Below are 57,671 nucleotides of genomic sequence, written 5' to 3' on the forward strand. Positions count from 1 at the left end.
AATTCGTCGCCGTCGAAGATGAGGAATTCAAGGCGGCGGAAACGGCCGGCGGCTACGCCAAGGAGATGTCCAAAGACTATCAAGCCAAGCAAGCTGCGCTGGTTGCCGAACATATCTCCAAGCAGGATATCGTCATCACGACGGCTTTGATTCCCGGTCGCCCGGCACCACGGCTTGTCAGCCGCGAGATGCTGAAGGCGATGCGCCCTGGCTCAGTTGCCGTCGACCTTGCCGTTGAGCGTGGCGGCAATATCGAGGGTGTCGAATTCGGGACCGTGGCCGATGTCGAGGGTGTCAAGGTGGTCGGATATCCCAATATGGCCGGCCGCATTCCGGCGAGCGCGTCTGCGCTCTATGCCAAGAACCTCGTTACTTTCCTGGAAACGATGGTCGACAAGGGTACAAAGAGCCTCGGGCTTAACCGTGCCGATGAACTGATCAAAGCGACGATGCTAACCGATGGCGGCGAAGTCGTGCATCCTAATTTCGTCGACCCGGATCAGCCGACGGTCAACAAGGGAGATCTCTAGATGGCCAGCCAAGCAATGGACCAGGCGCTCCAACAGCTGAACGACGCCGTCACCGCCGTGATGACCGCTGCCGCCCAGGCGCCGGATTCCGTCAGCGCCGTCTCCGGTGGTGCGATCGATCCTTTCGTCTTCCAACTGGCGATCTTCGTATTGGCTATTTTCGTGGGCTACTACGTCGTCTGGTCGGTAACCCCGGCCTTGCATACGCCGCTGATGGCGGTCACGAATGCGATTTCTTCCGTCATCGTCGTGGGCGCGCTCCTGGCGGTCGGCATTTCCGCCAGCGGGCTTGCCACCGGTTTCGGCTTCGTGGCCCTGGTGCTTGTCTCGGTCAATATCGTCGGCGGCTTCCTTGTCACCCAGCGCATGCTGGCAATGTACAAGAAGAAAGACAAGTGAGGGCGGCATGCTGAGCAATATCGCAGCCTTCCTCTATCTCGTCTCCGGCGTGCTGTTCATCCTGGCGCTGCGCGGCCTGTCGCATCCGGCCACCAGTCGTAAGGGAAATCTCTACGGCATGGTCGGCATGGGAATTGCCATCGCCACGACGCTGGTTCTGGCGACGCCATCCTTCGGCGGTTTCGTGCTGATTGTCCTCGGCCTCGCCATTGGCGGCGGGGCGGGGGCCTATATCGCCCGTGTCATTCCGATGACCTCGATGCCGCAGCTCGTAGCCGGCTTCCATTCTCTGGTCGGTTTGGCGGCCGTGCTGGTCGCAGCCGCGGCGCTCTATACGCCATCCTCCTTTGGTATCGGCGCTATCGGCTCGATCCACCATGAGGCACGCATCGAAATGGCGATCGGCGTCGCCATCGGCGCGTTGACCTTCACCGGCTCGATCATCGCCTTCCTGAAGCTCGACGGACGGATGTCCGGCAAGCCGATCCTGCTGCCGAACCGGCATATCATCAACGCCGTGTTGCTGGCGCTGATCCTGTTCTTCATCGTCGGTCTGGCCGTCAGCGAGAGCCATTTCGATTTCTGGGCGATCGTCGCCCTGGCTCTGGCGCTCGGCGTGTTGCTGATCGTGCCGATCGGCGGCGCCGACATGCCGGTTGTCGTGTCGATGCTGAACTCCTATTCCGGCTGGGCGGCTGCCGGCATCGGCTTCACGCTCGGCAATCTGGCGCTGATCATCACCGGTGCCCTGGTCGGGTCTTCCGGCGCGATCCTGAGCTACATTATGTGCAAGGGTATGAACCGCTCTTTCATTTCCGTGATCCTCGGAGGTTTCGGTGGTGAGACGGCTTCCAGCGGCGCTGACAACAGCGACAGGACGGTGAAGCTCGGCTCGGCAGAGGATGCGGCCTATCTGATGGCCAATGCCTCGAAAGTCATCATCGTGCCGGGGTACGGCATGGCGGTGGCCCAGGCCCAACATGCTCTGCGCGAAATGGCAGACAAGCTGAAGGCAAACGGCGTCGACGTGAAATATGCCATTCATCCGGTTGCCGGCCGCATGCCAGGCCATATGAACGTGCTGCTTGCCGAAGCCAATGTTCCTTATGACGAAGTGTTCGAACTCGAGGACATCAACTCGGAATTTGCTCAGGCCGACGTCGCCTACGTCATCGGCGCGAACGACGTCACCAACCCGGCCGCACGCGACGACAAGACCTCGCCGATCTACGGCATGCCGATCCTTGACGTCGACAAGGCGAAGACCTGCCTCTTCGTCAAACGCTCGCTCGGCTCCGGTTATGCCGGCATCGACAATACGCTGTTCTACAAAGACGGCACGATGATGCTGCTTGGCGACGCCAAGAAGGTGACCGAGGAAATCGTCAAGGCGATGAATGAGTGAACTGCAGTCTCCTGCACGGGAGAGACGTCAGGGGACGAAGAGGGAGCGAAGGCACGCATATTGGGCGATTCACACGAATCGCCCTGACTTCATTTCTTCTTAAATCGAAGCAGGTGCCAGCGTCATCTTCTCAACGCCAACGGCGATGTTGACGCCTTCCTGGACCTGGACGTTGAGGGGTTGCAGCATGAAAGCCTTGTTCGTGCCGCCGCTGATGACCTTGGCACCGCCACCGGCTGCAACGCTGGCATCGGCGCCAACGCCGTAATATTCGCCGGCCAGCGCGATATCGGTCCATGGCGTACCGGTTTTGGCAAGCACAGCCCAGATCATGACGCTACGGCCGGTAACGCCAAGGTCGACGCCGTACTTCTGGATGGTGCCGGCATAACGCGCACGCGGCCCGCCGCCGCTCGGTTCAAAAGTACACATCAGGTTCTTCTGGGACATGATGATCATGCCCGTCGATCCTTTCGACGTGCAGGTGAGCTTGCCGAGAGTGGCGTAGTCTGCGGAACTTGCAGGCGCAGCCCATATCGCGACAGACAGTGCCGCGGACGCCAGGAGAATGGGTTTCAGCATGGTCTTTCTCCTTTGGAATGACCAAACTGTAACGATCCCTGCGGTTGAATGTTCCGAGCGGCGAGCGGGCGCTAGTTTCGCTCCCGTTCGCGCTCCATCGTGCTGCGCAAGGCGTTCAGCACCCAGACGAGACCTGTCGGGCGGAAGTCGATCTCTACACTACCGCCAAAGGCGGCGGCGGCGTGAGCCTTGGTGACGGTCGTACCAAAGCCGGTCACGGTGGGTGTCTTGACGATCGGGCCGCCGCTCTCTGTCCAAGTGAATCGGATCATCTGTCCGATGTCGCCGTCCGTACTCGTCCATTCAATCGCGATCTTCCCCTCGGGAGCGGAGAGCGCGCCGTACTTCACCGAATTCGTCGCCAGTTCATGCAGAACCAGACCGAGATTCTGTACCGCCTCCGGCTTCAACAGGAAATCCCTACCCTTGATATCGAGTTGTTGCGGTCCTTGCAGGAAGGTGGCCAGATGAATGTCGATCACCCGGCGCAGCGACACGCCGGACCATTGTTCGCTGGTCAGGACTTCGATCGAACGCGCCAGCCCTTCCAGCCGATCGGCGACCGCGCGTTGAAAAGTGTCCACGCTGTCGGTTTGCCGCGCGAGCTGACGGGTCATCGCCTGGGCGAGAGCCAGCAGGTTCTTGGTGCGATGGACGAGCTCATGCATGACGAAATGCAGCCGGTCCTCGGTTTCGCTGCGATCAAAGGAAGCGTTGGAAAGCGCCATGGCCATCTGATTTGCCTCGATGACGCTGGTCTCGATCGGCGAAACGATCTCGCCGCGGCCCATGCGATCTGCCATGTCGGCAATGCTCTGGATCGTGGTGCGCACTTGGCGGGCCAGCGCATAGACCGCAATCAGCGCGATCAACAATAGGGTGACGCCGCCATAGATCAGGAAACGCCACGTGCTCATCAGCGAAGCCTGTGCCGAGGCCACTGGTCCCCACACGACGGCTTTCCACGACCAGCCAGGAATTTGCGCATAACCAAGCAAGGAGTGCGGCAGGACCTTTTCATCCTGATAGACGCCGCTTGAGGCGATCAGCTTTGGCAGAATGTTGGCGTTGAAGGCGTCGCCGGGAACATGATTGGCGGGACCGCTGGCAGCGAGGATATGGCCGGAACTGTCGATGACGGCAGCCGACCAGCCGGGGGCAAGTGCGTCTGTTGTCACCAGCTTGCCAAGATCATCGGCATTCTGCGTCATGATCAACGCTGCACCGGCAGGCGAGTGATAGAGCGGCAGGGTGACATTGTAGACCCATTGACGGCTGGTCGAGCCGATGAAGACGTCGGAGGCTTCGATCCGCCCCGAATCAAGTGCGGAGCGCAACGCCGCCATATTGGCTGTCTTGCCGAGCGGCTCCCCGAACGGCCGTCGCGTATTGAGCCGTTGCTGACCGTCCTTGTCGACGAGCAGGACGAAAAGCGAATCGGTGCGCAATACCGTCTCTGTCCGGTCGAAGAAGGTGGCGATATCGTTGCGCTCCAGTTCCGGTGAGGAGGAGAGCAGTCGTAGGGTCGTCGCCATGTCCTGCAATTGCCGGTCGATGGTCCGCGCCAACGCCTGAGCGTCCTGAACCGTATCGCGCTTCAGCACATCCCGTTCGTTGTTCTCGAGCTGGACCAGCAATAATGCAACGAAAGCTAGAATTGGCAAGGCAATCGCCAGTGCTATGGCGATCAGATAAGCCCCAATCGAAGCCTTCGGGAAACGCGGCTTGTTCATGGTGGGGTCAACCGATCGGACCACCATGGGGATAAAAAGCGTCTGCGAAAGCGGGAATATCGGTCTTGGTCATCATGTCGAGCGCCCCCATGCTTTTACCCGAGCAGCATGCTCTCGAAAGCACCATGTTAGGGCTCGGTAAATTGCGTTGCAACATATGAAAAGTCATCGCCGTTAAATCGTAAGTGATGCCAGACGCTTTGGGCATAGTCAGCATGGCTTAAAGTTGTATTTCATGAGCTACTCGCTTGATTGCGCGAATCGCGACAGGCGGAATGGAGAAAGCTGAGGGTCGGGATAGCCGCCGATAATCTCCGCTGCCGCAACCGATCCGACGAGCGGCGCCAGGGTCACGCCGGAATGCAGGACGGCGAGATAGAGGCCCGGCGCTGCATCGACACCGCCGATAATCGGGAAGCCGTCTTTCGGTGTCGGACGATAGCCGACCGTGTAAAAGTCGAGTTCGAGCGTGTCGCCGCCGCGCAGCATGGCTTTTACCTTGGCGAAAAGTTCGTCGGCGGCTTTTTGTGGATTGTTGCCGGGATTGGTGCCGCCGAAATCGCTGCCTGCGATAACTCGGCCTTCTGCCGTCTGGCGCATGTGCAGTCCTGGCGCCATGACGAGGCCATTCAGAAGCCGAGGACATGGACGAGAGTGAACAATCAGGCCCGGCGGTGTTTCGATCGGCACATCGATACCAACGGAAGCGGCGAGCGCCGCGGTGCCTGCGCCGGCGGCCAGAACGACATGATCGGCAAGCAGTGCTCCGTCCCTCGTTGCAACGCCGGTAATCTTGCCGTTGTCCTGTAAGAGCCGCCCGGCCTCAGTGCCGTATAACAGCGTTGCGCCCTGACGTGCGGCGTCTTCAAGCAACAGATTGGCAGCGGCGACGGGCTCAACAGCGCCTTCTTCGGCGACATGCAATGCGAATGAGGGCGGATTGGCAAGATGAGGTTCGAGGGCGGCGCTTGTCTCGCGATCGACCCGTCGTATGCCGTAGCCCCAGCCACCTTGCTGTGCGGCATAGGCCTCCAGCTTAGCCTCCGTCAGATCCCAGCAGAGCCCGCCGCACCAGGAAAGCGGCAGGCCGGGAATGTCAGCCGCCAACCGCGACCATTCTGCCATCGAGCGGCGACGGAAATGGAAATAGAATTCGGGATTGCCCCAGCTCGCATTGATCCAGGCAAAGGAATTCGGCGTCGCCTCGCCGCCCGCCTTTGCCGCGATCACGGTGACGGATGCACCCTTGCGCGCCAAATGCCAGGCGATGGAAGCGCCGATGATGCCGGCGCCGACGACGATGATTTTTTGAGGAGAGGGCATGCCTTGTCTCTTGTCCGAATATGAGGCCGGGCCGAGACTATGCGTTCAACAGCGCAAAGAAAAGCCGCCGGGCGGATGATCGCCGAGCGGCCCACTGTTCTGATGATGTGCGGCGGAGTCAACGCGGTTCAGCTTTTCGCGGTATCGCAAAACCGCTTCGCGCTTTTCCTGGAATGGCTTTAGGCGCCTGCCCCGACGCGTGCCAGACCATCCTTGGCCGGCTGATAGGTTGGGTCGAGGTTCACCGCGTGCTGGTAGGAGCGGCGGGCTTTGGCCTTGTCGCCACGGCGCTCGTAAACGAAGGCCTGATTTGCCCAGGATTCGGCGACCTTGTTGTTCAGGTCGATCGCGTGGTTGAAATCGGCGAAAGCGTTGTCGTCGTCGTTCTGCGCGAGATAGGAGATGCCGCGGCTGTTATAAGGCTCTGGCGAATTCGGCGACAGCGAGATCGCCTTGGAGAAGTCGTCGATCGCCTTATCCTGCTGATTGCGCTTCTGATAGATCACGCCGCGGCCATTATAGGCGCGACCGTCCGTCGTTCCGAGGCTGATCGCCTTGGAGTAATCGTTGAAGGCGTCGTCGTCGCGGCCGGCCTGGCGATAGAGGTTGCCGCGGCCGATATAGGCGACGTCATAATTGGGATTGATCTGCAGCGCGGCGTTATAGTCGGCGATCGCTTCCGGCAGCTTGCCCATGTTGCGATAGATGAGTGCTCGGTTGGCGTAGGCCTGATAGAACTTCGGATTGAGCTGAATCGCCTGGTTGAAGTCCGCAAGGGCGCGGCTGAATTCGCCGCCGCGACCATAGGCCGTGCCGCGGACGTTGTAGCCTTCCGGATCCTGTGGGTTGGCATTGATGACCGAGGTCAGCGAGGCAATGTTTTCCGACGAGCCCTGTGCCTTGTCGATGCGGATCACCGTATCGGTAGAAGCCGTCTGACAGCCGGAAAGGCCGATCGCAGTGAGAAGAGCCAAAGCTGGCAAGGCAGCAGCGCGCTTCGAAACGAAAAAAGACAGGTTCGAAGTGCGGAACTGTTTAGACGTCGTGATTGCCATTATCGGGTTTCGCTTTCCCCATGCGTTATATCAGGCTGTTTTGATCTAACCCCGTTTGCCCAGGGAATAAATCAAAAAGGCGGCGGCGACCGACTCGCCCCCGCCAGACATGCATCTGAAAACGTCGAAAAAACGACGATTAGCGTGCGACCAGACCTTCGCGCTGTGCACGCTTGCGTGCCAGCTTGCGAACACGACGAACAGCTTCTGCCTTCTCGCGAGCACGCTTCTGCGACGGCTTTTCGTAATAGTCGCGCATCTTCATTTCGCGGAAAATACCTTCGCGCTGCATTTTCTTCTTGAGAGCGCGGAGAGCCTGGTCGACATTGTTATCGCGGACGAGTACCTGCACGAGAATCACGTTCCTTTGGTTTGGTTGATGCCAGCGGCGACTGCAGCACCAGAGGCAAAAAAATAACGGTCGCGCGGCCGCAGCCTTGCGATTGGTAAGGCGGGATAGCAGATCGGTTTGTCAAAGTCCAGCCGGATCGTGAGTTTGCGGAGGAAAAAGCCGTTTGTCGAGCCCTTGATTGGGCCGGTAGCGCCTTGCCTTGCCTGTTGTGACTGGTGGATGTGGAATTGATTTTCCATGTTTTGCGACACTGACATGCCTATGCGAAAATTCTAGATCACAGTCGTTCATGCGCCATGGTGAATTGCCCCATCCCGGCCGTTACCTGGCGCGCCAAGGGGAATCGCTTCATGAAATCATTCGACCTCGTTGCTGCTGGGAGGCTGCTTGCGGCGCCCACGCTGGCCTTTGTCGTTTTCGCCGCAACGTTTGCGCCTGCTAGAGCAGACGAAGTGCATCTCGGCAAGAATGTCCACATCGGCGGCAACGATTTTTCGAACCAGACCTTCGACAGCAAGCATCGCGCGAGAATCTATCTTTACAACCAAAGGCTGCAGAAGGAAGGATGCGGCTGGCGCAGCGACGGCCATGGTGGTCGGGTGAAGATTTGTCATCTTCAGCGTAAGTAGGACGGAGTGGGGAATTATGAGCGATCAGACCATGCCAATGAGCGTTCGATATTACGAACGCCTCACATATGCTGGGATGGCGGTTATTCTTATAAATCAGTTGGTGAACTGGGATAGGACGGCCAGTCGTTTTACTGAAGCACCATTGGCTTTCACGGTTTTACAAATTGCGATTCTTTGCATCCAAATCTTCTGGGTTTGGCTAGTTGCCCATAAACGGGTGAACTGGGCGCGCTGGATGACACTTGGCGGGCAATTCGCTATGATGTTTTTCATTGGCTTCGGCGCCGGAATGCTCACATTTAAGGGCAACGCAGAGGGAACGCTTTTCGAATTCGTTTTGCTAATTTTGGTGACCTCGTTTTATTTGCTCGCCGCGTGTCTTCTTTTTACCCGTGACGCAACAATGTGGTTTGTTCCTCAAGCGGACATGAATTCGGCCACAACGGCACAGACTCCACAGATGGTTTGATGTTGTCATTCGCCATTCCTTTTAACCGTGTCGAAAGCCGGTCCTGAATGCGTCGCAAAAGAGCCGTTGTGTCGGTTTTTGATTTGCGATTTGTATGACCCACAAGAAGGGCGTCTTGCCTGAAGGAGTTGAGGGCGAATGCGTAAATACTCGGTTTTTGCCGTGGCACGGGAAGCAATGCGGGCTCACAAGGGCTGGGAGGCCCAGTGGACCTCGCCGGAGCCGCGCAAGGAGTATGACGTCATCATCATCGGCGCCGGTGGCCATGGCCTGGGCGCTGCCTACTATCTTGCCAAGGAGCACGGCATTACCAATGTCGCAGTCCTCGAAAAGGGCTGGCTCGGCGGCGGCAATACCGGCCGCAACACGACCATCATCCGCTCGAACTATCTCTATGAAGAGAGCATGCACATCTATGAGCATTCGATGAAGCTCTGGGAGGGGCTTTCTCTGGATCTCAACTACAATGTCATGTATTCGCCGCGCGGCGTGATGATGCTGTCGCACAATATCCACGATCAGCAGTCCTTCAAGCGGCATATCCATGCCAACCGGCTCTATGGCATCGACAATGAATGGCTGACGCCGGAGCAAGCGAAAGCTTACTGTCCGCCACTCGATATTTCCCAGACCGCGCGCTACCCGATCAATGGTGCCGCCCTTCAGCGTCGCGGCGGCACGGCCCGGCATGATGCGGTGGCCTGGGGCTTTGCCCGCGCGGCTTCGGATCGCGGCGTGCACATCATTCAGAATTGCGAAGTGACCGGTATCCAGCGTGGGTCGGACGGCCGGGTGACTGGTGTCGATACGACGCGCGGCTTTATCGGCGCCAAGAAGATCGGCGTTTCGGCGGCCGGCCACACCACAGTCGTCATGCAGATGGCCGGCGTGCGCGTGCCGCTGCAATCGAGCCCGCTGCAGGCGCTGGTGTCCGAGCCCCTGAAGCCGATCTTCCCTTGCGTCGTCATGTCGAACACGGTGCATGCCTATATATCGCAGTCCGACAAGGGCGAACTCGTCATCGGCGCGGGTACGGACCAGTACAATTCCTATAGCCAGACCGGTGGCTTGCAGATCATCACCCATACGCTGGATGCGATCTGCGAGCTGTTCCCGATGTTCCGGCGCGTCAAGATGATGCGCTCTTGGGGTGGCATCGTCGATAACACGCCGGACCGTTCGGCGATCCAATCGAAAACGCCGGTGCCGGGGCTCTACGTCAATTGTGGCTGGGGCACGGGCGGTTTCAAGGCGACGCCGGGCTCTGCCAATCTCTTCGCCCATCTGATCGCCCGCGATGAGCCGCACAAGTTCAATGCTGGACTGAATCTGGATCGCTTCCGCACCGGCCGTTTGATCGACGAGGCGGCGGCTGCCGCCGTGGCGCATTGATGCTGGCGGCGGCTTTCGGGATGGCTGTTGTGACTGGGGTTTTGCTTCCAGTCAGCGATCTTTTTCCAGAGGCCAGAGACGTGCGTACGCAAATGATCCACAAGGCGCAGAATGAGACGGATTGGCCGTTTGCGGCCGATAGCGGCATCCTGACTTGCCTCAAGGTGTTGAACGAGCCGGCAGTTTACTTCGTGCCGGAAACGACGCCGCCGGCAACCAGGGCCTTCGCGCTCGACACCGACTTGCTCGGCATGAGCATGATCAATCTGGGGATGACCAACGTGCTGAAACCCTATGGGTCGCTTGAGGAGCTATTGAAGCGCATCACGCCGTTCATTGCCATGGGACGTCGGCTCTGCGCCCAGCCTCCCGGCACCAATATCTCCGGCTCCGAGCTTTAACACAGGTAGAAAACGATGCTGCTGATTTACTGCCCCTATTGCGAGGAAGAGCGTTCGGAACTGGAGTTCCGCAATGCCGGAGACGCGCATATTGCGCGGCCTGAAAACATCGCGGCGATTTCCGACGAGGAATTCGAGGAATATTTCTTCCTGCGCGACAATCCGAAGGGCCTGATCTTCGAGCGCTGGCGGCACATCCATGGCTGCGGCCGCTTCTTCAATGCGGCGCGCGACACGGTGAGCGACCGTTTCTACCGGACTTACAAGGCCGGCGAGCCGAAGCCGGATCTTTCGACGCTGCTGCCCGCCGCCCATGAGCCGGTGGCGCAAGACCAAAATCTAGAAGAACAAACGGCACAAGAAGAGGGATTTGCGAAATGAGCGGCGCCAATCGTATTGCGGGCAGGGGCCGTCTGACGCCGGCCAGAACCGCCCGCTTCACCTTTGACGGCAAAAGCTACACGGCGCTGGAGGGCGACACCGTCGCCTCGGCGCTGCTTGCAAACGGCATTCATCTCGTCGGCCGCTCGTTCAAATATCATCGTCCGCGCGGCATCCTGTCAGCCGGCGCGGAAGAGCCCAACGCACTGCTCGACATCTCCCGAGATTCGGCCCGCCGTCAGCCGAATGTGCGCGCCAGCGTACAGGAGGTCTTCGATGGAATGAGGGCGGCGTCGCAGAACCGCTGGCCGTCTCTCGCCTTCGATGTCGGCGGCGTCAACAATCTGCTGTCGCCATTCTTTGCCGCAGGTTTCTACTACAAGACCTTCATGTGGCCGAAGGCTGCCTGGAAGCATATTTACGAGCCCTTCATTCGCCGCGCCGCCGGTCTTGGCGTCGCACCGACGGAAGACGATCCGGATCATTACGCCAGCCGCTATGCCCATTGCGATGTCCTGGTGGTCGGTGCCGGCATTGCCGGTCTTTCGGCGGCCCTCGCGGCAGCAGAGGCGGGTGCCAAGGTGATCCTCTGTGACGAGCAGGCGGAAGCGGGTGGGGCGCTGCGCTTCGACGCCAGCGTCAAGATTGACGGCGTCGAGGGCTATGCCTGGGCGCAGAACATTGTCGCCAAGCTCAAGTCGATGGACAATGTCGAAGTGCTGACTCGTACGACGGCTTTCGGCTATTACAATCACAATTTCGTCGGTCTCGCCGAGCGTGTCACCGATCACCTCGCAAAACCCGGCCGCAATCTGCCGCGCGAGCGTTTGTGGCAGGTCCGTGCCAAGCGCGTCATCATGGCGACCGGCGCGATCGAGCGACATATGGTGTTCCCGAACAACGACCGCCCGGGAATCATGCTCGCATCCGCGGCGCGCACCTATCTCAATCACTACGGTGTTGCTGTCGGCGCCAAGATCGGTGTCTACACGGCGCATGATTCGGCTTATGAAGCCGCCTTCGATCTGAAGCGCGCCGGCGTCTCTGTCGTTGCCATCGTCGACAGCCGCGCACGTCCTGGCGAGGCCGTGATCGCGGAAGCAAAGCGGCTCGGCATCGAGGTGCTGACGGACTATGCCGTCACCGACACCTCCGGCAAGCTCCGCGTCACGTCGATGACGGTGGCACGCAACGGCGGCACGGGCTCGCGCAAGATCGCGGTCGACGCGCTGCTCGTTTCCGCCGGCTGGACGCCCTCCGTGCATCTGTTCTCGCAGTCGCGCGGCAAGTTGAAATTTGATGCTGAGAAGCAGCGTTTCCTTCCTGGCACCTATGTTCAGGATTGCCTTTCGGTTGGCGCCTGCAACGGCACGGATGGCCTGCAGTCGGCGATCGAGGAATCGCTTGCCGCCGGCGAGTTGATGGCGCGAGCTGCCGGTGCCGGTGCCGGTGGCGAGGGCAACAAAATCCAGCTGCACGCCGAGCAGGCCATCGAATGGACCGGCGGCATGATCGGCGCGGCTGAAGGTGCGGGGCCTGATACCAACGCCAAGGCTTTCGTCGATTTCCAGCATGATGTCTGCGCCAAGGATATCCGTCTCGCCGTGCGCGAAGGCATGCATTCGATCGAACACATAAAGCGTTTCACCACCAACGGAATGGCGTCCGATCAGGGCAAGCTCTCCAACATGCACGGTCTGGCGATTGCCGCAGAAATGCTCGGCAAGGACATCCCGCAGGTCGGCCTTACGACCTTCCGCGCACCCTACACCCCGGTGACCTACGGTACGCTGATCAGCCATTCGCGCGGTGCATTCTTCGATCCGGCCCGCAAGACGCCGATGCATGCCTGGGAGGAAGCGCATGGCGCCGTCTTCGAGGACGTCGGCAACTGGAAGCGCGCCTGGTTCTATCCTCGCCCGGGGGAGACCATGCATCAGGCCGTCAATCGCGAGTGCCGCACGGCGCGCGAGGTAGCCGGCGTGTTCGACGCCTCGACGCTCGGCAAGATCGAAGTCGTCGGGCCGGATGCGGCGCAGTTCTTGAACCTGCTCTACACCAACGCCTGGGATACGTTGAAGCCTGGCCGCTGCCGTTACGGCATCATGCTGCGCGAGGACGGTTTCGTCTATGATGACGGTGTGGTCGGCCGTTTGGCCGACGACCGATTCCATGTGACGACCACGACCGGCGGTGCGCCGCGCGTGCTGCACCACATGGAAGATTATCTGCAGACGGAATTCCCGCATCTGAAGGTATGGCTGACTTCCACCACCGAGCAATGGGCCGTCATCGCCGTACAGGGGCCGAAGGCGCGTGAAATCATCGAGCCACTGGTCGAGGGGCTGGATCTTTCCAACGAGGCCTTCCCGCACATGAGCGTGGCCGAGTGCAAAGTATGCGGCGTGCCGGCCCGACTGTTCCGCGTCTCCTTCACCGGCGAGGTCGGCTACGAAATCAACGTGCCGGCGGACTACGGGCAGTCGGTTTTGGAAGCCGTCTGGGCGCGGGCTGAGCCGCTGGGCGCTTGCGCCTACGGTACCGAGACCATGCACGTACTGCGCGCCGAAAAGGGCTACATCATCGTCGGCCAGGATACGGACGGTACGGTGACGCCCGATGACGCCGGGCTTTCCTGGGCCGTCTCGAAGAAGAAGACGGATTTTGTCGGTATTCGCGGTCTGAAACGACCCGACTTGGTCAAGGAGGGACGCAAACAGCTTGTCGGCCTCATCACCCGCGATTCGAAAGTGGTGCTGGAGGAAGGCGCTCAGATCGTCGCCGATCCGAATGAGCAGAAGCCGATGACCATGCTCGGCCATGTCACTTCGGCCTATTGGTCGGAAAATCTTGGTCGCTCGATTGCCTTCGCGCTGGTCGCAGGCGGCCGCGAGCGCATGGGCAAGACGCTCTATGTGCCAATGCCCGACAAGACGATCGCCGTCGAGGTGACGGATCTGGTGTTCTTTGACAAGGAAGGAGGCCGGATCAATGGCTGATCTCGCCACTCGCAAACTGCCGCTCGCCGGCCGCCACGGCGGCTCCGCCACCGTCCGGCTGACGCCAGCCGCGCCCGCAAGCCGTATTTCGCTGCGCGCACCGGCGGACTCGCTCGACGGCCTCTTTTCAGCGCTCGGTCTCAGCCTGCCGCGCCGGCCGAAGACGTCGGTACGCACCGCTAGCCGCTATGCTTTGTGGCTCGGACCGGACGAATGGCTGGTCCTCGATGAGGATGGCACCGAGCTTGTGAGCCTTGCCGCCTCCGCCGGCGTTGTGCATTCGGCGACTGATGTCTCGCACCGCAATACAGCGATCATCGTTTCCGGCCCCGGTGCGGAAGCAACGCTCGCTGGCGGTTGCCCGCAGGACCTGTCGCTGCAGGCCTTCCCCGTTGGAGCCTGCTCGCGCACGTTGTTCGGCAAGGTGGAAGTCGTGCTGCTGCGCCTCGATGACGACACGTTCCGCGTCGAAGTCTGGCGTTCCTTTTCCGACTACGCCTTCGGGTTGTTGGCCGAAGCGGCGGAGGATGCAGGGCTTTAGGTGCGACACGCTTTGGCAAGCGAGGCGGGATAAATATCAGCTTGGCGCATGGCGCCGAGAGTTGATGGCAATCGATCTTGTTTGCCGTCAATTTCGGTCGCATATTGGTTGTATTGGCGGGTTTCGCAACACTCGCTTTCAATCAGCGCACTGTGGTGCGCGATACAAAGGTCATGTCCATGGGCTCTGACAAGGAAGTCCTTGAAGTAGATTCTAGGTCGTGGACGGGATTAGGGGGGCAGTCAGAAAGCTCACAACCCGCGGTGCGAAATGAATATTTTAACATAGATCATATGTGCCATTTCTGTTTATGGTTCAATCTGGGGCAAATAGTTTTACGCATAATAGAGCGGATTATATACGAAGAATTTTCTCTGAGTTTTCTGTATGTAAAGCCGGATTTAAATTTCTATATAGTTCATATTTCATTCGCAGCGATCGCATTTGTCATTCTGTTCTTCAGAAAAATGTCTCGCGCTTCAAAGAAGCCCTAAGCCTCTTCCGGGCGATCCTTCGGATCGAACTGCGATATGGTTGTCCATGTCGCAGTGAGTGCAGGCTTGCGCTCGTCTTCTATTTCGACAGTGACTTCGTAGGTCAGCATCAGCATGCTGGCGCCGCGCAGTCGGGTTTCGGCGAGCTTAAAGCGGCCACGCACCCGCGCACCACACTTGACCGGCGACATGAAGCGGATCTTTTCGAAGCCGTAGTTGATGCCCATCGTCTGCTCGCGGATTTTCGGCAGCCCGCTATAGTTCATGGCTGAAAGCAGCGAGAGCGTCAGGAAGCCATGCGCGATGGTGCCGCCATAGGGTGTCTCCGCCTTGGCACGCTCGGGATCGACATGGATGAACTGATGATCGAGCGTCGCGTCGGCGAAAGTGTCGATCATCGTCTGGTCGACCGTGATCCAGTCGGAGATGCCGATCTCCGTTCCGACCAGCTTCATGATCTCAACAAGCGAAATATCGCCAGTCATTCTATCCTCGTGAGGCTTTGCTTTCCTTCGACCCTTTCTGGCGAATAAGACCGGAAAGTCAACGGGCTCAGTTTTCGACGAGGAAGCTGACCGAGCGCGCCGGTACGATGATCGCGTTTTGAACCGTCGTCGTTTCCTTCGGATTCAGCAGCGACCAGCCTGCCTTGTCCGATGCCGGTAGCTCGAAGTCTCGTTCCTCGTCCGCACGATTGAGCAGCACGGCGAGACGAGTCTTCCTGCCGCTATCGCGATCCTCCGTCCCGATCGCCATGCCGAGCACGCGGGCATCCGGCGTCTCCCAATCGGGTATCGTCATCGCTGCGCCCGTGGCGGAGAACCAGAGGACATCGCCTTTGCCGTTGAAAAATTCCGTATCGCTAAAGGCGGTAAAGCGGCGGCGAAGGCTCGCGAGCCAGGCGGTGTGGCCAATCAGCTCCTCGTCCAGCGCCGCCCAATCCATCCAGGTGATGTCGTTATCCTGGCAATAGGCATTGTTGTTGCCGCGCTGGGTGCGCCCGCCTTCGTCGCCGGCAGTCAGCATGATCGTGCCGCGCGTAGCGAAGAGCGTCGACAGCAAGGCCTCGATGTCGGTGCGACGTTTGCGGAGGATCATCGGATCGTCCGTCTTGCCCTCGACGCCATTGTTCCAGGAGAAATTTTCGTTATGGCCATCGCGATTGTTCTCGCCGTTCGCCTCATTGTGCTTTTGGGCATAGGAGACGATGTCCATCAACGTGAAGCCATCATGAGCGGCGAGGAAGTTGACGCTGCGGGTCTGGGTGCGGCCGTCGCGGCCGAAAAAGGAGGAAGAGCCGGCAAGGATAGTGGCGATATCGCCGATCTTGTTGTTGTCGCCGCGCCAGAAACAGCGCAGATCGTCACGGGCGCGGTCATTCCATTCGAGAAAAGGAGCCGGAAAATTGCCGAGCTGGTAGCCACCCGGGCCGATATCCCAGGGCTCGGCAATCATGATGCGATCCTCGAGAACGTCGTCGGCGAACAGGGACCGCAGCGTCAGGCTTTCGGGGTCGAAACCTCTACTGGTGCGGCCGATGACGGTGGCGAGGTCGAAACGGAAGCCATCAATGCCCGCATGAAGCACGAAATGGCGCAAGCTGTCGATGATGAGCTGGCGCGTCGCCGGCTGGTCGCAGGCAACGGTATTGCCGGTGCCGGTGTCGTTGATCAGCGCGCCCAGCCGGTCGGGCTCATGGCGGAAATAGGTGGGATTGTCGAGGCCGCGCAGTGACAGCGTCGGGCCTTGGCGGTCGCTCTCGCCGGTGTGGTTGAAGACGAGATCGAGGATGACGGCGATGCCCTCGGCATGCAGCGCTGCGACCGTCTCGCGCAATTCCTTGACACCACCAGGTACCAGACGCGGGTCGAGCGCCATGAAGGCGACGGGATTATAGCCCCAGCCGTTGGTGAGGCCGAGCGGCGGCAGGTGCCGTTCGTCGATCCAGGCGACAATCGGCATCAGCTCGACGGCGTCGACATGCAGGCGCTTGAGATGCGCGATGACGGCCGGATGGGCGAGGGCAGCCAGCGTGCCGCGCTTCTCCGCGGGCACCTCCGGATGCAGCATAGTGAAAGGCTTGACGGCGATTTCATAGATCAGGCCGCCCGGCTTGAACAGCGGCTTGGCCGGCTTCACTGCTAGGTCGTGCGAGACAATCGCCCTTGGCATCAGATCCTGCGTATCCTCGCCGAACGTACCCAAGCGTGGATCGTAGTGGAAGGGTCGGTCAATTTCCTTGGCGTAGGGATCGACAAGCAGCTTCGACGGATCGAACCACAAGCCTTGATCCGGATCGTATGAACCATGGGCGCGAAAACCGTAACGCGCGCCTTCCTTGATGCCGTCCACTGCCAGGCGATGTTCTTCGCCTTCGCGCTTCATCGGCAGACGAGCAATCTCTTCTCTGCCCTCGGCATCGAAAAGGCAGAGCTCGATCTTGTCGGCATGCTTGGACCAAACTGCAAATTCCACGCCTTGGTCGGTAACCGTAGCGCCGAACGTTCGGGTGGCGGGCTCTTGCATGTCTCGCGGTACTCTCTGGATGTCTTGCAGTCATCACCTCTCCCCGTTTTACAGGGAAGAGGTGCCTTGGCGCTGAAAGGATCAGGTGATCACTGTCGGAGCGTCGCGACCAGTGCGCTCCTTGATATCGGCGAGCGACTGGGCGGCGACGATGAGGTCGGCAAGCGCTTCTTGAGTCTCGATATTGTGGCGAGTCGGGTCAGGCTCGTAGCGCTCGATGTAGACACGCAGGGTCGCGCCCGTCGTGCCGGTGCCGGAAAGGCGGAAAACGACGCGGGAGCCGCCTTCGAACAGGATGCGGATGCCCTGATGCTGACTAACCGACTTGTCGACCGGATCGTGATAGGCAAAGTCGTCAGCGGCGGAAACGGTGAGATCGCCGAACTTCGTGCCCGGCAGGGTCGGCAACTTCTCGCGCAGTGCATTGATCAGGCCGTTGGCGGCATCGGTGTCGACGCCTTCATAGTCGTGGCGCGAATAGTAGTTGCGGCCATATGTCGCCCAATGCTGGGTGACGATGTCGACCACGCTTTCGCCGCGCACCGCAAGGATGTTGAGCCAGAGCAGCACGGCCCAGAGACCGTCCTTTTCGCGAACGTGATTGGAACCAGTGCCGGAGCTTTCCTCGCCGCAGATCGTCGCCATGCCGGCGTCGAGCAGATTGCCGAAGAATTTCCAGCCGGTCGGCGTTTCGTAGATGCCGATGCCGCGCTTTTCGGCGACGCGGTCGGCAGCACCGCTGGTCGGCATGGAGCGGGCGATACCGGTGATGCCGTGTGAATAGCCAGGCGCCAGATTGGCGTTGGCGGCGAGGATCGCCAGGCTGTCCGACGGCGTGACGTAGATGCCCTTGCCGATAATCAGGTTGCGGTCGCCGTCGCCGTCCGATGCCGCGCCGAAATCGGGTGCATCATCGCCCATCATCTCGTCATAGAGTTCTTTGCAGTAGACGAGGTTCGGATCGGGGTGATGGCCGCCGAAATCCGGCAACGGCAGGAAATTGCGGACCGAGCCGCCCGGCGCGCCGAGACGGATTTCGAAGATTTCCTTGGCATAGGGACCCGTCACCGCGCTCATCGCGTCGAAGCAGAGGCGGAAGCCGAGGCTGATGAGGTTGCGGATGGCGCCGAAATCGAACAGCTCTTCCATCAGGGCGGCATAGTCTTCGACCGGATCGATGACTGAGACGATCATGCCGCCAATATCTTCGCGCCCGATGCGGTCAAGATTGATGTCAGCAAAATCGGCGATCTTGTAGCTTTCGATGACCTTGGTACGCTCGTAGATCGCGTCGGTGATCTTTTCCGGCGCCGGGCCGCCATTGCCGATATTGTACTTAATGCCGAAGTCTTCGGTCGGGCCGCCGGGATTGTGGCTGGCCGACAGCACGATGCCGCCGAACGCCTTATATTTGCGAATGATATTCGAGGCGGCGGGCGTCGAGAGAATGCCGCCCTTGCCGACCATCACCTTGCCGAAGCCATTCGCGGCGGCCATCTTGATGGCCTTCTGGATGACTTCGCGGTTGTAGAAGCGGCCATCGCCGCCGATGACCAGGCATTTGCCCTGATAGCCTTCAAGCGAATCGAAAATCGACTGGATGAAGTTCTCGGCGTAATTCGGCTGTTGAAATACGGGAACTTTCTTCCGGAGGCCTGACGTACCAGGCTTCTGATCCGCATAGGGTTTGGTGGGAACGGTTTTAATCATCTGGTTAAGCGCCTCTCGAGACAAGGCTGGAGTAGAGGGCTGCATAGCGTTCTGCGCTCTTGCCCCAGGATACGTCGGATTTCATGCCCTGCTTTTGCATCTGCGTCCAGACCTTTCGATCCTGGAAAAGGTGCATGGCGCGGCGTATGGCCTGCAGCAGCCCTTCGGCAGTGATGGGCGAAAACTGAATGCCGGTCGCGACTTTTGCCTGCAGCGCGGCATGGTTGGCGTCGATGATGGTGTCATTGAGGCCACCCGTACGCGCAACGATCGGCAGGCAGCCATAGCGTAAGCCATAAAGCTGCGTCAGGCCACAGGGTTCGAAGCGGGATGGAATGATGATGGCGTCGCAGCCGGCCTGCATCAGATGCGACATCGGCTCATTATAACCGGCGGACACGCCGACACGGCCGCGATGACGACCGGCGGCGGCAAAAAGCGCGCCCTCGAGAGCCGCATCGCCGGCGCCGAGGATGGCGAGCTTGCCGCCCATCCGAACGACATCGCTGGAAATGCGGGCGAGCAAGTCCATGCCCTTCTGCCAAGTCAGGCGGCTGACGACACAGAAAATCGGTCCGTCATCGTCGTCCAGACCAAAATGCTCGATGACGAGCTTGCGGTTCGCGGCGCGGTCTTTCAGCGTCGCGGCTCCGTAGGTCTGCGCGATCATCGGGTCGGTTTCCGGATTCCAGATACCGTCGTCGATGCCGTTCACAATTCCGTGCAGGCTGCTTACACGGCTGGCGATGACACCCTCGAGGCCCATGCCAAATTCCGGCGTCAGGATTTCCTCCGCATAGGAGGGGCTGACGGTGGTAAGGGCATGAGCGGTCTGGAGACCGCCTTTGAGGAAGCCGACATCGCCGTAGTATTCGACGCCCTCCATCGAAAAAGCATGGGCAGGCAGACGCAAGCCGGGGAAGATGTCGGAGCCGAATTGGCCCTGGAAGGCGATGTTGTGGATGGTGAGTACGCTCGGCAGTTCCGGCGTCTGAGCGTAGCGCATGTAGACCGGCACCAAGGCTGATTGCCAATCGTGCACATGCACCAGATCCGGCCACCAGCCGGGAAACAGGCCGGCGGCGATTTCCGCGCCGGCAAGCGACAAGGCGGCGAAGCGCCGCCAGTTGTCCGGATAATCCTTGCCGGTAGCGTCGACATAGGGGCCGCCGGTTCGGTTGTAATAGGCCGGTGCGTCGAGCACGAGGAGGGAACCCCCGTCGTACTCGGCCTCGAAGACCGTCGCTTTCTCGCCAAGCAGGTCGGCGAATTCGAGACGGGCCACCGGATTGCGGATGGCCTTCATGACCGCGGGATAGCCCGGAATCAGGGTCTTCGTTTCGACGCCATAGGGCTTGAGTGCGATAGGCAGGGCGCCAGCCACATCGGCCAGCCCCCCTGTCTTGATCAATGGGAAGACTTCGGACGATACCGAAAGAACTTTCATATGTCAGATATCCAGCTTGTCGATCATCGTCTGCGTGATCAGGCAGATACCACTTTCTGTGCGGCGGAAGCGCTTGGCGTCCAGTTCCGGATCCTCACCGACCACCAGGCCTTCCGGAATGGTGACGCCATGGTCGATGACGACATTCTTCAACTGGGCGCGGCGGCCAACCTTGACGCTCGGCAGCACGACGGCCCCCTCCAGTTTGGAATAGGAGTTGGCACGCACGCCGGTAAACAGCAGGCTGTTCGAGAGGCTTGCGCCGGAGATGATGCAGTCGCCGGCAACGACGGAAGAGACAGCCGAACCGCGGCGGTCTTCGTCGTCATGGACGAACTTGGCCGGTGGGTTGATCTCGGCGTAGGTCCAGATCGGCCAGGACTTGTCGTAGATATCAAGTTCCGGAACGATGGCGGTCAGGTCGATATTGGCCTGCCAGTAGGCGTCGATGGTGCCGACGTCGCGCCAATAGGGTTCGCGTTCGAAATCCGAACGGACGCAGGATTGCGCGAAACGATGGGCGACGGCTTTGCCGTTCTTGACGATGTAGGGAATGATGTCCTTGCCAAAATCGCGGCTGGAATTCGGGTCCGCGGCGTCGCGGCGCAGGCAATCGAGCAGGAACTTCGTGTGGAACACGTAGATGCCCATGGATGCCAACGCATGTTCTTCGTCCCCAGGGATACCCGGAGGATCGGCAGGCTTTTCAACGAAGGCGATGACCTCGTCCTTTTCGTTGACATGCATGACGCCGAAGCCGACCGCCTCCATGCGCGGTACTTCCAGGCAGCCGATGGTGACGTCAGCGCCGGAATCGACGTGCTGCTGCAGCATCCATTCATAGTCCATCTTGTAGACGTGGTCGCCGGCGAGGATGACCATGTATTCCGGACCATAGGGCTCGATGATGTCGATGTTCTGGTAGACGGCGTCGGCTGTGCCTTCGTACCATTGCGTTTCGGAAACGCGCTGGCTGGCCGGCAGGATGTCGAAGCTTTCGTTACGTTCCGGCCGCAGGAAGTTCCAGCCACGCTGCAGGTGGCGGATCAAGGAGTGTGCCTTGTATTGCGTGGCAACGCCGATGCGACGGATACCGGAATTCAGCGCGTTGGACAGCGCGAAATCAATGATACGAGCCTTGCCGCCGAAATAGACGGCAGGCTTGGCGCGGCGGTCGGTCAGCTCTTTCAGGCGGCTCCCCCGGCCACCGGCAAGAACGTAGGCCATGGCGTCGCGTGCCAGCGGCTGGATACGTTTTTCTACCATTTCATTCCTCCCTGTCTCTGATGGTCTCAAAATTCCGGTTCGAGCATGATGGTCGCCAGAGGAGGTAGCGTTATTGTCGCTTGTATGCCCCCGCCCGCATTGACGGCCTGTACACGCCCGCCATTGCCCTTGCCGCTGCCGCCGTAAATGTCGGCATCGGTGTTCAGTATTTCGCGCCACCGTCCCTCGGCTGGCAGGCGCAAGGTGTAATTCTCGCGGTAGACCGGTGTGAAATTGGTGATGACCGCAACCGGCTTCTCGCCCGGCGCCTTGCGCAGCCAGGCGAAGACCGAATTCTCGAAATCATCGACGATCAACCATTCGAAGCCGTCGCCTTCGCAGTCCCGGGCGTGCAATGCCGGCTTGCTGCGATAGGTGAAGTTGAGATCACGCACCAGGCGTCGCATGCCCTCATGCATGCGGTATTGCAGGAGATTCCAATCCAGCGCGCGGGCTTCGCTCCACTCGCTCCATTGCGCGAATTCCTGGCCCATGAACAACAGTTTCTTGCCGGGATAACCCCACATGAAGGCGTAGTAGGCGCGCAGATTGGCAAACTTCTGCCAGTCGTCACCCGCCATCTTGGCGATCAGCGAACCCTTGCCGTGCACCACTTCGTCATGGGAGAGCGGCAGGACGAAATTTTCCGAGAAGGCATAGATCAGGCCGAACGTCAGCTCGTTATGGTGATATTTGCGGTGCACGGCCTCGCGGGAGAGATAGCTCAGCGTATCGTGCATGAAGCCCATGTTCCACTTGAAGCCGAAACCGAGGCCGCCTTCGTGGACCGGCTGCGACACTTTCGGCCAGGAGGTCGATTCCTCTGCGATGGTCATCACGCCCGGATGCGAACCATACAGCCTTGTGTTCATGGATTGCAGGAAGCGAACTGCCTCCAGGTTCTCGTTGCCGCCATATTCGTTCGGGATCCATTCGCCGTGCTTACGGGAATAGTCGAGATAAAGCATCGAGGCGACGGCATCGACGCGCACGCCGTCGAGATGGAATTTCTCGGCCCAATAGAGTGCATTGTTCTGCAGGTAGGCCAGCACTTCGGTGCGGCCGAAATTGTAGATCGCTGTGTTCCAGTCGGGATGAAAGCCCTGACGCGGGTCTTCATGCTCGTAAAGCGCAGTGCCGTCGAACCAGCGCAGACCATGCTCGTCCGTCGGGAAATGCGCCGGCACCCAATCGAGGATGACGCCGATGCCGACCTTGTGACAGCCGTTGACGAAGCGTGCAAAACCTTCCGGCTCGCCGAAGCGGGCGGTCGGCGCATAAAGGCCGGTGGTCTGATAGCCCCAGGACGGATCGTAGGGATGTTCGGTGATCGGCAGGAATTCGATATGGGTGAAGCCCATGTCGACACAATAGGGGATAAGGCGCGAGGCGAGCTCGTCCCAGGACAGCATCGAGCCGTCGTCGCGTCGTTGCCAGGAGCTGGCATGCACCTCGTAAATGGAAATTGGCTGGCGGCGTTGATCGACACTGGCCCAATGTTCGCGGTGCGCCGTGTCCTCCCAGACCTGGGTCATCTCGTTGGCCGTGACCGAGGCAGTCTTCGGCCGGAGTTCACTGCGGCGGGCGAAGGGATCGGCCTTCAGCGGCAAGAGCACGCCGTCATGGCCGCGAATTTCGAACTTGTAGGCAACGCCGGCTGGAACGTCCGGTGCGAAGATCTCCCAGATGCCGGAGTCCGAGCGAAAGCGCATGACGTGCCGGCGGCCATCCCAATTGTTGAAGTCGCCGACCACCGAAACACGCTGCGCGTTCGGCGCCCAGACCGCAAAGTGAAAGCCTTGCACGCCCTCGTGCTTCAGGAGGTGCGCGCCCATCTTGTCGAACAGGCGGAGATGCGTGCCCTCGCGGACAAAGTAGTCGTCCATCGGCCCGAGCACTGGGCCGAAGCTATAGGGATCGGTCACCGCCCATTCGGCGTCGCCGCGCCGGGCGCGATAGCGCACCGGCTGTTGTTTGGCGACTGTAACATCACCGGAAAAGAACCCGGCTGGATCGAGACAATCCAGCTCACCGATGACGGAGCCGTCAAGCGCCATGGCGGTGACGGCTTCTGCGCCGAGAATGAAGCAACGGGCGATGAACCCATCATCCGTACGATGCACGCCGAGAACGGCGAATGGATTGGAATGCGTGCCTGCGAGAATTGCAGCAATCTCGTCTGCCGAAATATCCCTCAAGGCAATGCCGTCAGCGGGTCTTTTCGGCTTTTTCATCCAGCTCTCCAGATTTCCTTGGCATATTGACGGATCGTCCGATCAGAGGAAAACCAGCCCATGCGTGCCGTATTGTTGATCGTCTTGGCATACCACTCGGAGGGATTGGCCCAGAGGGTGTCGACGTCGCGCTGGGCTGCGGCATAGGCGTCGAAATCGGCTGCGACCATGAACCAGTCATGGGCATAAATGCCGTCGATCAGGCCGGCATAGCGGGTGCGGTCGTCCGGAGAGAAGACGCCCGATGCGATAGCCGCAAGCGCCTGCGCCAGTTCGCGCGAACGTTCGATGACGGCGCGGGGATCGTGGCCGTCGCTGCGCAGATTGGCGACCTCGTCGGCCTTCAGACCGAAGATGACGATGTTGTCTTCGCCGACATTGTCGCGCATTTCGACATTGGCGCCATCCAGCGTGCCGATAGTCAGCGCGCCGTTGAGGCCGAACTTCATGTTGCCTGTGCCGGATGCTTCCATGCCGGCGGTCGAGATCTGCTCGGAGAGGTCGGCGGCCGGAACCATGACTTCGGCGAGGGAGACATTGTAGTTCGGCACGAAGACGACCTTCAGCAGGCCGCGCACCGACGGGTCGTTGTTGACGACGCGGGCGACGTCGTTGATCAGCTTGATGATCAGCTTGGCGTTGTGATAGCTCGGCGCCGCCTTGCCGGCGAACAGTTTCACGCGCGGCTGCCAGTCCAGTTCCGGATGCGAGCGGATCTGGTCGTAAAGCGCGACGGCTTCGACGATATTCAGAAGCTGGCGCTTATATTCATGGATACGCTTGATCTGGATGTCGAACATCGCATTGGGATCGAGCTTGATGCCCATGCGGCTGGCGACCAGATTGGAAAGCTGCACCTTGTTGGCGCGTTTGACGGCGGCGAACCTTTCCTGGAAGGCGCTGTCGCGGGCGAACCGGTCGAGCGGCTTCAACTTCTCCGCATCATCGAGGAACTCGTCGCCGATGGTTTCGCGAACGAGGCCGGTCAGGCCCGGATTGCATTGCATCAGCCAGCGGCGCGGCGTGATGCCGTTGGTCTTGTTGTTGATGCGGTCCGGATAGAGCTTGTGCAGGTCGGCGAAGACGGTGACCTTCATCAGATCGGTATGGAGCGCCGAGACGCCGTTGATCGAGTGCGAGCCGACGAAGGCGAGATTGCCCATGCGCAGGCGGCGGTCGCCGTTTTCATCGATCAGCGAGATCGAACGGATTTCAGCGTCGCTGAAATTGCGGGCCTTGCGGGCTTCAACCAGGATCTTGGCGTTGATCGCGTAGATGATCTGCATGTGGCGTGGCAGCAGCCGCTCGAACAGCGGCACCGGCCAGCTTTCCAGCGCTTCCGGGAGAAGCGTGTGATTGGTGTAGCCGAAGGTGTTGCGGGTGATATCCCATGCAGCGTCGAAGTCGAGGCCGTGAACGTCGACCAGAAGGCGCATCATTTCGGCGACGGAGACGGCCGGATGGGTGTCGTTCAGTTGGATCGCGACCTTGTCGGCGAGATTCGTCAGATCGTCATACTGCTGCAGATGGCGGCGCAGGATGTCCTGCAGCGAAGCGGACGAGAAGAAGAATTCCTGGCGCAGGCGCAGTTCCTGGCCGGCGGGGGTTGCATCGGCCGGATAGAGAACGCGGGTCAGGCTTTCGGCCTTGTTGCTTTCGCGGAGCGCGCCGATGTGGTCGCCGGCATTGAAGGCGTCGAGCAGGATCGGGTCGATCGGCTGTGCCGACCAGAGGCGCAGCGTGTTGACGCGCTTGGCGCGCCAACCGACGACGGGCGTATCGAAGGCGGCTGCGATGACGCGCTCGGCTGGCTTCCAGACATAGCGCGGCCGGTCATCGTGGCCGCTGACGAATTCGACGGCGCCGCCGAAACCGATTTCGTAGGCGCTCTCCTGACGCTCGAATTCCCAGGGATTGCCGTGGGCGAGCCAGGTTTCCGGCAGCTCCACCTGCCAGCCGTCGGCCATCTGCTGGCGGAACAGGCCGTGAACATAACGAATGCCGTAACCATAGGCCGGGACGTCTACGGTCGCCATCGACTCCATGAAGCAGGCTGCAAGACGGCCAAGGCCGCCGTTGCCGAGCGCTGCATCGGGCTCAAGGCCGGCGATGACACGGATATCGACGCCGAGCGAGGAGAGCGCATTGGTGATCTCCTCCATCAGGCCGAGGTTCGAAACGGCATCGCGCATCAGGCGGCCGATGAGGAATTCGAGAGATAGATAGTAGACGCGCTTGGCACCGGTTTCGTAGACCTTGCGGGTCGATTCCATCCATTTGTCGATGACGCGGTCGCGAACGACAAGGATGGTCGCCGTCAACCAATCGTGCGGCTTGGCGACTTTTGCATCCTTGCCGATGCGATAGGTCAGGCGCTCGATGATTTCTTCCGCAAGGATTTCGGGGCGGGAACTGCGGGGGGCCGGAACGGGGAGATTGGCTTTGGTCAAGTTATTCATACTATCAAGTCTCACCATTTGTGATTTATATTCAGGAGGTTACGCCCGATTAAATCAAATTGCCATTGCCTCTACGTAGCAGTTTATGCACCGAAGTAAAGCTGTTGCAACAAGTGAATCAGGCAAATGCGAAAATACCGGGCAAACGCTCTCGGCGGACCAAAAAGACTTGATTCCGGTTATATTTCCGGCTCTTATCTTCGGATACGCCAACAGCAAAAACCGCTCCAGATTGCTCTGGAGCGGTTTTGCTTTTACGACCTGTTTATGAATTCTAGAGCATCGGGCTCTAGCTGTTATTTGGTCAGAAGCGTCATTTTCTTCGACGTCTGTGTGGCGATCGACGAAAAAGCGCTGAAAAGGTCTGCGGCATTCTGCGGCGTGAAGTAATCGGCCGCTGTCGTTGCGCAGTACTTCAGCAAAGCCTGGCCGTTTGCGGGCGCCATGAAGGCGATCGTGTAAACATGGATGCCAGCGGTGCGTGCTGCATCGCACTGAATCTTGGTGTTTTTATCGGCGTCCGTCACGTTGTTGTCGCCGTCCGTCATGAAGACGATATATGTAGCCGGGTTTGTCGAGCCGTTCTTGTTCTTATGTTGCAGCTGCTCATTCGTGAGCCCCGGTGTCGAGGACGCCATTGTCAGGGCGGTCACTGCAGCCGTGAAGGCAGGCGCCGAGTTTGTCGTGCCGCTTGACGTCAAGTTGTTAACGTATTTGGTGAGGCCACTGGTGCCCCAGGCCAGCGCCGTCGGTGTCTGGGCGTTGGAATTGTAGGAGTCGGCGCCGGTGCGAACATACATGCTGTTCGGGTCGGCGCTGTTCAATTGTGTGGCGAGGTTCGCGGTAGCGATCTTCAGCGATTGCATCTTCGTGTAATAATTGGTCACGGTGCAGGTCTTGTTCTTGTTGTTGCTGCAAGGAGCAGTGGTCGTCGGCTGCTGAGCATTGACCGTGTCTGTTGCTTCGTCCATCGAGCCGGAGCGGTCGAGAACGAAATACATGGACAGCGGGCTCTTTTGATTTTGCGTTGTTGTGTCATTGCCGCTGACCGAGGTGCTCGATGCGCTCACGTTCATCGTGCTGACGCCGAGCATGCGGGTCATGCCGTTCACCTGCATCGCATACGACGCGTTCACGACGACGGAATAGCCGACATTGCCTGAGGAATCGGTCGTCTTCGTCACTGTTGCGGTAGTGCCGGCCTTGAGCGCGCTGGTGGCGTCCGCATCGCCGGCAAGATAGTTCGACATCTGCCCTGTGACGAAGTCGGCCGCCAACTGCTGGGCGTTGGATGTCGTCGCACTGCCATTGTTGAGCGCCGTTGCCGTGGCGAGGGCTGCGGCGTCGGTCGCCTCCTGCAACTGGCTGTCGGAAACCGCCATGTTGGAAACATCGACCGCAACGCCGGCAGCGGCGGCGACGACGGGAATGGCGAGCGCGGTCAATATGCCGAAATTGCCGGCGCGATCGCGTAGAAGGTGTTGGATGCTGCGAAATTTGCTCGAACCGGTGATCATCATGTCCGCCCAATGAGAGAAGCCTCAGAATTGACGGTGACTATCGGCGAAAACTCTAAGCGCGCCGTTTAGATGATCGTTCGAGTTTTAGCGAATAGCCGGATTATTCCCGTTTTGGTTTTATTTCATTTTTTGCTGTTTTAGCGGAATAACGTCGACGGCCTGCACCGTTTTCTGGCTGCCGTAGCTCTTCAGCACCCCGATGACAGGGGCGACGTCGGAATAGTCGCGACCGTAGGCGACGACGATGTGGTCGGTTCCGGCAGGGATGTTGTTGGTCGGATCGAGCTCGATCCAGCCCGCCGTCTCACCGCACCAGATGCGCACCCAGGCATGCATGGCGTCGGCGCCTTCCAGCCGTTCCTTGCCGGGCGGCGGGATGGTGCGCAGGAAGCCGCTGACATAGCCGGCCGGAATGCCGAGGCTGCGCAGCGCGATGATCATCACATGGACAAAGTCCTGGCAGACGCCGCGTTTCAGGCGGAATGCCTCCTTCGGCGTGGTGTCGACCGTCGTCGCCTTGGGGTCGTAGACGAAATCCTTGTTGATCTGGGCGCAGACGGCGTGGGCGATCTGCATCACCGTCAGGTTGGTCGTCGCCCACTGCCGGGCGTAGTCTGCGATCTCCGTTGTCTCCGGCAGGCGCGGGCTGCTGCCGGTAAAATGATGGGGCGAGGAAGGCTCGACCGACCAGCTATCGCTAATCTCATCCGGCAGCTTGGCGAGCATCGGAGAAAAGTCGGCGGTAACCGGCTGACTTTCCACCTGCACTCGCGCTTGCATACGGATGTCGAGCTTTTCATGCGGGTTGCGCACGAGGATCGAGGTCGCGGGATGTTGGAAAAAATCGGTGAAGTTCGACTGTTCGTCCGGATGCGGGGTAACTTTCAGCGAGCCGGCAATCAGGCGCTGGCGGTTGGTCAGCGACAGCGGCAGCACGCGCACGATGTGGCGCGCGCCAGTGGCCGGCACGTCGTAGATATAGCCCATGTGCAGCGACAGGTCGTATAGCATCACATCATCCGAGATAGGTCTGGGCGAGTAGGTCGGAGAGTCGTTCCAGCTCCCGTTCCAGCCGCTTGTAAACCTCGTCGTTCATCGTTTCTGGCGTCATGACGGCCAAGCCCGAATGCAGCCGCATGGCTTCGCGGTAGAACGGCGACATCTGGCCGTTGATGAAGGCGTTGGGCAATTGCTCCACTTCGCGATGGATCTCGTTCATCTGGAAGAGAATTGAGCGGGGGTTGAGTGGATCAAGCGCCAGGAGGTCGGTCACCGTCAGGCGAGCGGTATTGACGTTGTAGCGGCGGCGGTGGGTCATGACGCTGTCGCCGATTTCGAGCAGCATGTCGAGCGCGCCATCCGGGGCGTCCGGGCCGGACATGCGCCCGAGCAGGCGCGTCATATGCAATCCACGCTCGATATATCGGCCGAGCGACAGGAAGCGCCAGCCGGTGAAGCGATACATGTTTTCATGCACGAGACCGGCAAAACCCGCGAGCTTGCGCAGCAGGATCGTCATGGCGTGGCTGGCGTCGTCGCCGGATTTGACCTTTTCCTTGAAACGGCGGGCGGTCTTGGCAAGGTCGTTCAGCGCCAGCCAGCCGTCCGGCGAGAAGCGGTCGCGGATGTTGCTGGCGGAGTAGACGGCGCTGTCGATATTGCGCAGCAGGTTTTCCGGCACCGCTTCCTTGGTGTCGATATCGATGGCTGCGAGATAGGCGCTGACGTCGGCCAGCAGTGGCTGGGTCGGATCGGCGGCTTCGGCAAAGCGCCCGTGCCAGGCGCGCAGGATGCGCAACGCCCCTTCGGCGCGTTCGATATACCGGCCGAGCCAGAAAAGATTGTCAGCAGCGCGGCTCGGCAGGCTGCCGGGCATGTTGCGAGTAAAGGTCTCTTCGGCCGGCAACAGCGTGTGACGCTCCACCGGCTTGTCGGAGACGATCCAGACATCGGCAGCGGAACCGCCGGCCTGCATGGCGATGGCGGCGACATCGTCACCACTGCCGATGCGGGCAAAGCCGCCCGGCATGATCTGCCAGCCGCTTTCGGTGCGGGCGGCAAAGACGCGCAAACTCATCGGTCGCGGCAGCAGCTTGCCGTTTACCCAGGCGGGCGTCGTGGAGAGCGTGACGACCTCCTGGCCGACCAGCTTGTGGCCGTCCGTCGCCAGCCAGTCGGCAATCGATTCCTTGGCAGTGGTGCGCAGCGTCGAGCCCAATACAGACTGACCGTTATCGTCGAAGAAGGGCATGCAGGAATAGGCCGGGCCGATCACCATTTTCTCGATGTGCGCGGCGACATGCTCGCGCTCGGCCTTCTGTCCGCACCACCATGTGGCGATCGATGGCAGCTTGAGGTCTTCACCACGCAGATGCCGGCAGATGGTGGGCATGAAGGCGAGAAGCGCGCGGGTTTCCAGAATACCGGAACCGAGCGCGTTGACGATGGTGACGGTTTGCGCTCTCAGCGCCTCGACCATGCCGGGCGTGCCGATATGGGATTGCTGGTTCAGCTCCAACGGGTCCGCATAGGAAGCGTCGAGGCGCCGCCAGAGCACGCTGATCGGCCTCAAGCCTGCAACGGTACGCACCATCAGCTGGTCGTTGACGACGGTAATGTCCTCGCCTTCCAGCAGCATGAAGCCGAGATAGCGAGCGATATAGGCGTGTTCGTAGTAGGTCTCGTTGGCAGGCCCGGGTGTCAAAACGGCGATGCGGTCGGCCGCGCCGCGCTTCACGCCCTGCAAAGCGTCACGGAAGGCGCCGAAGAAGGATGCGAGGCGATGCACTCTCGTCTCGGCGTAGATATCGGAGAAAGCGCGCGTGGTGGCGACGCGGGTCTCCAGCGCGAAACCGGCGCCTGACGGAGCCTGTGCGCGGTCGGCCAACACCCACCAATTGCCGTCCGGCCCGCGGCCGATCTCGAAGGCGAGGAAGTGCAGATAGTGCCCGTCTGCGGGCTTGACGCCAACCAGCGGCCGCAGGAATTCCGGATTGGCGGCGATCAGCGCCGGCGGCAGCAGCCCTTCGTTGACCAGCCGGTTGTCGCCGTAGATATCGGCAATGACCTCTTCGAGCAGGTCGGCGCGCTGGCGCAGGCCGGCCGACAGCGTCTGCCATTCGCGCTCGTCGATCAGCACGGGAATATGCGAAATCGGCCAGTTGCGTTCGCTGACGCCCGTTGCTCCATAGGCACGGTAGAAAACGCCGGCGTCGCGCAGATAGCGGTCGGCGCGGGCGAAACGTTCCAGGAGCTCCTTTTCCGGCATACGGGCCAATGCGGCCAGCAGGTTTTGCCAGACCGGCCGTACGACACCTTTATTGTCGACCATTTCGTCGGCGACGCCGGGCAGAGCGGAATAGGCAAAGGCCGGATCGTTGCCGATGCCAGCCCTTACCTCGTCTCGCCGCTCCGTCGCTGGTTTTTTACCCATGCGTATTCCCGTTTCATACTCCTGTCGGCCGCCGGAGATCGAGCGTCAACGGAAATTCCCCCGACACTGATTCTGCGCGCAGATTATAGCCGCCCGCCGTATGTCCCCAAGGTTCGAATCGCGCCAGGCGTCGCGCTTCGGCCTCGTTGCCGTTGACGGGGAAGGTGTCATAGTTCCGGCCGCCCGGATGGGCAACATGGTAGATGCAGCCGCCGATGGAACGCTCCGACCATGTATCATAAATGTCGAAGGTCAACGGTGTGTCGATCGGCAGAACCGGATGCAGGCCCGAGGCTGGGTGCCACGCCTTGTAACGGACGCCGGCGACGGAGACGCCCGATGTGCCTGTCTGTGTCAGCGGCACGGCGCGGCCGTTGCAGGCGACGGTGTAGCGCGAGGAATTACTGGTCTCGAGCCGCACCTGCAGCCGCTCCACCGACGAATCAACATAACGGACGGTGCCGCCGATCGCGCCTTCTTCGCCCATGACATGCCAGGGTTCCAGGGCCTGGCGCAGTTCCAGTTTGCTGCCCTCATATTCGACTTCTCCGCAGAAGGGAAAGCGGAATTCGAGCTGCGCCTGGAACCATTCGGGGCGAAGATCGAAGCCGTTTTCCCGGAGGTCCGTGAGTACGTCGAGGAAATCCTGCCAGATATAATGCGGCAGCATGAAACGGTCGTGTAGCGCCGTGCCCCAGCGGACGAATTTGCCGTCGATCGGGTTGCGCCAGAAGCGGGCGATAAGGGCGCGGACCAACAATTGCTGGGCGAGGCTCATGCGCGCGTTCGGCGGCATTTCGAAGCCGCGGAGTTCCACTAGGCCAAGGCGACCGGTCGGTCCATCCGGGGAAAACAGCTTGTCAATGCAGATCTCCGAGCGGTGGGTGTTGCCGCTGGCGTCGGTCAGAAGGTTGCGGAACAGGCGGTCGACAAGCCAGGGCAGCGGCGGGATGCCTCGACCGGGTGCAGGCACCTGAGCGAGCGCGATTTCCAGTTCGTAGAGGCTGTCGTGGCGCGCCTCGTCTATGCGCGGCGCCTGGCTGGTCGGGCCGATGAACAGGCCGGAAAAGAGGTAGGAGAGCGAAGGGTGGCGCTGCCAGTGCAATACCAGGCTCTTCAGAAGGTCCGGCCGGCGGAGGAACGGGCTGTCGTTCGGATTGGCGCCGCCGACGACGACATGATTGCCGCCGCCGGTGCCGGTGTGGCGGCCGTCGATCAGGAATTTGTCGGTGCCGAGGCGCGTCTGCCGAGCCTCTTCATAGACCGCGGTGGTGATGTCGACGCATTCCTGCCAGTTCGACGCCGGGTGAATATTGACTTCGATCACACCGGGATCGGGTGCGACGCGGACAACGTTGATGCGCTCGTCCTGGGGTGGCGGATAGCCTTCGATATGCACCGGCAGTCCGAGTTCCGCCGCCGCATTTTCGGCGGCAGTCAGGAGTTCGAGATAGTGCTCTATCTGTTCGACCGGCGGCATGAAGACACAGAGCCGGCCGTCGCGCGGCTCGACCGAGATCGCGGTGCGCACCGCGCCGCCGATTTCGCCGAGCGTCTGCTCGACCCGCGATTGCGCGCTTTCGTCCGCCTGGAAAGAGGCTTCCGGCATAGCGCGCCCGGCAGGCACGATCACATCCGGCAGAGGTGTGCGCGGGATGGAGGGATCGGCGGTATGGATATAGGGATAACGCGACGGCGGCACGTATGGCAGGGTGCCGAGCGGCAGGCGATAGCCGACCGGGGAATCGCCCGGCACCAGGAAAATCTTGCCGCGGCGGGTGCGCCATTTTTCGCTGACCCAGCGCGTGCGGCTGGCGCGCGCATTCCAGGCCTGCACGGGTAGGATATAGCCGGTCGCCGTCGTCAGACCGCGTTCGAAGACGCGGGCGATGCGGCTGCGTTCCTCCGGGTCCTTCAGTTTCGAATTGGACGGATCGACATTTTCCGGCAGGCTGCCTTCCTTGATGATCCATTCGGCCGGGTCTTCATAGGCCGGCTGAACCATATCGGGCGCGATCGCCAATTCCTTCGCAATCGCGGTCAGAAGCTTACCGGCGTCGTCCGCACTCGCGCCGGTCTTAGCAGTCTCTTCGGCAATCAAAGCAGGATTTTGCCAGACTGGCCTGCCGTCCTTGCGCCAGTAGAGCGAGAAGGTCCAGCGCGGCAGGCTCTCGCCCGGATACCATTTGCCTTGGCCGTAATGCAGGAAGCCGCCGGGCGCGAAGCGATCGCGTAGGCGACGAACCAATTGATCGGCCCTGTCGCGCTTTGTCGGGCCGACGGCGGCGGTGTTCCATTCTTCCGACTGGAAATCGTCGATCGAGATGAAGGTAGGCTCGCCGCCCATGGTCAGGCGCACGTCATCGCTTTTCAGGATGCCGTCGACTTCCTGGCCGAGCGCATTCAGCGCTTCCCAACTTTCATCGGAGAAGGGCTTGGTGATGCGCGGATGCTCGGCAACGCGGGCGACCTTCATGGCAAAGTCGAACTCGGTTTTGGCTTCGCCAAAATAACCGCCGGAGATCGGTGCTGCGTTGCGGTAGTGCGGCGTGGCGGCAAGCGGAATATGGCTTTCGCCGGTCAGTAGGCCCGAGGTCGGGTCGAGGCCGACCCAGCCGGCGCCGGGAAGATAGACCTCAGCCCAGGCATGCAGGTCGGTGAAGTCGTATTCCGTGCCCGAGGGGCCGTCGAGCGCCTTCAGATCCGGCGTGAGCTGAATGAGATAGCCGGAGACGAAGCGGGCGGCGAGGCCAAGATGGCGGAGAAGCTGGACGAGCAACCAACTCGTATCGCGACAGGACCCTTTTGCCTTTTCCAGCGTCTCCTCGGGCGTTTGCACGCCGGTTTCCAGGCGGATGACATAGCCGATCTCATGCTGCAGCCGCGCGTTGAGGCCGACGACCATGTCGACAGTGCGCTGCTCGGAGCGGTCCAGCGTTGCAAGGAGGGCCGCAAGGCGCGGCCCCGGCTCCTCCGGCTTCATGTAGATCGACAGATCTTCGCGCATCGTCTCGGGATAATCGAAAGGCCACTTGGTAGCCTCCTCTTCGACGAAGAAGTCGAAGGGATTGTAGACCGTCATGTCGGCAACGAGATCGACCTCGATCTTCAGCTCGGTCACCGGATCGGGAAAGACGAAGCGAGCGAGATAATTGCCGTAGGGGTCCTGCTGCAGATTCACGAAATGATTGGAGGGGGTCACCTTTAGCGAATGGCTGAGGACGTGCGTCTTGGAATGTGGAGCGGGTTTCAAGCGAATGATTTGAGGGCCGAGGCGGACCGGATTGTCGTATTTGTAATGGGTGAGATGATAAATACTTGCTTTGATCGCCATATTTCTCTTTGCCTAGCTCGCATCGTTGTGCGGCATTTGCTGTTCCCGTCAGCAGTGTGTGCAATGCAGCGGAAGAATGCAAGGCATCTAAAGCGCATAGCGATCTCTGGGATTCGCTTCAGGCTTTCGATTTTGCGCATGTCGTCATCGCAAAACCGCTGCGCACTTTTGCGCGACATGCTTTGGGCGGTCAATCAGAGCCATTCCACATAGTGCCAAAATAAAAGCGGCGAGCATTTGCCCGCCGCTTTGAAATCGATGCCGTCGAAAACCTCAGCTTCGGCCGAACTCATCGACCAGGCGGATGATATCGTCTTCGCCGAGATAGGAGCCAGTCTGCACTTCGATCAGTTCCAGCAGGATCTTGCCGGGATTGGAAAGGCGATGCACTTCGCCGAGCGGAATATAGATCGACTCGTTTTCACGCAGCATCTGCACGTGTTCGCCGACGGTCACTTCAGCGGTGCCCTTGACGACGATCCAATGTTCGGAACGGTGGTGATGTTTCTGCAGCGACAGCTTCTTGCCGGGCAGGACGAAGATGCGCTTCACCTGGAAACGCTCGCCGTTCAGGACCGACGTATAGCCGCCCCACGGGCGATAGGACGTCGGATGCGTCTCGGTGAGCTTGGCCGTCATCTTCTGGCTGGCGAGCAACTTGACCAGCTTGCCGACTTCCTGGCTGTCCTTGAGATGGCCGACATAGACGGCGTCTTCGCTGGCGATGACGGCGACGTCCTCCATCCCCTGCACGGCGAGATGGACGCCATGCGTCATGACAAGCGAGTTCTTGGTGTTGACCAGCGTCGTGTCGCCGGCAGCCACATTGCCGTTTTCGTCGCGCTTGCCGACCTTCCAGACCGAATCCCAGCTGCCGAGATCCGACCAGGTGAAGGGCGAGGGGACGACGGCCGCATTTGCCGTCTTCTCCATCAGTGCGTAGTCGATGGAGATATCGGGGCTCTTGACGAAGGCCTCAGTGTCGAGACGGGTGAAATCGAGATCGCGTGTTGCCTTCGAGACCGCCTTGCTGGCGGCTTTTTCGACCTCAGGCGCGTATTCGTGCATTTCCGAGAGAAGCTGGCCGGCAGAGAACATGAACATTCCGGAGTTCCAATAGAACCCGCCGCTGGCGATCATTGCCTCGGCCTTTTCCAAGGCGGGCTTTTCGACGAAACGCTTGACCGCATGTGCGCCGGTCGAAAGTGCCTTGCCGCTCTCGATATAGCCGTAGCCGGTCGCCGGCTCGGTCGGCGCAATGCCGAAGGTCACGAGCTTGCCTTCGAGCGCGGTATCGCGGGCGGTGCGAACGCAATCGTAATAGATGGCGTTGGCGTCGATCTCGTAATCGGATCCGAGGACGTGCATCGTCGCGTCCTTGCCGAAGAGTTCTGTGACGAGCGTGGCGGCTGCGGCAACGGCAGCAGCGGTGTTGCGGGCAACCGGCTCCAGCAGGACCGCGGCCAGCTTCAGGCCGAGTTCACGCGCCTGCTCGGCAACGAGGAAGCGAAACTCTTCATTGGTGAGTACGATAGGAGCTTCGTAAAGCTCTGGATCAGAGACGCGCGTCAAAGTGCTCTGGAAGAGCGTCTTGTCACCGATGAACTGGATGAATTGCTTCGGCGCGCAAGCGCGCGATAGCGGCCATAACCGTGTTCCCTTGCCTCCGGCCATGATCACTGGGACGATTTTGGCTGCCATATCTTGCCTCTCTCCTAGACACTTCATTCAAGAACGCTTCGCGGACATCTGCAACATATGCGATTGCCGCGTTCGTCCTTTAAACAACTGGCTTTCGCCATTGCGATATTTTTCAGGAAAACACCAGTGCGAATTACCATCGGCTGCGAACATTCGTCGATCTTAGTGAGGAAATTCTAACAATCAAAGTCATGCTTCGGTTGAGAGACCAGATCCGTGTTGCGGGAATTTTTCATCGAAAGGCGTAGGTGTTGCCGCTATTTCGATGCGGCAACACCATGGATCATTTTGTCAGGCCTTGGCTCTGTCGCGGGGCTCTTCATGCGCTGGGTCATGCTCGACGCCGTTGCGCTTGTTGTAGCGGATCGACGACCAAAGGGAGATGCCGATCAGTGCCGCGCCGCCGAGGCCGGTAATCACTTCGGGAATATGCATGAGCGTTTGTACATACATGATCACCGAAAGAATCAGGATGGCGTAGAAAGCCCCGTGTTCCAGATAGCGATAGTGGGCGAGCGTGCCTTTTTCCACGAGCATGATCGTCATCGAGCGCACATACATTGCGCCGATACCGAGACCGATGGCGATGATGAAGAGGTTCTGAGTGAGCGCGAAAGCGCCGATGACGCCGTCGAAGGAGAAGCTGGCATCAAGGATTTCCAGATAGAGGAAGGCTCCGAGACCACCCCTGGCAGCGGCGCTCATCGTCTTTTGCGAGGCATCCAAAAAGCCGCTGAGGACCTCTACCAGAAGAAAGGTCAGCAGACCGTAGACGGCGGAATAAAGGAATGTCGTCGCATCCTCGCCGCCGAGCAGAGAGGCGAAAATCAGAACGAGGATCAGCACGAAGGCGATCTCGATGCCTTTGACGGTGGCAAAACGCGCCATCGTCTTTTCGACAAAGGCGATCCAGTGCACATCCTTCTCGTGATTGAAGAAATAGGTAAGGCCGACCATCATCAGGAAAGTGCCGCCGAAAGCGGCAATAGGCAGATGAGCGTCATGCATAATCGCGGCATATTGCTCCGGTTCCGCAGCCGCGAGCTTCAGCGCTTCCCAAGGATTGATATGGGCGGCAACGGCGACGATCGCCAGCGGAAAGACGATGCGCATGCCGAAGACGGCGATGACGATGCCCCAGGTCAAGAAGCGATGCTGCCAGAGCGGCGTCATCTCTTTCAGCTTGTTGGCATTGACGATGGCATTGTCGAAGGAGAGCGAAATCTCCAGCACGGCCAGTACCGCGCAGATGAAGAACGCGGTCGCCAAGCCGCCAAGCGTGCCGGTCATGTTCCAGCCGAGCACTCCGCCCAGGATAAGACCGGCGACCGTGACGATGAAAGCCCAACCGAAATAGCCGAGCGTGGATTTGGAAGGAGAGGATTGCGTCATCGACGCACCTCGTGAACAACGGACAAACTGTATCTGGACTCAAGGCGCAGCCGCATACCGGAGACGGCATGCGGGCGAGGCATGGTCAAACTAGTCATGAAAAGAAATCCGCCGGCTCATCTGCAGGCGGTACCGACATCGCGAGAGCGCCGTTAAAACTCTCGCCAGAGGGGCCCGGCACCAAAGTTCACTCCGCAGCCGATGTCAGAAGGTGCGGACGTGCTACCATTAGTTAGTGAAATTATGGCGCCCGTCAAGAGCGTACGCCGTTCGATACCTGTCGCCGCCGGCAGAACAGGATTTTCCGGAACCAAACTGAGAAGGGAGCGTTTGGCCTTAAGGCGGGCAGGGCGATGTCCGTTGCGAGGCAGATCCCCACAATGGCGGATTTTATTGTCGGATAGAGAGCAGCGGCCAAGGAGGACCTTCCATGAGCCCCCATCCCATTCATCGGAAACCAAAAGAACAGAAGCCAGAACCGACGGCCCGGCAAAAGCGCACACGCTCCAACGTTCTGCGCCAGGCGCAGGTATTGCCGCCGCACAATGTCGACCTGACGCTGCAGCCTGCGACACATGACGATGTCCATGTTCCGGCTCATGTCAGCGGCGCGGACCTGTCGCGCGAGGCGCCGGGCGATGCCAATCACGGCGGGAAAAACAAAGGCCGTTCAAAGTAAACTTTGGAAGCCGAAGGATTTTCCGAGGCGTGGATCCGACCGGGCGAAACTTCCTACTTGCCGTGTGGGGGCTTGCCGTTCGACAGGAAGCTGCCGGTAAAACTCAGTTCGGCCGATTTTGCCGAGCATTCGATGGCGACCGGTTTACCAGCATAGGGATTGGCGAAGGTGCAGGTGCCCTTGGCCCCGACCTGACCCGTCATCTTGTTGCCCGCACCAGTGGAGATGACTTCGATCGGCAATTGTGCGGTGCCTTTCTTCGCGCCCGGTTTGATCCCGCTTCCGTTACCCTGGAAGCCAAGCATCTTGCCGCCGGAGGAAAAAATGAACGTCACCGAGCCGTCCGGTCCCGTCACGCTGGCGATCTCGGCCTTGCAGCCTTTCGAGGCATCGAGCTTGCCGACGACGAGTTTTGAACATGTGCCGCTGACGACGGTTACGCCCGGCGCCGGAAAATTCTGTGCGGCGGCACTCGTTGCAACGGTCAAAACTGTCAATCCAATAGCAAGGCCTGCGAATCGCATGTATGGCTCCTTTCAAGCCTGCGCAGGTTTGCCGATGGAAATGTGGCAGTCAATCCCGGCGTGCTAATGTGCGAAATAGAGGGGACTGGACATCGCACTTAAAAATAGTCGCTATCCTTCGAGTTTGACCGCGGTCCCCGTTGCTGCAACGAAAAGGATGCCGCCGCAGCTCCGGGTAGACATTTCGCTAAAATCGAAGCGCAAACTTACAACTGCGTCAGCTTTCAATATCAAAGCCTCGCGCTTGATTTCTGTGATGCAGGCTGCGCGAGCGTCTTTGAGGGCTGCTTGCATGGTTTTGCTCCTGCCGCCGAAAAAGTCGCGAAAATCATTGGCGATATCCTTGAATATATTAAGACCTAGTGCAGCTTCAGTCCCGACGACCTGAATGATTTCCGAAACTACCCTGCGGGGAATATCATTGCCCGTGGTGATGATAATCCCACTCGCTCTCTGATCGATGATATGTGGAGGGAAGTCTACAAGGTTCGCGGGTGGCGATTTGTCCAGTCTTTGCAGCATGGCCTTATCTTCCCGGGCGACGCGATCTGCCTCGATTTCATCCCGGCATTTTCGGCATAGGCCGCCGCGTATCTCTATCAGTCCCACAGTTCTGTTGCATGATGTGCATACAGGCATAAACCACACTCACGGTCGTATCTATCCAATGCACCCATCAACCATGAGTCGAGGGCTAGATCAATCCGGCACGAATGCGAATTGCATCCCGCCTTCACGTGCAGCGATGAAAAAGCACTGAACTGCCAATGCTCGCTTTTATTCCGGAACGAGCGTTCCGATCAGTTGCAACAAGGCGTTCTGCCGGTTGCCGCCGCCGGCCAGGAATTCGTAAAGCGTCATCTTCTTCTCGCTGCCGCCATCGACGAGATAGTCGGATTGGCGGATAACGAAGACCTCGCCACTTTCGGTGTCTCGGGCAAGGTGAAACAGATATTCGTCGCCGTTGGGCTTGTGATTTTTATAGAACTGTTTCTTTACGATCGCCATCTCGTCCTCCCGCACGATCAATGCTTTAGCGTGACAGTAGTGTGACAGCGCGATCGGAAGTCAAGCGACTTGTGGATGGAAGCTATGCTTATACGCCCATCTGCAAAGTTAGAGCGCTGGACATCAGCATGTGATTGGATATCGACGAAAAGACCATTATTCTCAACCCGGGCGATCGAGAACTCGAGGCGCCATTAACGAGAGGTCAAAGCAAATGAGAATGATGTTAGCGCTAGGGGCCATGTTAAGCCTCGCTTGTGTCTCTGCAGGCGAAGCACCCTCGAACTACCAGTCATACCACGGCATCCGCGCCGATAGTGATCCCGTGATTCTAGCGAGATACGACAGGGCTCTGCAGCACTGCCAACCGGAGGCCTATTCCTGGCAACGGGGTTCACCCGATCCAAATAGCAGCATGTACATACTGGCATTGAGAAGTTGCTTATATCGGTACAGCTTCGTGGACCGCGGCGCGTTCGCGTATCCGACGACGGCTTGGTACCAGCACTTCCTGGATCGCTGATCGCCTAAAGTTTATCGCCGCCATATTGAAAGGCTTTGGCGCCGCATGTAGCGGCGCCCTTGCCGTGGGCCTGGACGATTCGCGGGGCCTTAATCACAGACGCGCACCCGTTCGTAGTGGTATCCGTCGTCGTATTCGTTTTGAACCGGGCGGCTCTCATGCCAGCATCTTGGCGGCGGGGGAGCGGGCTCATAATACCCTCCGCCGTTTGCGATTGCGCCGCCTATCAACCCGCCAACAAGCCCAGCGGCCACGCCGCCGGCGATAGCACTTCCATTATGGTGATGATGATGGTGACGCCATTCCTGGTCGTGCCAGTCGACCTGACGATACAGGGGCGCACCATCAAATTGCTGCGCCTGCGCATAGCCGCCCGGGATTAACGCGCTGCTTGCAAACGCAGCAACGACGAAAACCGGGAGAACTGTCTTCTTGATCATGACCAACCTCCGACGCAGTGCGTCATATATTGCTGATATTCGACTCGCTTAAACAACGCTTTTAAACATGATTATGTTCAAATGAACGTAGCGTGAATACGGGGCTGGCTGTCGGAGCCGGCAAGCGGCGCAGTCGAGTCGTTGGCGGAGCTACGGTCGTTACGGGAGAGGCTCACGAACCTGCCGATCACCATGAAAAAAAGGCCTCTCGATCTCTCGAAAGGCCTTTTATATCAGAAACTTGGATGGTGGGCGTGACAAGGATCGAACTTGTGACCCCTACGATGTCAACGTAGTGCTCTCCCGCTGAGCTACACGCCCATCCGATGGCGGCGCATAGATCACAAAACCTTGGTGGCCGTCAATAGGCTTTTTTTCGGTTTTGTGACGTTGCCGCCAGAAGCCTTAGGCAGCAAGGAGTTTGTTGACTTCGTCGACCAGCTCGCGCAGGTGGAAGGGCTTGGAAAGCACCTTGGCATCCTTCGGCGCCTTCGAATCAGGGTTCAGCGCCACAGCGGCAAAGCCGGTGATGAACATCACCTTCAAGTCCGGATCGAGCTCGGTGGCACGGCGCGCGAGCTCGATGCCATCCATCTCCGGCATGACGATGTCGGTGAGCAGCAGCGAAAAGGGCTCTTCGCGCAGCCGGTCATAGGCGCTTGCTCCATTGTCAAAGGACAAGACCTTGTAGCCGGCCTTTTCCAGCGCCTTTACAAGGAAGCGACGCATGTCGTTGTCATCTTCGGCAAGGAGTATCTTTTGGGTCATCATCTGTTCGCTAATCAACTTTTGTCTTGTTGGACTTGTCCAGCGTCCAAGTTAGCTGTTGGCCGTAAACAAGCGGTGAATGGTCGGCCGGAGCAAGGCCATTCGCGTTCGTTGCGACATGATCGCATCTAAAAACCGCTTCGCACGACTTGGGATCAGGCTTCAAGGCATTTCGGTTGCGACCCATTGTATTAAGGTCATTTTGCTTAAGTTAGTATGGACTTGCGGGCGAGCAACTGGCAACATGGATGCTGCGACAAGTTGTTGACATGGTAAAGACGTTGATGTCCGCAGAAATGCGTAATTTCGAGATTTTTGAGGTATTGGAGCCCGTCTCTCAGACAATTCCCTTTGTCTACAGCTCGCCCCATAGTGGCCGCATCTATCCCCCCGATTTTATCGCCCAATCCCGCTTGCAGGGCATCGCCATCCGCCGCTCGGAAGATCATTACGTCGACGAGCTGTTTTCGGCAGCGAGTGTTCTCGGCGCGCCGTTGCTGCTTGCCAATTTTCCGCGCGCCTATATCGACGTCAACCGCGAGCCCTATGAGCTCGATCCGCGCATGTTCGACGGCATGCTGCCGCCTTATGCCAATATCAATTCGCTGCGGGTTGCCGGCGGCCTCGGCACCATTCCGCGCATCGTTGCGGAAAATATGGAAATCTACGCCCGGCGCGTACCGGTCGAGGATGCGCTCAGGCGCATCGATACGATTTACAAGCCTTACCATGCGACGCTTCGCCGGCTGATTGCCCGCACACATGTCAAATTCGGCTTCGGTGTTCTGGTCGACTGCCACTCCATGCCGGGGAATATCCGCATCGCCGGCAGCAATATTCGCCCCGATTTCATCCTTGGTGATCGCTACGGGACCAGCGCTTCGGCGGATCTGTCGCGCGCCGCCATGCAGATCCTCGAAGAACTCGGCTTCAACGCCGTGCGCAACAAGCCCTATGCCGGCGGCTTCATCACCGAGCATTACGGTCGTCCCTCGCGTGGGCTGCATGCCCTCCAGATCGAAGTCAACCGCTCGCTCTATGTCGATGAAACGACGCTGGAGAAGCGGCCGGATTTTGATGCGGTGGCCACCGCCATCACCCTGTTCATGAAGCGTATGGCCGAGCATGTGGAATCTTACGCAGGCGATCCGGCACTGGCGGCGGAATAAGCAAAGCCTCGGATGAGGGGTTGTCTCGGACCTTTCAGAGCGAACAGAATCTGTCGAATCGATTGGGGGTGGCGATGGTCAGGCGTGTTTGCCGTTGTCGCGCCCTGGTGTCTGGCCTTACCCTTCTCCCCACGCGGGCGGGCGAACTCCTCCAACAAAAAAAGAACCGCGCTTGTGGCGCGGCTAAGTCTAGGGAGGAAACACCCAAGGAGGGTATTTACAGTCAGAGACTGTATGACGATGTTGCTATTGCGTTGCACAAATGTCAAGCAAATTATTGCGGTGCAAAATATTTAGGCAATCTCGACATTTCTGCCTGATCTCCGGGCAATCCGCCTCTCGCGTCGGCATTTGGTTTGCTTCGTGGCGTTTATGCGCTATGACTTCGCCCGTCCCGTCATTTATCCGGATCGACCATGCTTCCTGACCGTACGTTCTTCTATCGTCTGGCCGAGGCGGCCAAGGCCGAGACCCTGCCGCGCTTTCGCGCCGGCGTCGATGTGGTCAACAAGGAGGCCCAAGGGTTCGACCCGGTGACCGAGGGTGACCGCGCTGCCGAGGTGGCGATTCGGACGCTCATCGAAGCGGAATTTCCCGATCACGGTATCCTGGGTGAAGAGCACGGCAATGTCGGTCTCGATCGCGAGCATGTCTGGGTGATCGATCCGATCGACGGCACGCGCGCCTTCATCTCCGGTGTGCCCGTCTGGGGGACGCTGATCGGCCTGCAGAAAAACGGCCGAGCCATCATGGGCATGATCGACCAGCCGTTTACCGGCGAGCGCTATTTTGCCGATGGCAACGGCTCGACCTATTCCGGCCCGGATGGTGAAAAACGGCTGCAGGTCCGTGATTGCGGCAGCCTGTCGAATGCCATCCTCTTCACCACCTCGCCGCATCTTTTCGTCGGCGAAGAGTTGGCGAAATATCGTGAGATCGAGAGCCAGGTGCGGCTCTTCCGCTACGGCACGGATTGCTATGCCTACGCGCTGCTCGCCGCCGGCCACGTCGATCTTGTCATCGAAAATTCGCTGAAGCCTTATGATGTCGGCGGCATCATCCCCGTCATCGAACAGGCGGGCGGCATCATCACCACCTGGAACGGCGGGCGGCCGGAAATGGGCGGCACCATCATCGCCGCCGGCAGCCGCGCGGTCTATGATCAGGCGAGGGCGATCCTAGCTGATTGAGCATCCAAAAAGCGCTGCATATTCATCGCTTCGCGGTCCTGCGGCTCGAGGGCGCGCTCTAAATCCCGACTCCCGCCATATCCGTGTTCGCCTCGGCATCGCTGCCGGGAATGAAGGCGTTGATGGCGGCAAGCGCCGCATTGCGGTAGACCTCCCGCTCCTGCAGGATTTCATGCTTTGCGCCGTGGACCGGCACGAGCTGCGCTGCGCGGAAATAGCGCGATAGCCGCTCCTGATCGGCATAGGGCACGACGCCGTCGCGAGTCGGCGCGATCAGCACGGTCGGGATCGCGATGGAGAAGAGGTGCTCGGGCGTATTGACGCGATCGATCGTGCGGAATGCTTCCAGCAGCCAGCGCGCCGTCGGCGGTCCCAAGGTGAGCTGCGGATAAGCCGTTCCGATGGCGATATTGCGCCGATAACGACGTTCGTCTGTGGTCAGCGGGTTTTCCGCGAAGGGCTTTTCCTTGATTTTTTTGCTGAATTGCATCCGGCCGAGACCAAGCGTGCAGACCGTGCCGGAGATAAAGCGGACGAGGCCCGGCGAGACACCCTGGCCGGTGAGGCCGACAAAGGGCGCCGACAGCACCATACGCTCGATCCGGCTCGCAAGCCGAGGCGCCGCTGACAGAGCGATCAGGGCGCCGGTCGAATGTGCAAGCAGGAAGAAGGGCAGGCGCGTATCCGGCAGCACGATCTTGTCGAGGAAGGCGGTCAGGTCGCGTTCATAATCGGAAAAGCGTCTGACATGTCCACGCAGAGGGTCCTTCAGCAGCCGTTCGGAGCCGCCCTGGCCGCGGAGATCGAAGGTCGCGACCCACAGGCCCTTGGCGGTCAGATCGCGGATCGTCTCGAAATATTTCTCGATGAACTCGTTGCGGCCCTGCAGCAGCACGACGGTGCCCTTGGCAATCGACTGTTCGCACCGGAAGACGACATAGCGCAGCTTGCGCCCGTCAAATGTCTCGAAGAACCCCTCGGTGCGGTTTTCCGGCACCGGATTGTCTGCGGTGGAATAGAGGATCGAATCCATCACGATGTCGCGCCTCGCTAAAGGGATGCTCTCCTCAAGGGGATAGCGCAGGCGGGGGGAATTGCAACTGGTTTGTTGGCGGCTCCTGCAGTCGAACCTGGCGCCCAAAAACAGCGACGATATTCCTCAATCGGTGTTTCCGATGGCGCTATCGTTTTTCTCCGTTTCCCCTCTTTGCGCGTCTCTGCGATTTCTCGGCCGTGGTCATCACCTTTAGGAATGAAAGACATGGCAATTGTTGAAATCGCGAACTCAAGAATTCTCATTGTCGGCGGCAGCTCCGGAATGGGCCTGGCGCTGGCGAAACGCTCGCTCGCAGTTGGTGCCGAGGTCATCATCGTAGGACGGAACGAGGACAAACTTAAACGCGCCAGCGCGGAACTCCAAAGTCCGGCACTCTCCATGGTCGCGGTCGATATCACGCAGGAAAGCCAGGTCGCCGATCTATTTGAGCGGGTCGGACGGCTGGACCATATCGTAAGCACAGCCGCCGATATCGAAGGCGCTTATGAGCTGTTGCCCTTGTTGGATCTCAGGGCGGCGCAAAAGGTCGTGGAAAGTAAATTCTATGGACCGCTGCTGCTTGCGAAATATGGCGCACCCTTACTCTCCCCCACCGGCTCCATCACCTTCACATCCGGTATCGCGGCCTATCGTCCATCGGCGCGGGGGTCGGTCGTAGCCGCCGTCAATGCGGGCCTGGAAGGATTGGTCCGCGCGCTCGCAATCGAGTTGGCGCCAATCCGCGTGAATGCCGTTTCGCCCGGCTGGGTCGACACACCCATCTGGACGTTCGTCGCCGGCGACAAGAAGGACGAGACACTGAGCGCCATGGCAAAGCGACTACCGGTTGGGCGAGTGGGGCAACCGGAAGACATCGCCGACGCCATCAGCTTCCTGTTAGGCAATGGCTTCACAACGGGGACGGTACTGCATGTCGAGGGCGGGCATCGGCTGGTTTAACCCCCGCGAAACTGTCGCTCACGGCCGCCAGCAATAGTTTCAGGGCTGGCGGCTGAACACGCCTGCGCCGCCAAATCATCACAAGCGATGCCGTCCGCGTCGGATCCGGCCAAGGCATCTCGCTGATTTCGCCGCGATCGAGTGCGTCGACGACTGCAAGGCGCGGAACCAGACTTGCGCCCGTACCGGCTGCGACGAGCCGCGCAATTGTGCCGATGCTGCCGACTTCAGCGGCGAGCTTCGGTGCCGCTAACCCGGCCGCGTCAAATGCTTTGTCGAACAGATGTCGATAGACGCAGCCGACCTCTGTTGCCACGAAGCTCATGGAGGCAAGTGCTGCCAAATCGCCTCTTTTCGACGTGGATTCCTGCTCATGAGGTGCAATGAGGATCAACGGCTCCGCCGATATCGTCCGCTTCGCCAGGCGTTCATCGAGACCGTCCTTGTCAAAACAGAAGGCGACATCGATCTCGCCGTCTTCAAGCTTCCGCAATAGATCGTCGCTGCCCGCAACCTTCAACCGTAGACTGACATCAGGATGATCGCTCTGAAAAGCCGACAGCAATTGCGGAAGCTTCACGGAAGCAACTGTCTCCAGCGCGCCGATCGTCACCGTTCCGACCGCACGCCCAGAAGCTGCTTCGACCGCCGCGCGGGCCTCGTCCGCCACTGTCAGAATTTCTTCGGCATAGGGCCTTAAAGTTTCGCCCGCTGCTGTCAGCTCCAGGCCCATTCTCGATCGGATAAAGAGCTCGGTGCCCAGTTCGGTTTCGAGCGACTGGATCTGATCACTCACGCTCGATTGCGCGAGATGGACCTCCTCGGCAGCACGGGTGAAATTCCGGTTCCGGGCGACCGCGAGGAATGTCTTGAGTAGTCTGGGGTGCATCGAGCCGTGCCGAACTAGGGTCAGAACAAGCGCCGTCAAATGACGAGACAACGCCCAATAGAGACGACGCTGCCATATCGCTTATGTCATCGTCAACATCGCGGTATGATCGGAAGCGAGATCGACCGAGGGTCCGGGCCATCGGTTGCTCGCATTTACTTGGGCGCCAGCATCGAAAACGCTTCCAACATCGCCTTGGTCGCACCGTCGTTTCCGTCAGGGCGTCGGTGTCGTACCGCGTCTCTCAAGTGCGGTTTTACGGATAATGTCCGCAATCTCCGGGCTGCTGCTGGACAGCATCTGGAAATCCGCTGAATAGAGCGACAGCAGTGAGACCTCGGTCGCGGCGCTGACGGTCGCCGAGCGGGGTTCGCCGCTGATTAGCGCCATCTCGCCGAAGAAGCTGCCGGAGCCGAGCTCCACAGGGTTCGGTGTCGCGACATTGACGCGACCTTCAACGATGAAGAACATCTGGTCGCCGGTCTCGCCCTTGCGGCAGATTATAGCGCCAGCCGGCACGACACGAGGCCTCAGGGCTCGCACGATCTCGATGAGTGCGGCCGAGCCGAGCTTCTGGAACAGCGGCACCGCTGCAACTAGCTGCCAATTGCGCACGAAGTCCTGGTGGCGAACCTCTTCGTAGAAGCCGGTCGCGAGAATGCCGGCCCAGAGCGCAAAGATGCCGATCCCACTCATCATGACCAGACCGGCAAGTACGCGGCCGGCGAAACTTTGCGGAATCTCGTCGCCATAGCCGGTGGTCGATAGCGTAACCACCGCCCACCACATCGCCAGGGGGATGCTACCGAACTTGTCAGGCTGGGCGTCGCGCTCGATGATATAGGCTGCGAGCGCCGCTCCGAACAGAACGATGCCGAAGATCGAGGTGACGCCGATCAGGTTGTGCGCCTCTTTAGTCAGAACCTTGCCCAGCAGCCGGAAGAAGGTCGAGCCGCGCAGAGGCTTCAGCAGCCAGATTGCACAATAAAGACTCTGATCGCGCCTGCCGACGAACAGGAATGCGGCCACAGGGACCAAAACCGCGAGTACGTCGACTGTGATTTCCAGCACCCTGCCGCGAACGCCTCTTGCCCGCTGCATGATCAGCGTCTCGATCAGTTGTAGGACGTAGGCAGCCCAGATGCCGGCGAGCAGGACCTCCAAAATAAGCCTGGTCCGTTCGGTCAAGTCCGGCGCCGTAAGTGCAGCCACCGTCGCGAGGCCGATTGCAACGAGCAGTGTGTTGAGTGATGCCGAAATCTTCGAGAAAGGGAGTGCCGACATTCAATACCCCCGCGACCGGCCTGCCACTCGTCTAGAATAGGATGCGTTCGGTCCAAACGTAAAGGGCTGGTGGACATGCAGAGCAACCAGTGTTGACCAGTGGAACGAGCAATCTATCGCTGCTCGACATCCAGCGGAAAACCCTTGAAAGCCTTGATTTCCTTGAGCACGAACGTCGTCTGCATCTCCTTGATGCGCGGCAATCGGCGAACGACCGCCATGGCAAAATCCGCATAGCTATCGAGGTCTGCAGCGACGACCTGCAGTAGGAAATCCGCGTCTCCGGCGATGCTGTAGCACGCCACGACTTCGCTCAGCTTCAGGACGTCGTGTGAGAATTTCTCGGCTTCGGCCTCGCTGTGGCTGTCGATCTTCACCCTGATGAAAGCCAGGACGCCGAGGCCGACCTGGCGTCTGTCGAGGGTCGCCGTATAGCCCTGGATGACTCCGGTTTCTTCCAATTGGCGCACACGCCGCCAGCATGGGGAGGTTGAGAGCCCGACTTGGGATGAAAGCGCCTGATTGGTCAGGCGTCCGTCTTTTTGAAGCGCTCCAAGAATTCGCAAATCGATAGGCTCAAGCATACTGGGCATATCCAACCTCATTTTTGTAGAAATTTGGTAGGCTCTACCACAATTGCAATTCGATCGGTAAAGAAAGGTAAGATTATCCCCGATGTGGGAGATATCCTGTGAGAGCATAGTCTCAACAGCTGCAGGTCTCCATGCTTCCCGATATCCGTCTTGCCATTGTCGTCAATCCGGCACTCCCGCTCGGTTTGATCGCCAACACTGCCGGCGCCATTGCGATCGGACTGGGTGCGAAATTTCCAGCACTCGCGGCGCGTCAATTGAGCGACAGGGAGGGGCGCACCATCGACATCAGCTCGAACATGCCGGTTCCGGTGTTGCAGGCGGATGCCGAGGCTATCCGGTCGCTGTTGTTGAAGACTTTGCCGCAGCAGGACGACCGCGCGATCGTTCCGTTTCCCGCTTTCGCCCGGTCGCTGCATGATTACAGGGAGTATGAGGCGACATTTCCGGATCACAATCTTGCCGGCGAGGTAATTGACGGCCTGGGGCTGGCAGGCCCATCGAAATGGGTGAAATCGCTGACGGGTTCGCTGAAGCTGTTGCGCTGATGCCGGAAAGAAAAGGGCCGGCTTACGGAGATAGAGAGTTCCGCTTCGCCGGCCGAGCAAGGACTGAAGAAGAAGGGACGATACACTTCAGTCATCGGACAGTGATGCATCCGATGGTTCTATTGATAATCCGGCCAGCCTGAACAGGTGCCGAACCGGACGTTCATCTGCGGTTCACGCGGTTTTTGTGTGAAATTTGCAAGAAGCAAACGGGGTCTTGAACTCCCGAAAAGCGATCACCATTTCCATTCTGCGGGTGCCAAACGGGCTCGCGTAACCATCCCGAGGCCGCCCAGAGCGGGGTCGCGGGGTACAAAACCGAATCGCAATCGTCGCTCACAGGAGGACACCATGCGTCACGTAGACTTCTCTCCCCTTTACCGTTCCACCGTCGGTTTCGACCGTCTTTTCACCATGCTCGACAGCCTTGCACAGCCGGATCAGGCTCAGACCTATCCGCCCTACAACATCGAGCGCACCGGTGAGAACACCTATCGCATCACCATGGCAGTTGCCGGTTTCGATGAAAAGGAACTGAGCATCGAGGCCCATGCCCATGTTCTCCAGGTCAAGGGTGAAAAGAGCGAGGAGCCGACCGAAGCTAGCGAATATCTCTATCGCGGTATCGCCAAGCGCGCCTTCGAGCGCCGCTTCCAGCTCGCCGATCATGTCGAGGTCCAGGCGGCTTCACTGAAGAATGGTCTGCTGCACATCGATCTGTTGCGCAACATTCCGGAAGCCATGAAGCCCCGCCGTATCTCCATTGCCGCCGAGCCGGTCGAGACCCCGAAAGCGATCGAGGCCCATATCAACTAAGAGCCTTCAGCAGATAGCCTGAAGACCGATCCTCCCAAGGTCACCAAAGCAAGGCGGCGCTCCGATGGAGCGCCGCCTTTTTGTATTCGGTTGCGGTTGCAACGGCAGCTAGGCTGCGTTCGTGGCGCCATTCGTCTCGGCCTTGGCCTTTTCCGCTTCCCGCCTCTTGGCGGCATCCGCATATTTTTGCGCGATGACGGCGCAGGTCATGAGCTGGATCTGATGGAACAGCATCAGTGGCAGGACAATGGCGCCGATGCCCTGACCGGCAAAGATGACATTGGCCATCGGCACGCCGCTCGCGAGCGACTTCTTCGAGCCGCAAAATGTGATGGTGATCTCGTCGGCGCGGGAGAAGCCGAGCGCGCGGCTGCCGAACATGGTGATGCAGAGCACCAGGGCGAGAAGCACCATGTTAGCGACAATGACCGTAGCAATATCGACCAGCGAGAAGGTGTGCCACAGGCCCTCAACGACGGCCTCGCTAAAGGCCGAATAGACGACCATCAGGATCGAACCGCGATCGACCGGCATCAGGATCTTCTTCTTCGAGCGTATCCAATTGCCGATCCAGGGCTGCAGGAGCTGGCCGGCGATGAAGGGCGCCAGCAGTTGCAGCATGATCTGTTCCAGCACGTCCCAGGAGAACCCGCCATGGCCGCCGACCGAGAAGAGTACGCCGACGAGCAGGGGCGTCAGGAACATGCCGAAGATGTTGGAGGCCGACGCGGCGCAGATCGCGGCCGGCACATTGCCGCCGGCAATCGAGGTGAAGGCGATCGAGGACTGTACGGTGGACGGCAGCACGCTCAGAAACAGCATGCCAGTGTAAAGGGAAACCGGCAGGATGCTGTCCGGGACGATATGGCCCATGGCGAGTACCAGCAGTGGGAATATGCCGAAGGTCGTCAGCAGGATGACGAGATGCAGCCGCCAGTGCAGCAAGCCGGCGATGACGACATCGCGTGACAGGCGGGCGCCGTGCAGGAAGAACAGCAGGCCGATGGCGAAATTGGTGGCAATGCTGAAATAGTGGGCGCTGCTTCCCTGTACGGGAAAGAAGGAAGCCGTGATCACCGTCAGCACAAGCAGCATGGTGAAGGTATCTGGAAGAAAGCGGCGCATCGTGCCAACCCCAATCGCAATTACAAGCCGTAAGAATAATCCTTGCACATAGACCTATCGTGATCCACGATGCAAGGAATAACAGTTATCGTGATGCAGGATTAACACGATGCTTGATCTCACGCAGTTGCGCAGCTTCGTCGCCGTCGAGCAGATGGGCAGTTTCACGCTTGCTGCCGAGCGGCTCGGCCTCGGTCAATCCACGGTCAGCCAGCATATCCAGCGTTTGGAAACCACGCTCGGCCGCAAGCTTCTGGCTCGCGACACGCATCGGGTGGTGTTGACGGGTGATGGAGAGGCACTGCTTGGCCATGCACGGCAGATGCTGTCGATCGAGGGCGAAGTGCAGCAGCTCTTCGCGGGCAACAGCCTGCGCGGTAGCCTGCGGCTCGGCGTCTCTGAGGATTTCGTCACCAGCCAGTTGCCGGATGTGCTGGAAGAATTCGTCCGCTCGCATCCTTCCGTCGATCTCGAATTGACGGTCGCCCTCAGTGGTACGCTTTATGAGATGCAGGACAATGGCGACCTTGACCTCGTTCTTGCCAAGCGCCGTCTCGGTGATGTCAGGGGAAAGCTGGTCTACCGCGAGCCGTTGGTGTGGCTGGCACGTGACCCGGAGCGCATTCGCGCACTTGCGGCACCCCTGCCGTTGATCGCCTTTCCAGCCCCGAGCGTTACCCGCGCCGTGGCCCTTGAAGCCTTGCGCCGCCAGCAGGTGCCCTGGCGTATCGTCTGCACCTGCGGCAGCCTCAGCGGCCTGACGGCGGCGGCCCGTGCCGGCATGGGCGTCCTCGTTCAACCTCGCAGCATGGCGCCCACGGGACTGTCGGAAATTGCACCGGGCTGGCTGCCGGCATTGGAGGATGTCGAATTCGTGCTGGTGCCACGCAAAGGCGCGGATCAGTTGCTGGTCAGTGCGTTGTCGGAGGATATTCTGGCAAAGGTGAGAGGGCTGAGATCTACCTAGGGTACTAGGCACTCGAATCTCAATCTCGAAATTCGTTTTTAAATCATATAGATAAGGTCGAGTAGTCTTTTGGAATCCCTTCGCCGGCTTCTGTCTCGCCTCTGGCGTGTCCAGCCCTTTTGATTCACTCATTCAGGTTCGCGTCAGCTTTCGTTAGTACGGTCGAAACAACTGAACGAGCTGAGTCGAGGAAAACCAGCCCGATGAAATATGGTGCAATGTTTATTTGCGGCTTGATCGCCTGTGTCATGGCGATGACGGTCATAACCCGCCACACGCCCGGCCAGTCGGGCCAAGACGTTTCCCGTTCCGCACTGTTTATGCACCCAAGTCAGAATTAGTCTCCAAATGTGGAGTTAAGCGCCGCGTATGTCCCGAGGGGCAGCCACGGCGCTCCTTTTTATCCAAAAATCAGGCGAGGCAAGCCAGGAAGCCGGTGACATCGTCATCGGTCGTGGCGAAGCTGGTGACGAGACGGATCAGGGTCTCGTTTTCGTTTACCAGTTCGGGCTGCGATTCCGGGATCGGCCATTCGTAGAACTTTGCACCCCTGTCTTCCGCCGTCTTGGCGGCAGATTTCGAAATGATCGCAAAGACTTCGTTCGAGGCCGTCGGCCAGGCGAGGCGGGCTGTAGCGGCCCGCTCGATGCCGGCGCGCAGCCGGTCCGCCATGCGGTTGGAATGGCGGGCAAGGTCGAGCCAGAGGCCGCCTTCGAAATAACCGTCGAACTGCGCGGCAATGAAACGCGATTTGGAGAAAAGCTGGGCGGCGCGTTTGCGGATGAAATGCATCTCCTTCGCCTGCTCCGGATTGAAGAAGACGATCGCCTCCGCGCACCAGCAGCCATTCTTGGTACCGCCGAAGGAAAGGATGTCGACGCCACGCTTCCAGGTCATTTCCGCCGGGCTGACGCCGAGCGCGACCAGCGCGTTGGCGAAGCGAGCGCCATCCATATGCAACGGCAGGCCGTTCGTCCTGCAGACGGACGCGATGGCGTCGATTTCAGCGAGCGAATAGACCGTGCCGATTTCCGTCGCCTGGGTGATGGTCACTGCAGCGGCGCGGCCGTGATGCAAGGCGTCCTGCGGGAAGCGGGCGACTTTGGTGGCGAGCGCCTTGGCGTCGATCTTGCCGGCGGCGCCATCGACCGTCGCCAGTCGCGCACCGCTGAAGAAATCCGGTGCGCCGCATTCGTCCTCGGCCACATGCGCCTCCGCATGGCAGAAGCTGATGCCGCCCGGCTTCTGAACGCTGGCGAGCGACAGCGAGTTGGCTGCCGTGCCGGTCGCGACGAAAAAGACGGCGACGTCACGTTCGAAGATCTCGGCGAACTTGGCTTCAACTTGTCTGTCGAGATCACTGGTGCCGTAGGCTGCGGCGAAACCGCCGGATTCGGCAAGGAGACGTTCGGCGATCTTGGAATGGGCGCCGGCCCAATTATCGGAGGCAAAGAACATGGGTATGTACCAACTGAAACAATGGGATTTGTGGGAAGGCTAACTGAGGTCCGCCGGACATTAATCCAATGCCGCAGGGGATCAAGAGTGCTATGCTGAAGGATGCATCACAGAAATTGATCTACGCAATCAACAAACAAAATGATGCGGTGCAGCGAAACTTTCTTGCTCGAATTTCGAAGCATTGGCAATCTTCCGTCGTCGGTTAACGATATTTTGCCGTTTTGCTCTTGCGAAGCCCATCGCTTTCTGGCATAGAGCTAATGAATTAGGACAGGGTTGCTGTCCTATTTTGGCCGCTGAGGCCGAAGATGCGCTAGGGGGTCCTGACGATATCGGGATTTCGGGCTATAGTTATCGCGAGCGTGCCCTGTGGGAGCCATTAGGCGGCCAGGCGGAGCGGCGGTGGAATAAGCAAGGCGCGGAACGCTGACGACGGGCTCCACCAAAGGGTCATGGTCTGCGGCCGATCTTCACAATGCAACAGCGCTGTCGCGCGTCGGACCTGATAACGGGGCGGCGCGGGACGAAGGATCGCCCGTTACGCGGGCCTTACCGGAGGGAAGACAATGACGAACAGGACGCCGTTCATGACTTTTGATCAGATCGCAGCAGCCGAGGCTGCCGCTACGGCCAATACGTCGAAACGCGCCGCCCGCGGCATCCCGCCGAAACAAGGCCTTTATGATCCGCGCAATGAACATGATGCCTGCGGCGTCGGCTTTGTCGCGCATATGAAGGGCCAGAGGTCGCACCAGATCGTGCGCGATGGCCTGTTCATCCTGGAAAATTTGACGCATCGCGGCGCTGTCGGCGCCGATCCCCTCATGGGCGATGGCGCCGGTATTCTCGTGCAGATTCCGGACCGCTTCTTCCGCGAGGAGATGGCTTTGCAGGGCGTTATCCTGCCGAAGGCGGGCGAATATGGCGTTGGCCATTTCTTCATGCCGCGCGACGAGGCGCTGATCGAGCACTTCAAGACCGCCATCAAGCAGGTCGTCACCGAGGAGGGCCAGGTTCTGCTCGGCTTCCGCGACGTGCCCGTCGACAATTCCTCGCTCTCGAAGGCGCCGGATATCGCCGGCACCGAGCCGCATCATGTGCAGGTCTTTATCGGCGCAGGCCGCGATGCCGGCACGCATGAAGAATTCGAGCGCCGTCTCTTCACCCTGCGCAAGGTGATCTCCAACCGCATCTACGCGGAATACGAGGGCGAAGAGAGCAACTTCTATCCGGTCTCGCTGTCCAGCTCGACCGTGGTCTACAAGGGCATGTTCCTCGCCTATCAGGTCGGCGCCTATTATAAGGACCTCTCCGATCCGCGGTTCGAATCGGCGGTCGCCCTCGTGCACCAGCGTTTCTCGACCAACACCTTCCCATCATGGAAGCTGGCGCATCCCTACCGCATGGTTGCCCACAACGGCGAAATCAACACGTTGCGCGGCAACGTCAATTGGATGGCGGCGCGCCAGGCGTCGGTGTCCTCGCCGTTGTTCGGTGACGACATCTCCAAGCTCTGGCCGATTTCCTACGAGGGACAGTCGGACACCGCCTGCTTCGACAACGCGCTCGAATTCCTCGTGCGCGGCGGCTATTCCATGGCCCATGCCGTGATGATGCTCATCCCGGAGGCCTGGGCCGGCAACCAGCTGATGGCGCCGGAGCGCAAGGCGTTCTACGAATACCATGCCGCCCTGATGGAGCCGTGGGACGGACCGGCCGCGGTCGCCTTCACCGATGGCAAGCAGATCGGCGCGACGCTCGACCGTAACGGCCTGCGTCCGGCCCGCTATCTCGTCACCAATGATGATCGCGTCATCATGGCATCGGAAGCCGGCGTTCTGCCTGTTGACGAAGAGAAGATCATCCAGAAGTGGCGCCTGCAGCCGGGCAAGATGCTGCTCATCGATATGGAAAAGGGCCGGATCATCTCCGACGACGAGGTGAAGTCCGAGCTTGCCACCAAGCATCCTTACCGGAGCTGGCTCAACCGCACCCAGCTCATCCTGGAAGACCTGAAGCCGGTGGAGCCGCGGGCATTGCGCCGCGACGTGTCGCTGCTCGATCGCCAGCAGGCTTTCGGCTACACGCTGGAAGATACCAAGATCCTGATGTCGCCGATGGCAACGACGGGGCAGGAGGCGATCGGCTCCATGGGCACGGATACGCCGATCTCGGCCATGTCCGACAAGCCGAAGCTGCTCTACACCTATTTCAAGCAGAACTTCGCGCAGGTAACCAACCCGCCGATCGACCCGATCCGCGAGGAACTGGTGATGAGTCTCGTCTCCTTCATCGGCCCGCGCCCGAACCTGCTCGACCATACCGGCATGGCCAACGCCAAGCGGCTGGAAGTGCGCCAGCCGATCCTGACCAACGGCGATTTGGAGAAGATCCGTTCGATCGGTCATACGGAAGACCGCTTCGACACCAAGACCCTCGATTTCACCTATGACGTCGAGCGTGGCGCCGAAGGCATGCCGGAAATGCTCGATCGTCTCTGCGAGCGTGCCGAAGCGGCCGTTCGCGGCGGCTACAACATCATCGTGCTGTCAGACCGCCAGATCGGCCCGGACCGCATTGCAATCCCGGCGCTGCTGGCAACCGCCGCTGTGCACCATCACTTGATCCGCAAGGGGCTGCGCACCTCGGTCGGTCTCGTCGTCGAAACCGGCGAGCCGCGCGAAGTGCACCATTTCTGCCTGTTGGCCGGCTACGGCGCCGAGGCGATCAACCCCTATCTCGCCTTCGACACGCTGCTCGACATGCATCAGCGCGGCGAATTCCCGAAGGAAGTGGACGCGACCGAAGTCGTCTACCGTTACATCAAGGCGGTCGGCAAAGGCATCCTCAAGGTCATGTCGAAGATGGGCATTTCGACCTATCAGTCCTATTGCGGCGCGCAGATCTTCGATGCGATCGGCCTGCAGCAGGAACTGGTCGAGAAGTATTTCTTCGGCACGGCGACGATGATCGAAGGCATCGGCCTCGAAACCATCGCCGAGGAAACCGTCGCCCGTCACACGTCTGCCTTTGGCCGCGATCCGATCCTGGCGAGCACGCTCGAAATCGGCGGCGAATATGCCTACCGCATGCGCGGTGAGAGCCATGCCTGGACGCCGGATGCCGTCGCCGCTCTTCAGCATGCCGTGCGCGGCAACGCCGAGGACCGCTATCGCGAATTCTCGGAGATGGTCAATCAGTCGGCGCTCCGGATGAACACCATCCGTGGCCTCTTCAATATCAAGGGTGCGGAAGTGCTCGGCCGCAAGCCGATCTCTGTCGATGAGGTCGAACCTGCCATCGATATCGTCAAGCGCTTCTCGACCGGCGCCATGTCCTTCGGCTCGATCAGCCGAGAGGCGCATACGACGCTTGCCATCGCCATGAACCGGATCGGCGGCAAGTCGAACACCGGCGAGGGCGGCGAAGAGGCCGATCGTTACATGCCGCTCTTCGACGGTTCGCCGAACCCGGAACGCTCGGCGATCAAGCAGATCGCTTCCGGCCGCTTTGGTGTGACCACCGAATATCTGGTCAATGCCGACGTGCTGCAGATCAAGGTGGCGCAGGGTGCCAAGCCCGGCGAAGGCGGGCAGTTGCCCGGCCACAAGGTCGACGCCACCGTCGCCAAGACCCGCCATTCGACGCCGGGCGTCGGCCTGATTTCGCCGCCGCCGCATCATGACATCTACTCGATCGAAGATCTGGCGCAGTTGATCTTTGACCTGAAAAACGTCAACCCGACCGCGGATGTCTCGGTCAAACTCGTCTCGGAAGTCGGCGTCGGCACGGTTGCCGCCGGCGTTGCCAAGGCGCGTGCCGATCACATCACCGTCGCCGGCTTCGACGGCGGCACGGGCGCATCGCCGCTCACCTCGCTGAAGCATGCCGGTTCGCCCTGGGAAATCGGCCTTGCCGAAACGCAGCAGACGCTGGTGCTGAACGGGTTGCGCTCGCGCGTCGCCCTGCAGGTGGACGGTG

The 57,671-nt window shown here is 59.8% G+C and carries 49 protein-coding genes and 1 tRNA gene (2 of these 50 cut by a window edge); 19 read left to right on the forward strand and 31 right to left on the reverse strand.

Features of this window, described 5'->3' with window-relative positions; translation table 11 throughout:
* The 3 genes in view from FHT86_RS29475 to FHT86_RS29485 are tightly spaced (at most 10 nt apart) and all read left to right on the forward strand, a layout consistent with a single transcriptional unit that may run on beyond the window.
* A protein-coding gene (locus FHT86_RS29475) for a Re/Si-specific NAD(P)(+) transhydrogenase subunit alpha (RefSeq protein ID WP_133710457.1) crosses the window boundary here: on the forward strand, positions 1-530 show its 3' end. 634 nt of this gene lie to the left of the window's left edge; only the last 530 of its 1,164 coding nucleotides appear in the window; its start codon lies beyond the left edge, outside the window; the stop codon is at positions 528-530.
* Positions 531-929: an NAD(P) transhydrogenase subunit alpha gene (locus tag FHT86_RS29480; protein ID WP_133710458.1), complete on the forward strand. Its 399-nt coding sequence runs from the start codon at positions 531-533 to the stop codon at positions 927-929.
* Positions 930-939: 10 nt separating this feature from the next.
* Positions 940-2,334 carry an NAD(P)(+) transhydrogenase (Re/Si-specific) subunit beta gene (locus tag FHT86_RS29485; RefSeq protein WP_133710638.1) on the forward strand — a complete coding sequence of 465 codons (1,395 nt, stop codon included), beginning with the start codon at positions 940-942 and terminating at the stop codon, positions 2,332-2,334.
* A 99-nt stretch (positions 2,335-2,433) separates the two neighbouring features.
* Here the strand turns inward: FHT86_RS29485 and FHT86_RS29490 are convergent, their stop codons facing one another.
* From FHT86_RS29490 to FHT86_RS29515, 6 genes are all read right to left on the reverse strand, one after another.
* Positions 2,434-2,916, reverse strand: coding sequence for a DUF992 domain-containing protein (locus FHT86_RS29490; protein ID WP_133710459.1), 483 nt, complete (start codon positions 2,914-2,916; stop codon positions 2,434-2,436).
* Between the two features lie 71 nt (positions 2,917-2,987).
* The gene (locus FHT86_RS29495) at positions 2,988-4,649 is read right to left on the reverse strand and encodes a sensor histidine kinase (protein WP_246779725.1); all 1,662 of its coding nucleotides are present in this window, start codon (positions 4,647-4,649) and stop codon (positions 2,988-2,990) included.
* Positions 4,650-4,889: 240 nt separating this feature from the next.
* Positions 4,890-5,972 (reverse strand): FAD-binding oxidoreductase, encoded by a 1,083-nt coding sequence (locus FHT86_RS29500; RefSeq protein WP_133710461.1) that lies wholly within the window; start codon positions 5,970-5,972, stop codon positions 4,890-4,892.
* Between the two features lie 179 nt (positions 5,973-6,151).
* Positions 6,152-7,027 carry a tetratricopeptide repeat protein gene (locus FHT86_RS29505; protein ID WP_133710462.1) on the reverse strand — a complete coding sequence of 292 codons (876 nt, stop codon included), beginning with the start codon at positions 7,025-7,027 and terminating at the stop codon, positions 6,152-6,154.
* 139 nt (positions 7,028-7,166) lie between these two features.
* Entirely contained in the window at positions 7,167-7,379 is a 213-nt protein-coding gene (gene rpsU, locus FHT86_RS29510) for a 30S ribosomal protein S21 (RefSeq protein ID WP_003585885.1), read from the reverse strand.
* A gap of 5 nt (positions 7,380-7,384) precedes the next feature.
* Complete coding sequence (locus FHT86_RS29515) at positions 7,385-7,618, reverse strand: hypothetical protein (protein WP_133710463.1); 234 nt, start codon at positions 7,616-7,618, stop codon at positions 7,385-7,387.
* 111 nt (positions 7,619-7,729) lie between these two features.
* Here FHT86_RS29515 and FHT86_RS29520 point away from each other — a divergent pair, with 111 nt between their 5' ends.
* The 7 genes from FHT86_RS29520 to FHT86_RS29550 all read left to right on the forward strand — a co-directional run bounded on the left by FHT86_RS29520 (position 7,730) and on the right by FHT86_RS29550 (position 14,194).
* A complete protein-coding gene (locus FHT86_RS29520) occupies positions 7,730-8,008 on the forward strand; it encodes a hypothetical protein (protein WP_183868961.1) in 279 nt (92 codons plus the stop codon).
* 16 nt (positions 8,009-8,024) lie between these two features.
* Complete coding sequence (locus FHT86_RS29525) at positions 8,025-8,480, forward strand: hypothetical protein (RefSeq protein ID WP_133710465.1); 456 nt, start codon at positions 8,025-8,027, stop codon at positions 8,478-8,480.
* Between the two features lie 138 nt (positions 8,481-8,618).
* Positions 8,619-9,872 (forward strand): sarcosine oxidase subunit beta family protein, encoded by a 1,254-nt coding sequence (locus tag FHT86_RS29530; protein ID WP_133710466.1) that lies wholly within the window; start codon positions 8,619-8,621, stop codon positions 9,870-9,872.
* An 80-nt stretch (positions 9,873-9,952) separates the two neighbouring features.
* A complete protein-coding gene (locus tag FHT86_RS29535) occupies positions 9,953-10,273 on the forward strand; it encodes a hypothetical protein (RefSeq protein ID WP_312862567.1) in 321 nt (106 codons plus the stop codon).
* Between the two features lie 15 nt (positions 10,274-10,288).
* Entirely contained in the window at positions 10,289-10,654 is a 366-nt protein-coding gene (locus FHT86_RS29540) for a sarcosine oxidase subunit delta (protein WP_133710468.1), read from the forward strand.
* A complete protein-coding gene (locus FHT86_RS29545) occupies positions 10,651-13,653 on the forward strand; it encodes a sarcosine oxidase subunit alpha (RefSeq protein WP_133710469.1) in 3,003 nt (1,000 codons plus the stop codon). The genes FHT86_RS29540 and FHT86_RS29545 overlap by 4 nt, the downstream gene beginning before the upstream one ends.
* Positions 13,646-14,194, forward strand: a complete 549-nt coding sequence (locus FHT86_RS29550; RefSeq protein ID WP_133710470.1) for a sarcosine oxidase subunit gamma — start codon at positions 13,646-13,648, stop codon at positions 14,192-14,194. The genes FHT86_RS29545 and FHT86_RS29550 overlap by 8 nt, the downstream gene beginning before the upstream one ends.
* Positions 14,195-14,684: 490 nt before the next feature.
* On the opposite strand, the gene FHT86_RS29555 is transcribed toward FHT86_RS29550, so the two are convergent.
* The 13 genes from FHT86_RS29555 to FHT86_RS29615 form a co-directional block, all read right to left on the reverse strand.
* The gene (locus FHT86_RS29555) at positions 14,685-15,173 is read right to left on the reverse strand and encodes a MaoC family dehydratase (RefSeq protein WP_133710471.1); all 489 of its coding nucleotides are present in this window, start codon (positions 15,171-15,173) and stop codon (positions 14,685-14,687) included.
* A 67-nt stretch (positions 15,174-15,240) separates the two neighbouring features.
* Positions 15,241-17,214 (reverse strand): glycogen debranching protein GlgX, encoded by a 1,974-nt coding sequence (gene glgX / locus FHT86_RS29560; protein ID WP_133710472.1) that lies wholly within the window; start codon positions 17,212-17,214, stop codon positions 15,241-15,243.
* A gap of 81 nt (positions 17,215-17,295) precedes the next feature.
* Positions 17,296-18,924, reverse strand: a complete 1,629-nt coding sequence (locus FHT86_RS29565) for an alpha-D-glucose phosphate-specific phosphoglucomutase (protein ID WP_133710473.1) — start codon at positions 18,922-18,924, stop codon at positions 17,296-17,298.
* Between the two features lie 4 nt (positions 18,925-18,928).
* A complete protein-coding gene (gene glgA, locus FHT86_RS29570; RefSeq protein WP_133710474.1) occupies positions 18,929-20,371 on the reverse strand; it encodes a glycogen synthase GlgA in 1,443 nt (480 codons plus the stop codon).
* 3 nt (positions 20,372-20,374) lie between these two features.
* On the reverse strand, positions 20,375-21,637 hold the full coding sequence (gene glgC, locus FHT86_RS29575) for a glucose-1-phosphate adenylyltransferase (RefSeq protein ID WP_133710475.1): 1,263 nt from the start codon (positions 21,635-21,637) through the stop codon (positions 20,375-20,377).
* Between the two features lie 26 nt (positions 21,638-21,663).
* Complete coding sequence (glgB, locus tag FHT86_RS29580) at positions 21,664-23,871, reverse strand: 1,4-alpha-glucan branching protein GlgB (protein WP_133710476.1); 2,208 nt, start codon at positions 23,869-23,871, stop codon at positions 21,664-21,666.
* Positions 23,868-26,330, reverse strand: coding sequence for a glycogen/starch/alpha-glucan phosphorylase (locus tag FHT86_RS29585; RefSeq protein ID WP_133710477.1), 2,463 nt, complete (start codon positions 26,328-26,330; stop codon positions 23,868-23,870). The genes glgB and FHT86_RS29585 overlap by 4 nt, the downstream gene beginning before the upstream one ends.
* Positions 26,331-26,626: 296 nt before the next feature.
* On the reverse strand, positions 26,627-27,847 hold the full coding sequence (locus tag FHT86_RS29590; RefSeq protein ID WP_133710478.1) for a vWA domain-containing protein: 1,221 nt from the start codon (positions 27,845-27,847) through the stop codon (positions 26,627-26,629).
* A 120-nt stretch (positions 27,848-27,967) separates the two neighbouring features.
* Positions 27,968-28,861, reverse strand: a complete 894-nt coding sequence (locus tag FHT86_RS29595) for a transglutaminase family protein (protein ID WP_133710479.1) — start codon at positions 28,859-28,861, stop codon at positions 27,968-27,970.
* A gap of 4 nt (positions 28,862-28,865) precedes the next feature.
* Entirely contained in the window at positions 28,866-31,283 is a 2,418-nt protein-coding gene (locus FHT86_RS29600; protein WP_133710480.1) for a circularly permuted type 2 ATP-grasp protein, read from the reverse strand.
* A 13-nt stretch (positions 31,284-31,296) separates the two neighbouring features.
* Complete coding sequence (locus FHT86_RS29605; protein WP_133710481.1) at positions 31,297-34,617, reverse strand: DUF2126 domain-containing protein; 3,321 nt, start codon at positions 34,615-34,617, stop codon at positions 31,297-31,299.
* Positions 34,618-34,890: 273 nt separating this feature from the next.
* Positions 34,891-36,318: a mannose-1-phosphate guanylyltransferase/mannose-6-phosphate isomerase gene (locus tag FHT86_RS29610; protein ID WP_133710483.1), complete on the reverse strand. Its 1,428-nt coding sequence runs from the start codon at positions 36,316-36,318 to the stop codon at positions 34,891-34,893.
* Positions 36,319-36,609: 291 nt separating this feature from the next.
* Entirely contained in the window at positions 36,610-37,710 is a 1,101-nt protein-coding gene (locus FHT86_RS29615; protein WP_133710484.1) for a DUF475 domain-containing protein, read from the reverse strand.
* Positions 37,711-38,140: 430 nt separating this feature from the next.
* Between FHT86_RS29615 and FHT86_RS29620 the strand changes: the two genes are divergently transcribed.
* The gene (locus FHT86_RS29620; RefSeq protein WP_133710485.1) at positions 38,141-38,389 is read left to right on the forward strand and encodes a hypothetical protein; all 249 of its coding nucleotides are present in this window, start codon (positions 38,141-38,143) and stop codon (positions 38,387-38,389) included.
* A 53-nt stretch (positions 38,390-38,442) separates the two neighbouring features.
* On the opposite strand, the gene FHT86_RS29625 is transcribed toward FHT86_RS29620, so the two are convergent.
* The 3 genes from FHT86_RS29625 to FHT86_RS29635 all read right to left on the reverse strand — a co-directional run bounded on the left by FHT86_RS29625 (position 38,443) and on the right by FHT86_RS29635 (position 39,921).
* Complete coding sequence (locus FHT86_RS29625; protein ID WP_133710486.1) at positions 38,443-38,913, reverse strand: hypothetical protein; 471 nt, start codon at positions 38,911-38,913, stop codon at positions 38,443-38,445.
* A 111-nt stretch (positions 38,914-39,024) separates the two neighbouring features.
* Positions 39,025-39,435 carry a YbjQ family protein gene (locus tag FHT86_RS29630; protein ID WP_208116686.1) on the reverse strand — a complete coding sequence of 137 codons (411 nt, stop codon included), beginning with the start codon at positions 39,433-39,435 and terminating at the stop codon, positions 39,025-39,027.
* Positions 39,436-39,690: 255 nt separating this feature from the next.
* Positions 39,691-39,921, reverse strand: coding sequence for a hypothetical protein (locus tag FHT86_RS29635; protein WP_120705419.1), 231 nt, complete (start codon positions 39,919-39,921; stop codon positions 39,691-39,693).
* 214 nt (positions 39,922-40,135) lie between these two features.
* Between FHT86_RS29635 and FHT86_RS38230 the strand changes: the two genes are divergently transcribed.
* Positions 40,136-40,444 (forward strand): hypothetical protein, encoded by a 309-nt coding sequence (locus tag FHT86_RS38230; RefSeq protein ID WP_133710487.1) that lies wholly within the window; start codon positions 40,136-40,138, stop codon positions 40,442-40,444.
* Positions 40,445-40,533: 89 nt separating this feature from the next.
* Here FHT86_RS38230 and FHT86_RS29640 read toward each other — a convergent pair whose 3' ends face one another.
* The 3 genes from FHT86_RS29640 to cpdR1 form a co-directional block, all read right to left on the reverse strand.
* Positions 40,534-40,884 carry a hypothetical protein gene (locus tag FHT86_RS29640; protein ID WP_133710488.1) on the reverse strand — a complete coding sequence of 117 codons (351 nt, stop codon included), beginning with the start codon at positions 40,882-40,884 and terminating at the stop codon, positions 40,534-40,536.
* Between the two features lie 246 nt (positions 40,885-41,130).
* Positions 41,131-41,205, reverse strand: a tRNA-Val gene (locus FHT86_RS29645).
* Positions 41,206-41,289: 84 nt separating this feature from the next.
* Positions 41,290-41,652, reverse strand: a complete 363-nt coding sequence (gene cpdR1 / locus FHT86_RS29650) for a response regulator CpdR1 (protein ID WP_004117561.1) — start codon at positions 41,650-41,652, stop codon at positions 41,290-41,292.
* Positions 41,653-41,936: 284 nt separating this feature from the next.
* Here cpdR1 and FHT86_RS29655 point away from each other — a divergent pair, with 284 nt between their 5' ends.
* Both FHT86_RS29655 and hisN read left to right on the forward strand, forming a co-directional pair.
* The gene (locus FHT86_RS29655; protein ID WP_133710489.1) at positions 41,937-42,821 is read left to right on the forward strand and encodes an N-formylglutamate amidohydrolase; all 885 of its coding nucleotides are present in this window, start codon (positions 41,937-41,939) and stop codon (positions 42,819-42,821) included.
* Positions 42,822-43,237: 416 nt separating this feature from the next.
* The gene (gene hisN, locus FHT86_RS29660; RefSeq protein WP_133710490.1) at positions 43,238-44,011 is read left to right on the forward strand and encodes a histidinol-phosphatase; all 774 of its coding nucleotides are present in this window, start codon (positions 43,238-43,240) and stop codon (positions 44,009-44,011) included.
* A gap of 58 nt (positions 44,012-44,069) precedes the next feature.
* Here hisN and FHT86_RS29665 read toward each other — a convergent pair whose 3' ends face one another.
* Positions 44,070-45,044 carry an alpha/beta fold hydrolase gene (locus tag FHT86_RS29665; RefSeq protein ID WP_133710640.1) on the reverse strand — a complete coding sequence of 325 codons (975 nt, stop codon included), beginning with the start codon at positions 45,042-45,044 and terminating at the stop codon, positions 44,070-44,072.
* A gap of 228 nt (positions 45,045-45,272) precedes the next feature.
* Between FHT86_RS29665 and FHT86_RS29670 the strand changes: the two genes are divergently transcribed.
* Positions 45,273-46,007 (forward strand): SDR family oxidoreductase, encoded by a 735-nt coding sequence (locus FHT86_RS29670; RefSeq protein WP_133710491.1) that lies wholly within the window; start codon positions 45,273-45,275, stop codon positions 46,005-46,007.
* Here FHT86_RS29670 and FHT86_RS29675 read toward each other — a convergent pair.
* The 3 genes from FHT86_RS29675 to FHT86_RS29685 all read right to left on the reverse strand — a co-directional run bounded on the left by FHT86_RS29675 (position 45,958) and on the right by FHT86_RS29685 (position 48,773).
* Positions 45,958-46,896, reverse strand: coding sequence for a LysR family transcriptional regulator (locus FHT86_RS29675; RefSeq protein WP_133710492.1), 939 nt, complete (start codon positions 46,894-46,896; stop codon positions 45,958-45,960). The two genes, FHT86_RS29670 and FHT86_RS29675, sit on opposite strands and share 50 nt — an antisense overlap.
* A gap of 216 nt (positions 46,897-47,112) precedes the next feature.
* Entirely contained in the window at positions 47,113-48,180 is a 1,068-nt protein-coding gene (locus FHT86_RS29680; protein WP_133710493.1) for a cyclic nucleotide-gated ion channel, read from the reverse strand.
* A 113-nt stretch (positions 48,181-48,293) separates the two neighbouring features.
* Positions 48,294-48,773 carry an Lrp/AsnC family transcriptional regulator gene (locus FHT86_RS29685; protein ID WP_133710494.1) on the reverse strand — a complete coding sequence of 160 codons (480 nt, stop codon included), beginning with the start codon at positions 48,771-48,773 and terminating at the stop codon, positions 48,294-48,296.
* Between the two features lie 131 nt (positions 48,774-48,904).
* Between FHT86_RS29685 and FHT86_RS29690 the strand changes: the two genes are divergently transcribed.
* Both FHT86_RS29690 and FHT86_RS29695 read left to right on the forward strand, forming a co-directional pair.
* Entirely contained in the window at positions 48,905-49,321 is a 417-nt protein-coding gene (locus FHT86_RS29690) for a DUF2000 domain-containing protein (protein ID WP_133710495.1), read from the forward strand.
* A 351-nt stretch (positions 49,322-49,672) separates the two neighbouring features.
* Positions 49,673-50,137 carry an Hsp20 family protein gene (locus tag FHT86_RS29695; protein WP_133710496.1) on the forward strand — a complete coding sequence of 155 codons (465 nt, stop codon included), beginning with the start codon at positions 49,673-49,675 and terminating at the stop codon, positions 50,135-50,137.
* Between the two features lie 108 nt (positions 50,138-50,245).
* Here FHT86_RS29695 and FHT86_RS29700 read toward each other — a convergent pair whose 3' ends face one another.
* Positions 50,246-51,262: a bile acid:sodium symporter family protein gene (locus tag FHT86_RS29700; RefSeq protein WP_133710497.1), complete on the reverse strand. Its 1,017-nt coding sequence runs from the start codon at positions 51,260-51,262 to the stop codon at positions 50,246-50,248.
* 109 nt (positions 51,263-51,371) lie between these two features.
* Between FHT86_RS29700 and FHT86_RS29705 the strand changes: the two genes are divergently transcribed.
* Positions 51,372-52,229 (forward strand): LysR substrate-binding domain-containing protein, encoded by an 858-nt coding sequence (locus tag FHT86_RS29705; RefSeq protein WP_133710498.1) that lies wholly within the window; start codon positions 51,372-51,374, stop codon positions 52,227-52,229.
* Positions 52,230-52,640: 411 nt separating this feature from the next.
* On the opposite strand, the gene FHT86_RS29710 is transcribed toward FHT86_RS29705, so the two are convergent.
* Positions 52,641-53,687 carry a low specificity L-threonine aldolase gene (locus FHT86_RS29710; protein WP_133710499.1) on the reverse strand — a complete coding sequence of 349 codons (1,047 nt, stop codon included), beginning with the start codon at positions 53,685-53,687 and terminating at the stop codon, positions 52,641-52,643.
* A 569-nt stretch (positions 53,688-54,256) separates the two neighbouring features.
* Between FHT86_RS29710 and gltB the strand changes: the two genes are divergently transcribed.
* On the forward strand, positions 54,257-57,671 hold the 5' portion of the coding sequence (gene gltB / locus FHT86_RS29715) for a glutamate synthase large subunit (protein ID WP_133710500.1). 1,313 nt of this gene lie beyond the right edge of the window; the window shows 3,415 of its 4,728 coding nt (coding positions 1-3,415); it begins with the start codon at positions 54,257-54,259; its stop codon lies off the right edge, out of view.

The sequence above is a fragment of the Rhizobium sp. BK313 genome (assembly GCF_014193655.1).
Lineage (GTDB): Bacteria > Pseudomonadota > Alphaproteobacteria > Rhizobiales > Rhizobiaceae > Rhizobium.

Bases quoted from the DNA above. Each gene is read 5' to 3' on its own strand.
- FHT86_RS29545 (WP_133710469.1), top strand. From the start codon at position 10,651: ATGAGCGGCGCCAATCGTATTGCGGGCAGGGGCCGTCTGACGCCGGCC.
- FHT86_RS29605 (WP_133710481.1), bottom strand. From the start codon at position 34,617: ATGGCGATCAAAGCAAGTATTTATCATCTCACCCATTACAAATACGAC.
- FHT86_RS29710 (WP_133710499.1), bottom strand. From the start codon at position 53,687: ATGTTCTTTGCCTCCGATAATTGGGCCGGCGCCCATTCCAAGATCGCC.
- FHT86_RS29515 (WP_133710463.1), bottom strand. From the start codon at position 7,618: ATGGAAAATCAATTCCACATCCACCAGTCACAACAGGCAAGGCAAGGC.
- glgX (WP_133710472.1), bottom strand. From the start codon at position 17,214: ATGCAAGAGCCCGCCACCCGAACGTTCGGCGCTACGGTTACCGACCAA.
- FHT86_RS29690 (WP_133710495.1), top strand. From the start codon at position 48,905: ATGCTTCCCGATATCCGTCTTGCCATTGTCGTCAATCCGGCACTCCCG.
- FHT86_RS29595 (WP_133710479.1), bottom strand. From the start codon at position 28,861: ATGCTATACGACCTGTCGCTGCACATGGGCTATATCTACGACGTGCCG.
- FHT86_RS29665 (WP_133710640.1), bottom strand. From the start codon at position 45,044: ATGGATTCGATCCTCTATTCCACCGCAGACAATCCGGTGCCGGAAAAC.
- hisN (WP_133710490.1), top strand. From the start codon at position 43,238: ATGCTTCCTGACCGTACGTTCTTCTATCGTCTGGCCGAGGCGGCCAAG.
- glgA (WP_133710474.1), bottom strand. From the start codon at position 20,371: ATGAAAGTTCTTTCGGTATCGTCCGAAGTCTTCCCATTGATCAAGACA.
- FHT86_RS29530 (WP_133710466.1), top strand. From the start codon at position 8,619: ATGCGTAAATACTCGGTTTTTGCCGTGGCACGGGAAGCAATGCGGGCT.
- FHT86_RS29695 (WP_133710496.1), top strand. From the start codon at position 49,673: ATGCGTCACGTAGACTTCTCTCCCCTTTACCGTTCCACCGTCGGTTTC.
- FHT86_RS29675 (WP_133710492.1), bottom strand. From the start codon at position 46,896: ATGCACCCCAGACTACTCAAGACATTCCTCGCGGTCGCCCGGAACCGG.
- FHT86_RS29555 (WP_133710471.1), bottom strand. From the start codon at position 15,173: ATGACTGGCGATATTTCGCTTGTTGAGATCATGAAGCTGGTCGGAACG.
- FHT86_RS29495 (WP_246779725.1), bottom strand. From the start codon at position 4,649: ATGAACAAGCCGCGTTTCCCGAAGGCTTCGATTGGGGCTTATCTGATC.
- FHT86_RS29625 (WP_133710486.1), bottom strand. From the start codon at position 38,913: ATGCGATTCGCAGGCCTTGCTATTGGATTGACAGTTTTGACCGTTGCA.
- FHT86_RS29600 (WP_133710480.1), bottom strand. From the start codon at position 31,283: ATGGGTAAAAAACCAGCGACGGAGCGGCGAGACGAGGTAAGGGCTGGC.
- cpdR1 (WP_004117561.1), bottom strand. From the start codon at position 41,652: ATGACCCAAAAGATACTCCTTGCCGAAGATGACAACGACATGCGTCGC.
- FHT86_RS29490 (WP_133710459.1), bottom strand. From the start codon at position 2,916: ATGCTGAAACCCATTCTCCTGGCGTCCGCGGCACTGTCTGTCGCGATA.
- FHT86_RS29615 (WP_133710484.1), bottom strand. From the start codon at position 37,710: ATGACGCAATCCTCTCCTTCCAAATCCACGCTCGGCTATTTCGGTTGG.
- FHT86_RS29620 (WP_133710485.1), top strand. From the start codon at position 38,141: ATGAGCCCCCATCCCATTCATCGGAAACCAAAAGAACAGAAGCCAGAA.
- FHT86_RS29655 (WP_133710489.1), top strand. From the start codon at position 41,937: ATGTCCGCAGAAATGCGTAATTTCGAGATTTTTGAGGTATTGGAGCCC.
- FHT86_RS29635 (WP_120705419.1), bottom strand. From the start codon at position 39,921: ATGGCGATCGTAAAGAAACAGTTCTATAAAAATCACAAGCCCAACGGC.
- FHT86_RS29585 (WP_133710477.1), bottom strand. From the start codon at position 26,330: ATGAATAACTTGACCAAAGCCAATCTCCCCGTTCCGGCCCCCCGCAGT.
- FHT86_RS29500 (WP_133710461.1), bottom strand. From the start codon at position 5,972: ATGCCCTCTCCTCAAAAAATCATCGTCGTCGGCGCCGGCATCATCGGC.
- FHT86_RS29480 (WP_133710458.1), top strand. From the start codon at position 531: ATGGCCAGCCAAGCAATGGACCAGGCGCTCCAACAGCTGAACGACGCC.
- FHT86_RS29610 (WP_133710483.1), bottom strand. From the start codon at position 36,318: ATGGCAGCCAAAATCGTCCCAGTGATCATGGCCGGAGGCAAGGGAACA.
- FHT86_RS29525 (WP_133710465.1), top strand. From the start codon at position 8,025: ATGAGCGATCAGACCATGCCAATGAGCGTTCGATATTACGAACGCCTC.
- FHT86_RS29540 (WP_133710468.1), top strand. From the start codon at position 10,289: ATGCTGCTGATTTACTGCCCCTATTGCGAGGAAGAGCGTTCGGAACTG.
- FHT86_RS29590 (WP_133710478.1), bottom strand. From the start codon at position 27,847: ATGATCACCGGTTCGAGCAAATTTCGCAGCATCCAACACCTTCTACGC.
- FHT86_RS29680 (WP_133710493.1), bottom strand. From the start codon at position 48,180: ATGTCGGCACTCCCTTTCTCGAAGATTTCGGCATCACTCAACACACTG.
- FHT86_RS29640 (WP_133710488.1), bottom strand. From the start codon at position 40,884: ATGATCAAGAAGACAGTTCTCCCGGTTTTCGTCGTTGCTGCGTTTGCA.
- FHT86_RS29670 (WP_133710491.1), top strand. From the start codon at position 45,273: ATGGCAATTGTTGAAATCGCGAACTCAAGAATTCTCATTGTCGGCGGC.
- FHT86_RS29520 (WP_183868961.1), top strand. From the start codon at position 7,730: ATGAAATCATTCGACCTCGTTGCTGCTGGGAGGCTGCTTGCGGCGCCC.
- FHT86_RS29705 (WP_133710498.1), top strand. From the start codon at position 51,372: ATGCTTGATCTCACGCAGTTGCGCAGCTTCGTCGCCGTCGAGCAGATG.
- glgC (WP_133710475.1), bottom strand. From the start codon at position 21,637: ATGGTAGAAAAACGTATCCAGCCGCTGGCACGCGACGCCATGGCCTAC.
- FHT86_RS29565 (WP_133710473.1), bottom strand. From the start codon at position 18,924: ATGATTAAAACCGTTCCCACCAAACCCTATGCGGATCAGAAGCCTGGT.
- FHT86_RS29550 (WP_133710470.1), top strand. From the start codon at position 13,646: ATGGCTGATCTCGCCACTCGCAAACTGCCGCTCGCCGGCCGCCACGGC.
- FHT86_RS29685 (WP_133710494.1), bottom strand. From the start codon at position 48,773: ATGCCCAGTATGCTTGAGCCTATCGATTTGCGAATTCTTGGAGCGCTT.
- FHT86_RS29630 (WP_208116686.1), bottom strand. From the start codon at position 39,435: ATGCTGCAAAGACTGGACAAATCGCCACCCGCGAACCTTGTAGACTTC.
- FHT86_RS29700 (WP_133710497.1), bottom strand. From the start codon at position 51,262: ATGCGCCGCTTTCTTCCAGATACCTTCACCATGCTGCTTGTGCTGACG.
- FHT86_RS29505 (WP_133710462.1), bottom strand. From the start codon at position 7,027: ATGGCAATCACGACGTCTAAACAGTTCCGCACTTCGAACCTGTCTTTT.
- FHT86_RS38230 (WP_133710487.1), top strand. From the start codon at position 40,136: ATGAGAATGATGTTAGCGCTAGGGGCCATGTTAAGCCTCGCTTGTGTC.
- glgB (WP_133710476.1), bottom strand. From the start codon at position 23,871: ATGAAAAAGCCGAAAAGACCCGCTGACGGCATTGCCTTGAGGGATATT.